We start from the raw sequence: 57,671 nt of genomic DNA, 5'->3' as shown, positions 1-57,671 counted from the left end.
TCGCATTGAGACTTGTGACCTGTAGCACAAGCCAGTCCTAGCGTTTGTTTAGAGCAAAGATCTGCGACTTCTTTAAGAAGTCGCAGATCTGACCTCACTCATCTGGCAACAGTTGTCTGAACGCTAAATGAGTGGGCAGACATCCGTTCGCCCAAAACGATAAGCGATCGCTTTCCTCAAACTGCTGCTGAAGTAACGCTAAGTTTGGCAATGTCCCCGCTCGAAGACCTGCATAGTCTAAATAACTAGAAAACTCCCACTCCTCTGGTTGGCTAACCAGGTTGGCTTTAACCGGATTCTGGTGGATGTAGCGAATCAAATGCACCAGATAATCGCTGTGAGTCACCAAAATTCGCTGAAACCGCCCTTGAAACAATGCACCTACTCGACCAAAACGTTTATTGATCGCTTTTGTGTAAGATAGGGAAAGCGATTTCATGGACTGGGATAAGTGTGCGCTTTTAGGATAAACCAGCAGGTGATAATGGTTTGGCATGAGGCAATATGCCACCATGTCAATGTTGTGGGTGACGAAGGTTTGCCGGATCAATCGCAAGAAATAAAGATAGTTATCCCGTTCAAAAAAGACGTTTTGACGATTGTTGCCCCGATTGTAGATATGGTAGAAGTGCCCCATCTGAGGGGGAGAAATTTGCTCCTGAGTCATGGCATCTGCTTCAAGTCATGCCATAGAATACCCAAGCTCACAAGATCTGCGACTTCTTAAAGAAGTCGCAGATCTCGGACTCTAATAACTAACTAAGCCGGTGATGAGATTTGAACTCACGACCGCTCGATTACGAATCGAGTGCTCTACCACTGAGCTACACCGGCATTTGAGCCTGCACCATTGCAAACTAACGGACTATCATTATAGCAGCCTCCATCGATTCTAAAGAGGCGATCGCTCTCCTTTTTTCCAGCTATTTTTCCATCCTCTGAGCCTAGCCACTACACCCCTCCGACTCCGCCGCCCTGTCAGTGATTCACATCACAGCAACAAGGAGGGATGCATCACTCCCTCCCCCAAGCATTCAGCCGACAATATAGAAGACAAGGACGCCATGCGCCCGCACCGTTCACCTAATCGGGAGCACCAGCCATGCAAACTCCTCATGCCATTCGCCTCTTGGTGGAAAAGGCATTGTACATCAGACAGTTGACCCCAGACATCGAAAACGCCATCAACAGCGAGCTGAGCCGCCTCGGCTACATTTCAGAAGTTGACTATGAGGCGTTGGAACTGCTTATGTCTGAAATGGATGAAGGTCGTATTCGCCTCGTGCCAAGCCCCTAGTAAGGCAGTAGGTTCTGTGCCGGGAGCAACTCGGTTTCTAGCCTAGCGAATTTTTCATTGCATTGCAGATAGGTTGACATTCCGTTACCGTCAACATCAGGGTTGTTGCAGTTAGCACAAGATTTAGAGATTTAGACAGGGTGTGTCTCTAGAGTAGAGATACATGGGGCATTGTGGGTGCGTAGAAAACGTCAGGGTCGAGAATGATAGGTCAGGGTGCTGATCAGGGCTGTAAGGGGAAGATGCTACCGTGGAGACGACGGTGAAATCAGGGTTGGAGTGATCTCTCCTATGGGCTCCCTAACAGAAGAATTGGCGATCGCCCAACAGCAGGCTCGCGATGGAAACCTAGGGGCGGCGGAGCAACGGCGGGATGCATTAATCCAGCGCCTGCGATCGCAGCCCCTTGATAGTAATTTGGCAGAACAGGCAGCCGTCTGGCTGGGGGTGGGCGTTTTGGCTCAGCAGATGGGCCGGCTCTCCAAAGCGATCGCGGCCTACCAAGCAGCGATCGCCCTGCAGCCACAGTTGGCCCGCGCCTACAATAATTTAGGAACGGCTTTCAAGGCCCAGGGTGAGCTAGAGCAGGCAGAGCAAGCCTATCGAGCGGCGCTGGTGCAGCAGCCCCATTACCCGGAGGTGTATTTGAATTTGGGTAACCTGGCCCGGCAGCGATCGCACCTAGGGCAAGCGATTGCCCATTATAAACAGGCGCTAGAGCAGCAGCCCCACTATGCAGATGCTTGGCATAACCTTGGTTGGATTGCTCAGCAGCAGGGGCAGTCTGCCCAGGCAATGGTTTGCTATCAACGGGCTCTGGAAGCAGATCCTAGCAATCCTGACCTGTTGAATGCGGTGGGTAACGGCCTGCAGCGCCTAGGAAAATTTGCCCAGGCCATTGGCTACTACCAGCGGGCGATCGCTCGCCGACCAGAGGATCCAGCGTTTTATAGCAATCTCGGTGCGGCCCATCAAGAATTGGGTCAGTTTGATCAATCGCTGGTGTATTACCAAAAAGCGATCGCCCTGAATCCCAGCTATGCCGACGCCTACTACAACCTGGGCAATCACTACAAGGCCCAGGATGCCTTGCTGGAAAGCCGAGCGGCCTTTCAGCGGGCGATCGCCCTCCAGCCCAACTATCCCCAAGCGCTGAATAACCTAGGCTTGGTGGAATACGAATTGGGCAACCTGCGGGATTCGATCCAGACCTATGGACGGGCGATCGCTCTACGTCCCAACTATCCGGATGCCCATCTCAACCGAGGCTTAGCGCTGCTGCAGGCGGGGGAGTTGCGGGCTGGGTTTGCCGACTATGAATGGCGCTGGCAGGTGGTGGGGGTGAATTTTAAGCCGCCTCGCACCTTTACCCAGCCCCAGTGGGATGGTTCGGATCTGGCAGGACAAACCATTTTGCTGCATGCAGAACAGGGATTTGGCGACACGCTGCAGTTTATTCGCTATGTGCCAGCGGTGGTGGCCCGAGGTGGGCGGGTGGTGGTGGAAGCCCAGGCGGCTCTGAAGACCTTGCTGGCCACCATGCCCGGCATTGATCAGGTGATCGCCCGAGGCGAGGACTTACCTGAGTTTCAGGTGCATGCGCCGCTGATGAGCTTGCCCCATATTTTGCAAACGACCCTGGCTAACATTCCCAATACGGTGCCCTATCTGCCGATTCCCGATCCGGGGCCGCCGCTGCCGGGATGGGATGGGACGGCTCTGCGGGTGGGCTTAGTCTGGTCAGGCAGTACGGGGAATCTCAACGATCGCCTGCGATCCTGCCAGTTGTCGCTGCTGCGATCGCTGCTGGATCTGCCAGGCGTTCAGGTCTATAGCCTGCAAAAAGAGGTGCGATCGGAGGATGCGGAGCTTTTCCAAGAACTGGTTGCCCAAGGCAGCTTAGAGGATCTGGCACCGCTGATGGAGGATTTTCTGGCCACAGCGGCGCTGATTCAGCAGTTGGATGTGGTGATTACCGTGGATACGGCGGTGGCTCACCTCACGGGGGCCCTGGGTAAACCGGTTTGGATCATGCTCACCCATGCCCCGGACTGGCGCTGGCTGCAGTATCGCCAGGATAGTCCTTGGTATCCGCAGGCGCGGCTGTTTCGCCAAACCCATCGCCAGGATTGGCAGCCAGTGGTCGATCGCCTGCGGCTGTTGCTGGAAACCATTGAGCGATCGCACCACCAGCGTCCCCTGCCCCAGGATCGTGGACATCAGGCGGTGAACTGGATGAAGCAAGCCAATGCTCTGCGCATGACCAACGGCGAACAGGCCATCCGCTGCTACCACCAGGCGCTCTCCCTCAATCCCCAAGACTACCGAATTTACAACAATCTAGGCGTTGCCCTCCGCCACCAAGGACAGCTTTCAGGGGCGATCGCGGCCTACTATTCTGCTCTGACGCTCCACCCTGGCTTTGCCGATGCCCACTATAACCTAGGCAATGCTTGGCGGGAGCAAGGGGATCTACCGGCCTCCATCTACCACTACCAGCGCGCCTTGGCCTTACAGCCCTCGGCGGCGGCTTGGAATAATTTGGGCAATAGCTTGAAGGATTGGGGCGCGGTGGAGCAAGCGATCGCCGCCTATGAGCAAGCGATCGCCCTAGAGCCTAACCATGCCAGCGCCCACCACAATCGCGGCTATGTGCGCCTGCTTAAAGGCGATCTGGCGGCGGGATTTGCCGACTATGAATGGCGCTGGCGGGTGGCGAATTTCAAAGCCATGCCGGAGTTTGGCGTGCCCCAGTGGGATGGATCTCCCCTGGATGGCAAAACGATTCTGCTGCATACGGAGCAGGGTTTTGGTGATGCCCTTCAGTTTTGTCGCTATGTGCCCCAGGTAGCGGCGTTGGGCGGGCGGGTAGTGGTGCAATGTCGGGCCCCGTTAGTGCGCTTGCTGGCTACGGTGGCGGGGGTGGCGCAGGTGGTGGAGCGCGATCGCCCCCTGCCGCCCATAGACGTCCATGCACCGCTGATGAGTTTGCCCCATCTTTTGCAGACAACCTTGGACACCATTCCTGCCCAGGTGCCCTACCTACAGGCCCCGCCCAGCCATCTGCGTCTGAAGACCAGCGATCGCCCGGCGGTGGGGCTAGTTTGGGGAGGTAGTCCCACCCATTTGAATGACGCTCAGCGATCGCTGCCGGTGCATCATCTGCGCGATCTGCTGGACTATCCCCTGCAGCTCTACAGCCTGCAAAAGGGCCCTAGGGCACGTCACGTCACAGACCTAGGCGACACCGTGGTGGATTTGAGCGATCGCCTGCAGGACTTTGCGGATACGGCCGCAGCGATCGCCCAACTAGATGTGTTAATTACCGTCGATACCGCCGTCGCCCATCTGGCCGGAGCGTTGGGGAAACCAGCCTGGGTGCTCCTGTCCTATGCCCCCGATTGGCGCTGGATGCTGACCCGCAGCGATAGTCCTTGGTATCCTAGCCTGCGCCTGTTTCGCCAAACCACCGCCGGCGACTGGGCAGGGGTGATGGGAGAGGTGGTGCGGGCCCTAGAGGTTGATCTAGGCATCACCCGCCAGAGCCAACCGGTGCGATCGCCCTTACCTGCCGTAACTCCAGCACCTAAGCGATCGCCCTTGCCTGCCGTGACTCCAGCACCTAAGCGATCGCCTTCGCCTAGAACCCCCGCGACTGACTCTAAGACTGACTCCAAGACTGACCCAGGGATTAGCCCAGCCATTGGCATTGGCTGGCAGCTCAATCCCGCCACAGGTTGGGGCATTTATGGCACCAATTTGGCCCTCCAGCTACTGCCCACCCATCGACCGGTGCCCTTGGTGCCCCCTGCGCCTACGTCAACTACGCCGTTTAATCCCCTCCATTGGGCCTTGCTGCAGCCAGCTTTGGAACAAACCGCCGCGATCGCCCGCACCCTCCAGGCCTCCTCCCAGCCCTACTCGTTTCCTGGGCTGGTGCTGCGAGGCTTGGGAAATCAGTGTAGAACGGCTCCTGAGCTAGAGCGGCTGTCGGGTCACAGTACCGTGGGCGTGATTTTTTTTGAGGATCCCCAATTCACAACCGCGGCGCTGCAGCGGGCTAAAACCTACGACTGGATAATCACGGGCTCCACCTGGAATGAGCAGGTGCTGCGGGCCCATGGGATTGAGCGGGTGTCTACGGTGTTTCAGGGCATTGATCCCGGTCTGTTTCATCCTGCCCCCCGAAATCGGCTCCTGGGCGATCGCTTCGTGATCTTCTCAGGCGGCAAGCTGGAGTATCGCAAGGGCCAGGATCTGGTGATTCGCGCCTTCAAGCACTTCCGCGATCGCCATCCTGGGGCCCTGCTGCTCACCGCTTGGCATAACGCTTGGCCCGCCACCATGGCCGGTCTCGATACAGCCGGTCATGTCACCGGCATCCCGCCCCTAGATGCCACGGGTCGCCTCCAGATCCAGGCTTGGCTGGCGGAGCAAGGGATTCCTGCGGACGCCGTGGTAGACGTGGGCGTCATTCCCAACCATCTAGTCGCCCCCATTATCCGGGAAGCCGACGTGGCTCTCTTCCCCAACCGCGCTGAGGGCGGCACCAACTTGGCTGCCATGGAAAGCCTGGCCTGTGGTCTGCCCACCATCCTATCGGCCAACACCGGGCACCTCGATCTACTGGGAGATGCCCACTGCTATCCCTTACGCCACCAGGGCCCTGTACGTCCTACCCCGCTCAATACCTGCGTAGAGGGCTGGGGTGAGTCGGATCTGGAGGAAATCCTGGCCTACCTAGAACAGATCCATAGCGATCGCCCTGCGGCTCAGGAGCGGGGCCAGGCCGCCGCCCAGGTTATGCAGGACTGGACGTGGGAGCGGCAGGTGCAGCAGTTACTGCAGCACCTACAGCCGTTTATGCATCCTTCGTCTGGGTGAGATATTCACCGACCTTAAAGCTGGTGGTGGTTTCCAGTTGTTTCATCGTCGAGCGGGTGATCAGCTTGCCCGCTTCCACCAGCACTTCCCCGGTAATTGGGTGCAGCATATCTTGGTCGGCCCGTCGCCCAATCAAGGCCTCAATATCTTGCAGCGAGTTGACGTACATCCCAGGGGGCAGTTCAACCGTCACCCCATTGTCTAAAACCCTTGCCTGGCAGGCGAGGCGAGAGTTGGGTTTACAGGACGTAATCACGCCTAGGGTGCGTTGCTCCCGACGGCTGATGGGCGATAGCGCCCCCATGCCATCTTTCACGTAAATGTGGCAGGTGGCACACATACCGCGCCCGCCACATTCTTTCAGCACATCCAGTTCTTTGTTGAGCAAGACCGACAGCAAATTGCCGTTGGTTTCCACAGACGTTTCTTGCCCAATCGGTTCTAGCTTAATGAGCTTAACCATAAATTCTAGTCTCTCAGTCCCAGGTGTAAGGTTTTAGTTAGGTAGTAAGGCATCTTTGAGGCGATCGCCCATCTGGCTCTGCTGGAGCAACGTAGGGTAATCGCGAATCACGATAGAGCACCGTTTGCTAAACGCGGCAATCCACTGCTTAATCCAAGCTTCCTGCTCAGCGATCAGGGCACCCTCCATCGAACCGCCCATAAATGTCCAGGCACCGGCTCGATCCACCTCAAACTTGGTGAGCCAGTCTGCGGATGGCCGGCTTGATTTCCAATAGTTGGATACAACGGTGGCTCCTAAATACTGCTTGGTAAACTGGCTAATTTCGTTGAGCCCCTGCACCACGTCCTCAAGGGTTAGGCGCGGCAGGGGGGGTGGCTCGGGAACTGGCTCGGGAACTGGCTCGGGAACTGGCTCGGGTGGGGGAGGTGGGGCTGGCTCCGGTTGCTGGGTTGGGGCTGCAACCGGCTCCGTCGGCGTGATCGGGGGAGGTGCTTCGGGTCTAGGCTGCTTGCCATTTTGGTAGGCACCCGATCGCTCCTGCGGCGACCTCACACCCCCCTGGGAGGAAGAACCATCGCGTTTCCAATAATGGTGCCCCGATAATGTAATATTGCCCGCTAGCAGCCGAAAAGTCGCGATCGCGTTGGTGATATCGTCTTGAAGTTCTAACTTAAGCTTTTCAACCGCCCGCACATAGGAGGGGTAGATCAAATGATCGCTCGTTAAGACCAGTAGGATCACACCATGGTCTAATTTGTATATGTAGACTTGATGCCCCGTAAACTGAAATTCGAAAAACTCGAAATCAGGGGGTGTCGTTTCAACAACCTGTTGAATTCCTTGGGCTAAGGCTTCCTTTTGTTGGAAATTGAGAGTTTGATCGACACCGCAAAAATAGGGGCGGGAGCGACCGTCCACTAGGGCCACGCCCTCAATTCCTGGTAAATTCAGAAAGTCCTGAACAACTTCCCGCTGCATAAAGAAGCTAACTCTAGGTGATTCGATACTGAATGCCGATACATACTACCGTAGCGATCGTGACGACATAGCTCAAGGTTTGCCTCGAATGTCTAATTGTGAAGATCATATCGACCTGCGATCCCACCGTTCACTATGATGCTCCGTAGTTCAGTCTATACACGTCTTCGTCTGCTGATGTTTGGTCTCCGGTTTTTTCTGAGTTTTAGATGCAACCGTCATGTCTGATCTTCCGTTTACTCTGGATCAATTGCGAATTCTGAAGGCGATCGCTGCGGAGGGGAGCTTCAAACGGGCTGCGGATAGCCTGTATGTCTCTCAACCCGCCGTGAGCTTACAAGTCCAGAACCTTGAACGCCAACTTGATGTGCCTCTTTTTGATCGAGGAGGACGGCGTGCCCAGCTCACCGAAGCGGGCCATTTATTGCTCAGCTACGGCGATCGTATCCTCTCCCTTTGCCAGGAAACCTGCCGCGCCATTGAAGATTTACAAAATTTACAGGGCGGCACACTGATTGTAGGCGCAAGCCAGACCACAGGCACCTATTTGCTCCCTCGCATGATTGGGCTTTTTCGACAGCGCTATCCTGATGTGGCAGTTCAGCTCCATGTGCATTCCACTCGGCGTACGGCTTGGAGTGTGGCCAATGGCCAAATTGACCTAGCGATTATTGGCGGCGAAGTTCCTCCTGAACTACAGGACTCTTTAGAAATTATTCCCTATGCAGAGGACGAACTCGCATTGATTTTGCCGGTTTTCCATCCTCTAGCCCGGATTGGCATCGTGCAAAAGGAAGACCTGTATAAGCTTCAGTTCATTACCCTCGATTCTCAATCCACCATTCGCAAGGTGATTGATCAGGTGCTGACCCGCTGTGGTATTGAAACACGCCGCCTTAAAATTGAGATGGAGTTAAACTCAATTGAAGCCATTAAGAATGCGGTACAGTCTGGGTTGGGTGCGGCCTTTGTGTCCATTTCAGCCATTGAAAAAGAGCTGCAAATGGGCGTCCTGCACCGAGCCCGCATTGAGGATGTGGTCGTCAATCGCACCCTATCGGTGATTGTCAATCCCAATCGCTATCGGTCGAAGGCAGCGGAAGCCTTTAGCCAAGAAATTCTGCCCCAGTTTGCCACCCACAAGCCCAAACCGGCGGAGGAGGCGATCGCCCCCCTTGCTGACGATGACACCCTAGACTCCTCCCTAGAGACCACCCCATCTCCGTCTGGCGGAACCTAATCCCTAAGCACCCATGGAAACCTACTGCACTCGTCCAAACTGCGCACGCCCAACCAACGTCTTCGCAGATCTGGATACCACGACCCTGAAAACAGTGCAGCAAAAGTTTTGCACGACCTGCGGGATGCCCCAAATTCTAGTAGGTCGATACCTCACCACGCGCCTCCTTGGGAAAGGAGGGTTTGGTGCGGCGTTCCTGGCCATCGATCGCTACACCCCTGCCATGCGGCAATGTGTGGTCAAGCAATTCCAGCCCGCTGGGGATTTGAGCCCCAAGCAGCTCAAAATTGCCCAGGAGCTGTTTGAACGAGAAGCAGAGGTGCTGGAGCAGTTGGGCAACCGCCATCCTCAAATTCCGAACCTGCTGGCCTTTTTTGAGCTGTCGGTGCCGGGAAAAAATCCTGGCAAAACCGAGCAGTTTTTCTACCTGGTGCAAGAATTTATTGATGGCAAAAATCTAGAGGAAGAGCTAGCCCAAAAAGGCACCTTCACCCAGTCTGAAATACTAGAGGTGCTGGTGGAAATCCTCAAGGTGCTGAAGTTTGTCCACGATAACGGCTCCATCCACCGAGACATTAAGCCGTCGAACATTATGCGCGATCGCTCCGGAAAGCTCTTCCTGCTCGACTTCGGTGCGGTTAAACAAGTTGCCTCGGGTGCAGCGGGAGGGCAAGGAGCCCAGTCCTCCACCGGCATCTATTCCATGGGGTTTGCGCCACCGGAGCAAATGGCCGGCAACGTTGTGTATCCAGCTACCGATCTCTACGCCTTGGGGGTCACCTGCATCACCCTGCTCACCGGCAAGCAGCCCAGTGAACTCTACGATGCCTACAGCAATACCTGGAAGTGGCATTCCTTTGTCAGTGTGCATCAGCGCATCGGGGCGGTGCTCGACAAAATGCTCAAGGCCTCTGCCAGCGATCGCTTTGCATCAGCCCAGGAAACCCTAGAGGCGCTCGCCCAAGGCAAGGGGAATGCGCCGAGTCCTGCCCCAGCCCCAAGTCCTGCCCCAGCAGCGCCAGCAGCCTCCAGACCGCAAGCGATCACGGTGCCCCCATCCGCAACGGCTCCCCCCCAAGCGACCCCAGCGCCAGTACCTATACAACCGGCGAAGGCGGCCCCGATCGCGACACCCTCATCCTCCTCATCCATCTCCACCTTAGAACTGCTCTCCGGGGCGGCGTTTACAGGGTTTGAGGGAGGCTTGCTGGCGATCGCCCTCTTGAGTTTGGCGGGCACCACCTTGGTGAGTGCTGGATTTTGGGTCGTGTTGGTCGTCGTGCTGATCCTGGCTCAGATGCGCCGCGTCATTGAAAAGTTTGACTTGGCGATTATTGCCGTCATCTCCTTCGCTATTATCGTGGTCGCCTCGCCCCTGCGGAGCCTGCCGATTTTGGTGAATTTTGGCAATCCCATTGTGGCGGTGCTGGTATTGGCCGGATTCTTGGGTCTGGTGGCGATCGCCATTGCGCTGATCTTCCGACTGATTTACAAGATTTTGTCGATGCTGCTGTAGGTGGACGGGGTTGCCCAACGAGCTTTCCAGCGCGAGGTGGGTTCTAGGGGCGAGGTGGCCTGTTCCTGCTGGCGGCGGGTGAGAATGGCGGCGGCGGTATCCGTGAGGGTGGGATCCCGGTAGGGAATGCTGGCGCGGGTCTGGAGATGTTCCTGTTCTTGGCGGGACAGGGGCGGTAGATCCTGGGGGGAAAAGCTGGCGAGGCTACCGGGCGATCGCCGTCCCACCGCAGGACTAGAGCCTAGGTGCAGTCCTGCCTGCAGGAGAGCTGTGCGTACCGCAGCAGAGCAGGAATAGGTGGCGAGACGTCCGGCAGGAGCTAGGCAGCGGGCCACCCAGGCGAGGAATTCCACCGTCCAAAGCTGCGGGCAGCGAGGCGGGGAAAAAGGATCGAGAAACACGGCATCGGCGCGAAAGCCCGTCGCGTAGACCTGCTGGATCCGCTGACGGGCGTCGCCGAGCAGCAGGTGGGCCGTGAAGCGATCGCTTTGAACGGTTTGCTCTTTAGCCAGTTGGGCCAGTTGGGTAGCAATAGAAGCAGGCCAGGCTTGCAGCAGATGATGGGCGATCGCCGCCTGAGGAACCGCCGCGTTAAGCTCCAACCCATACCACTGCACCCGGCATTGGGGATTCACCGCCCAGATAGTCGCCAGGGCCGCAGCCGTGTTGTATCCCAAACCGTAGCAAATATCCAGCAGCGCCAGCGATGGTCGGCGGGCTAAATCCGGTAGCTGGGTGGGTATCACAAACTTTTGCTCAGCTTCCTGCCGGGCTCCATGGTGACTGTGGAAAGCTTCCCCAAAGTCAGTAGAGAGGAAGGTGAAAGAACCATCGGCGGTGAGTTGGGGCTGGAGAGTGGAGAGAGTATCAGAGGACGGCGGCATAGGGGAGAGCGATCGCAGGGGCAGGGTATGGCTAGACAAACTAAAACGCTAGAGATCGAAGTTGGGGCAAAATCCTGAATTGTTGTCCCATTCTAGAAGAGAGGAGTAGATCTAGCTCAAGCTAGACAACTTGCATTCTAAGATGCCATGGGGAACCCAGTATGAAAGACAAGGTTAGCGAAGTTAGTACAAAGCTGGTGCAGGTGATTCAAACTCGGGACGCAGAGCGGGTGCGCTATCTCTCGAAGATGATGGAAAAACAGAAAGATCCGATGAACACGGTGAAATTATTCTGGCTGATCACGCAACATTTGCAGCGGCTAGACACAGACTTACTCAACTGGTTTGAGTCAATTTATTTTGAAGACTGTACGCCAGAGGTTAAAGAGATGTGGCTGCAGTTCATTGACCTCTGCGGCATTACCTTGGCGGAGCAATATAGCCCTATTCAGAAGGCTTAGAATCCAATATTTTATCTCCATCTCACCCATCGTTCATCCCTGCGATAGGTGCTAGGGTCAATGAGTCATGGGCAGTTAAAAACCTAGTAGAGCAGGTCTACTAGGTTTCATCAAGGTTTTTCTATTGACCCTCATTATAACCTCAGATTCTGAGAGTGCAACTGTGTGCCATGTTGCCAGGTGAGGAATGGATTGAGATAGTCACTGATCTTTGCAGATCTCTCAATAAGACTCATTGGTCTTATCTTGAGCATCTATTGCTCGCCCGGAATAAACTCCGTCACCACTCGTCCGCCGCTCATGACAAAGATTTGGTCTTCCAAGGTGCCGACCAGACGAGGCGCACGGCTGCTCATCTCCGGATCGGCTTGGGTGTACAGTACATTGCCGATCGCTTCCACTTCTTGGGTAGCATTATCCCAAACGATGCGATCGCCCCGTAGACGAGACTGATTGCGGCGGGTGGTGGCTTGAGCACTGCCGCGTAGGTCAAAGACTTCTTGGGCTAGATCCATGTTGCCGCGATCGCCCTGGAGCAGCACCTGACCGTTGCGTAAATTGGCATTCAGCGGTTGATTCATCGTCACCTGCTGATTCTCAATCTCCCAAATCAGGGACTCGGTGGCTAGATTCATCACCGGTTCCCGCATCGCCATGCGCACATCGCCATTCATGGACAGCCGTTGCTCGGCTAGGCGGTATTCTGCTCGATTGCTAGAGGCCTGATCGGTGACGCGAGTTCGTTCGCCTTGCCCCTGTAAACGCTGGATTTCAACGGGGCGATTGCTGGACACGATCTGTTCTTCCATCTGCCACTCTAGGCTCTCGCCGGTGAGTTTCACCTGAGGATCGCGTCCCTCAATGATCACATTTCCGGTTAGATCAACCCGTTGATCGCGGCTAAAAAGCTGACCCTGCTCGGCTGCAACAGTTAGGTCAGGATGGGTGCCGGTGAGCCCATTGCGGATGGTCATGGTTTCGTCTGCGGGCACCCACACCAGTTCACCGCCGCTCAGTTCAGCGCCGGTGCGTAGATCCGTCGCCGTGATATCGCCGCGCAGGGTAATCCGCCGGCCATCGCGCTGCACCACGCCGCGATCGCCCCCGACTCGATAAATAGCTTCCCCATCTTGGAAGAGCTCGCCTTCAGGGTTTTCTACCTCGGCGGTTTGTTGATCGGGGCTGTAGATGGCGCGGGTGGCCCTTATACTCCACACCGTTTCCCCGTTCTCATCAGCTTGGTCTAGGGTGACGTTGTTGAGAATAAAGCGATCGTCAATTTCCTGTTGCGGTGCATCGGAGGTTTCGGGAGGAGCTTCGCCTCGCCGATAGATGAGCACTCCGCCCGCGACAACTAAGGCGACGAAAGCTGATACTGCGGTCCATTTCAACCAGGGTTTCACCAAACAAATCCCTCAAGCCAAGACATTGTTCTTCCTATTATCAACGACGGGTTTCCATTTGGGTGGATGAGTTTGTCCCCCTAGCTGAGTTGTACAACGGCGCGGTTGTTGATCAGAATTTTGTTCGTCAACAAATCCTCCACCGTGACCCGCAGTTGGCGATCGCCATCCACTTGGAACAGCAGGCGAATGCGATCGCTGCCAGGATAGCCAGGCGGATCGAGGTTAGCTAAGCGCCGGGCCTGCTCCGTATCGTTCAGGGCCTGCACCATGGGCTGGTTGCCGGAGGTTTGGCGGGTGACCAAGCGATCGCCATCGAAAAAGACCTCGGTGCGGCTGGTTTCATTGCCCAGTTCGCCAATCACCAGTTCAATGCTGGGCTGGTTGTCTTGGGAGGCTCCCAGCAGCAGTTCCACCGGCACCGGCATGGGATAGGGTTGCCCTTGGGAAATCAGCGGATGCCAGCCATGGGCATTGGCGCGCCGATCCCAGTAGCGGATGCCGTAGCTGTGGTACAGAAAATCCTTAACCTCTAGCCCTTGGCTAAGCTGCAGGGCACCGTGGGCGATCGCTTCAAAGGGGCGATCGCTCTGAACCTTCTCGGCAGAAAACTGGTCGATGACCCAGTCGCGCAGGGCGGGGATGCGGGCCGTGCCGCCGACGAGCAGCACCGCGTCAATATCGCCGGGTTCCAATCCCTGGCGGCGGGCCTGGCGCAATACTTGGTTGAGGGCGTCGTCCAAGCGTTCAAAGAAGTGATGCTGCTCTAGAATCTGCCGAAAGCGATCGCGATCGAGGTTTAGTTCGTAGCTTTCGAGGGTTTCATCGTTGAAATAGACCTCGCTGGCCTGCTCTTGGCTAGAAAGCTGGATTTTTAACCGTTCCACTAGGCGTAGGGTCAGGGAAGAGATGGGTAGCCCTTGGGTTTCGGCAAAGTGGGCGGCTAGCCAGTCATCAATGTCAGCACCGCCCAGATTTTGACCTGATTTCGCCAGAACCCGCGCCAGTTGGGGGCGTTGACTGGAGGTCTCCGCTAGATTTTTACTGCCCCATTTCAGCAAAAAGCCCAGGGGTTTGCGATCGCCCGTTTGGGGTGTTTCCAGTTTCACCACGGCCAGATCCAAGGTGCCGCCGCCCGCGTCGATCACCAACATCGTGGAGCGATCGCCCAACCCATAGCCCAAAGCGGCTGCCGTCGGTTCATCCAGCAGCCGCACCTGTTCTAGGTCAACCGTTTGGCACACCTGCCCTAGCCAATGACGGTAGGATTCAAAACTATCCACGGGCACAGTCACCGTCAGCGATCGCAGGCTAGGATCCTGGGTTTGCAGTTGGCGGATTAGGTGATGCAGATACCATTGCCCCACCTGCTCTAGGGTAACTGGACAGCCGTCTAGCTCGGGCAAAAAGCCGGTTCCTGCACCAATACCCCGCTTAAAGTTGCGGAAAAAGCGGGTGTCTTGAGCGATGTCTAAGCCGCGATCGCGCACCGTTTGCCCCAGCAGAATCTGCGGCGAACGGGCGTCTTCCACGTAGACCAAGCTGGGAATCACCGGTGGATTGTTGGACAAAACCTGGGAAAGGGCAGGCAGCTTCACCGTTTCTGCCTGCTGGGTGGCAGGATTCCAGCGGGCTATGACGGTATTGCTGGTGCCAAAGTCGATGGCGTAGGTGGACGCAAGCGTATCCGACATAGGTAAAAATCAATAGACCGCAGCCATTCCATAGACTACCACAGCGAACTAGCTCCAGCGGCTAGACGTTGAACCGGAAGAGCAGCACGTCTCCTTCTTTGACCACATACTCTTTGCCCTCACTGCGCACCAGTCCCTTCTCCTTGGCTGCGGACATGGAGCCGTGGGTCACCAAGTCATCGTAGGCGATGGTCTCAGCGCGAATAAAGCCGCGCTCAAAGTCGGAGTGAATCACGCCGGCTGCTTGGGGTGCTAACATGCCCGCCAAGATCGTCCAGGCGCGGGTTTCCTTGGGGCCGGTGGTGAAGTAGGTGCGTAGCCCCAGCAGCGTATAGGTGGCGCGAATCAGGGACTTGAGCCCGCCTTCCTTCACCCCCAGTGCTTCTAGGAAATCAGCCTGATCCTCAGGGGGAATGTCCACCAACTCCGACTCGACTTGGGCGGAAATCACCACAACCTGGGCGTTTTCCTGGGCAGCGATCGCTCTCACTTGCTCCACCCATGCATTCCCGGTCGCCAGATCATCCTCAGATACGTTGGCGGCGTAGATAATCGGCTTGCGGGTCAGCAGTCCCAAAGGATTAATCCACACCTCTTCTTCCTCGGTGAGATCGACGAGGCGGGCGGGCTTGCCTTCATTGAGAACCGCTAGAATGCTTTCCAAGACAGCGAGTTCGGCTTGGGCTTCTTTACTCGATCGGGCCTGCTTACGAACGCGATCGGCCCGCTTCTCAAGCTGGGATAGATCGGCCAGAGCCAGCTCTAGGTTGATCACCTCAATGTCGCGCAGGGGATCGATGGAACCGGAAACGTGGATGATGTCGTCGTTTTCGAAGCAGCGCACCACATGCACAATGGCATCGACTTCGCGGATGTTGGAGAGAAACTGATTGCCGAGGCCTTCGCCTTGGCTAGCGCCCTTGACCAACCCGGCAATGTCCACAAATTCCATACGGGTGGGCACAATGTCCGCCGAACTAGAAATTTGGGCGAGGGCATTCAGGCGCTCATCGGGCACCGCCACCACGCCTACATTGGGTTCGATGGTGCAAAAGGGAAAGTTGGCAGCTTGCGCCTTGGCATTGGCAACAACAGCGTTAAATAGGGTGGATTTGCCTACGTTAGGCAGGCCCACGATTCCGGCTCTCAGCATGGCGGCGTAGCGGCTCTCTGGTTCATGAACAATAAATGCCCGGCAACGGGGAGAGTATGGTCATCCGGGGCGATCGCTTCGATCGCTTCGAGATCCTGTCCGGTCGTTGCGCTGGGTCTTCCCTGTTAAGTATAAGGCGATGGGGGATAGGCGTGAGGGGTTGGGGCGATCGCGTCGGGCAAGCGGCGCGGGACTATGGGTGAGCACTTAGCTAGGCGAGTCAGACTGGGCTGATGGACGGACAAAACTCCTGCAATCCCCTTCTCTCGTAGGTTGAATCAGCGTCAGCGTCACCCAACGGCATCAACGAGTACTGTGAGGCGGACGTAACCCGCCTATTGACTAAGGCAGGAAAGCTTGTTTTTCCCGAAATTCCTTTTCGTTCTTCTATCTTCGTTCTTCTATCTTCGTTCTTCTGCCTTACGGTACTAGGCAGCGATCGCCTCGGTTTCATCAATGGCTGCGTCAAGGATCTGGCGGCAGTCCTCTACACTAGCGCCTTGGCCCATGGCGGCAACAAGGGCATCGTAGGCAGGGCGGTGGGTTTCCAGCAGCGTACGGGCTCGCAGAGCCGACCAGCGGAGCTTGATGTCGCCTTCGTTCGTGGGACGGCGCAGTTGGGCCCAGAGGATGCGGAAGTTATCTTGATCATCGGCTCCCCCTTGAACATCGCCGTAGATCAACCGCTCTGCCGCTGCCCCCGCCATCCAAACGGTACAGTAGCGATCGAGGAACTGTACGGGTAGTTGATTGGTTTGCAGCGCCGCCTGCAGGGGTTGGTCGTCAAAGCGCACGCCACCGCGACCGGGCTGTCCTTGGCGGAAGGAATCCCAGGCATTCAACGTGTAGCCGGTGACCGAGATGCCGAGGACATGGGCGACCAGGAAATGTCCCGCTTCGTGATGCACAATGCGATCGCGATGTTCAGCGGAGAACTGGGCAAAGCCATCCACAATTAGATTGCCCATGCGCCCACCCCAGGCAAAGATATCAGCGGTGAACAGGCACAACATGGCAGCAGCAGCGATCGCTGGCACAGCCGGGGAAAGCTGGATCAAGGGCCCCAGCAGGCTAGCCATGACGATGGAAAAGATGGCGATCGCGACGATGTTTAATGTGGTGTTACTCACGCTTTGTCCTCCTAAGCCTTGTCCAAACTGCTGATTAGCTGACATATCTTTTCCCGCATCTCTCACTTCCACAAGGGGAGAAAGAAGCGAGGTGTAGGTGCGCTCAAAGCCCCTCTACCGCCCTGGGAGAGGGGTTTGGGGTGAGGGTCTTCAAGGTTCATTAGTCAACCAGATCCAAGCAGTCACCTTTGCATCCTGACACAGATTTTTCATCCTGGGAACGCGAGTGCCTAGACTAGCGATTAGGGGGTGGCAGGGGGTGGTGAACTGGCTTCTGGGCTGGCCTCTGGACTAGCTTCTGGGCTGGCTTCTGAGGTCGTGAGACTAGTGGCGCGGTAGAAGGTTTCTAGGCTATTGCGATCGCCCACGAAGCGCCAGTGCCAAGGTTCGTAGCTAATGCCCTGGGGATTATCGCGGGGAAAGGAAAGCTCAAAGCTGTAGAAGGCGGCATTCTCCTGTAGCCAGCGAAAAGCGTCGGTGGTTTCAAAGGCTTCTACCAGGCCAATGTCCGATCGCGAGCCATCCAAAATATCGACGGCATAGCCCGTGTGGTGTTCGCTATAGCCTGGCGGCGCACTGACCTCAGCACGGGTGGTGGCAATCTGCCCCCGTTCTGCCTTCACCTCGAAGAACAGATACTCTTGATCCTCAATGGAACGAAAACCAGAGGTAGGCTCCAGCAGAATGCCCTCGGCGGCAGCGGCATCGGCCATGGCCATAAACTGCGCCGCCGCCGCCTGCCGCATCAAGATACTGCCATCCGCCACAATGGGCGCAAGGCTATCGGTTGGGGCTTCCTCGTAGGGAATATGTCCGAGCAGTGTATCGTCGGGGACGCCGTCATCTGGCACCGGCAGCAGCTCGGTTGGCTCCTCTGGGATCTCTAGGGAAATCTCCGGGGTAACCACGGCGGGCACAGCGGCGGCCGGTGGTTCAACCGGCGCGGTGCCCCAAGCAACAAAGCCCCCAGCCAGGATGGCGATCGCCATGGCCGCTCCGCCCAGGATCCAAAATTCTTTATTAAACAGCCCACCAGGGGATGAGAACCGCCTGCTAGAGTTGGGCCGAGGGTTTTCATCCCGTTGAGCAACGGGAATGTCATCGTGAATGACAAGCCTCGGCTGTTTTGATGGTTGTTCTGAAGGACTCACCTTGTCCACCGCCCTCATCCTTGCGTGGTATACAAACACTGCCCACTGCCCTGACTCCAGACAAGAATAGGCGGGCATCTACAATTTTGCAATGTGCCCGACATGACTGTCTGCTGGGATAATTCACCCTAGCCTCGGCTATAGGGCAGCTCGCTTCTCAATTGTAAACGGAAGCTCCAAGACTCACCTTGATCCCCACGGTTTTGAATCCTATGTCTGAGTTGTTTACAAATTTAGCGAAGCTATACGTTCCATTGGTGGCCTGGGTTGGCTTTGGTATGGTGCTGGGGCGATCGCTCCCTAAGGCCATTCCCCATGCGCTCGGTAAGGGGCTGTTTTGGTTTGGGGTACCCTTGAGTGTTTTTGGCTTCCTGCGCCAGGCCGATCTATCGGGATCGGTGTGGATTGCGCCGGTGGTGGCTTGGGTGGCCCTGGCCTGTGGGGCGGGGCTGGCCTGGCTGTGGATTGTGGTGCAAACGCGGCGGGGGAGCGATCGCAGCTTTGTGCCCCAGAATGATCCCGCCAAGGGCAGTTTTCTGCTCGCCGCCATGGTGGGCAATACGGGGTATCTTGGCTATCCTGTCGCCCTAGCCCTGGTGGGCCCGCAGTACTTCGGCTGGGCCATTTTCTACGACACCCTGGGCAGTACTCTGGGAGCCTACTGCATTGGCGTCTTGCTAGGGGCGCGGTTTGGCTTGGCCCAGCAGGGACGATGGACGATGGCCCAGGCCTTTGTGCGCAATCCGGCGCTGTGGGCCTTTTCCCTAGGAATGCTCTGCCGTTCAGTGCAGTTCCATCCTTGGGTAGAGCAGGGATTGCTGGGCGGTGCTTGGCTGATGCTGGTGCTAGCGCTGCTGCTGCTGGGAATGCGGCTGAGCCAGCTCGATCTGCGGCTGAATCTCAATCAGGCCGTGGTCACCCTGTTTATCAAAATGCTGATGATTCCGCTGATATTTGGACTTGCCCTGCGATCGCTCGGTCTCACAGGACTGCCCCATTTTGCCGTGGTGCTGCAGTTGGCTATGCCTCCGGCCTTTGCCACCTTGGTGATTGCGGAAGCCTATGATCTCGATCGCCAGTTAACGGTCACCTGTCTAGCTGTGGGCAGTGTGGGGCTATTGTTGACCCTGCCGATTTGGATGGTGCTGTTTTCCCCAGGGGATATGGTAGTCACCTGGCTGTACTAACGGGGATCAAGGTCGGCTAAATGCTGGCGATCGCCAAACCGTACGATCCTCCACAGGTCGCTATTCCAACGATTTTGATCCCGACAAGACCAAAACTCAGTGGCCACATGAAACTCAAACCGCGCCGTATAGTCTGCCGCAAACCCCCAGGTGCGATCGCTGCCCAGCAATACCGAGATCAACTGCTGCAAGATCCAATGGTGGGTGACGATGCAGAGGCGATCGCCCTCGCTATGATGGTGTAAGATTTCTTGCATAAATTGGGCGGCGCGATCGCGGCCGGACTGAAGCGTTTCGGCACCGGGGATCGGCTGCCATGCCAGGGATGCCTCCAGGCTGCGGCATAGGTCAGGATACTGCTGCTGCGCTTCTACCCACGTTAACCCTTGAAAAATACCGTTTTGAAACTCACAAAGGGCATCCCGATAGCGAATGGGCTGGGGAGATGGATCAACCATGCCAGCAAGGGCGATCGCTGTTTGTTTAGCCCGTTCCAGTGGGCTACTGTAGATAGCCGTAGGCTGATAAGACTCTGCCATCAACCGTCGTCCCAACGCCTGCACCTGCCGCCGCCCCATCTCTGACAATCCATCCTGACCGTGGCCCATCATCCGTCCTGCCTGGTTTCCGGTCGCCTGCCCATGGCGAATGAATAGTAGCTGCATAACCTTGCCTCACGCTTGTCCGAAACCTTGTTTGACTACGCTTCACCTAACGTTGCAGAGCGGCGATCGCCTGCCCTCGTCATTCTAGTGACACCTGCTGTACCTTCCATGTCCGTCCCCGTTCGACGGATTGTTCCCTACCTTACGTTGCCATGCCATCTTTTATGACGTCTTCCGCTTCTGTTGCTGACTCCATCGGTACGGTTGCCCGAGGCACAGGGCTGCTGCTGGCCAGTCTCGTCAGCCTCACCGTCGGGACAAGTTTCGTGAGCACCGCTACTGCCCTAGAAGTCGAGATTCGCCCCACCAATCCCCAACTGGGCGACACCCTCACCATTCTGGTGCAAGCGGAGTCTGCCGACGAACCGCCGCCGGTGGTCACCATGGGCGATCGCACCTTTCCCACCTTTCCCCTAGGCAACAACCAGTTTCAGGCCTTGCTGCCCACCACTCCGTTGGATGATCCCGGCCGGGTGGTGGTGCAGGTGACCGGTGAAACCGTGGTGCGCAACCTTGCCGTCTGGGTAAGCGATCGCAGTTTTCCTACCCAAAGCCTGTGGATTTCTGGCTCCGATGATTTGGGGACAGACTACGAATTTGATCGGGTGGATGAATTTAAGGCGCTGGTCAGTGATCAGCAACTGTGGAGCGGTTCATTTCTGCGCCCCACCTCGGGGCCAGTGACGACCATTTACGGCATCCGTCGTTACTATAACGGCGTCTTTGCCGAAGACTACTATCATCGGGGTGTAGACTACGCCGCTGGCACAGGCACGCCGGTGGTGGCTCCGGCAGCGGGGATCGTGGCCCTAGTGGACTACGAAGCCAACGGATTTGAAATCCACGGCAACACCGTTGGGCTAGACCACGGGCAGGGCGTCGCCAGCATTTTTCTGCACCTCAGCCGTATTGATGTGCAGGAGGGCGATCGCGTGGAAGCAGGGCAGGTGATCGGTGCTGTAGGCAGCACTGGCATCTCGACGGGGCCCCATCTACATTGGGGGCTTTATGTCCACGGCCAAGCTGTGGATCCCGTACCATGGCGGGATGGAGTGGAGTAGGCGACGCGGATACTCGCTTTACAATGACTTCAAAAATCAGCCCATGGAATTCACCAATTCTGGGGCACACTAAGGCAAAGACCTTAGACCGTTTAGTATCCGTTCACGGACGTCTAAGAGTGCGATCGCTCGCAATCTGTTCGATAGCACTGTTGTGGAACCTGGAGATATTATGAGCATTGAAAAAATTGTCGATCAAGCCCTGCAAGATGGCTACCTCACCCCAGCTATGGAGGCAGAAGTCGGTCGCATTTGTGATACGGCGGCAGAACTCTCGATCGAGGAGTACATGGCGCTCGATCGCTTAATGGGCGCGCTGCTCACCGGGGAAGTGGTGGCGGTGCCGCGCAAGCAGTTTATTAACGTGATGGAAGAATTGGTGCTCACGGAGGCGATCGCTCGCGTAGCAGAAATTGAAGCCACCAGTGACTGTACCTTAGACCTAGGCGACATAGCAGCCTACGCGCTCAACCGGCTGCCGCCCCTCTACGCCACGACGGAAGAAGGTGCCAGCTATCAACGCACCCGCGCCAAGGCGGAGCTGCAAGTCATTATCACCCAGAAGGTGAGCGAAGGCATTTCTCGCAACCTTGACCAGCCGGAATTCTTCCCGGAACGTCAGGTCATTCGCAAAGAAGAGAAAAAAGACGATGTGCTGGGGCAAATCAGCTCCCTGCTGCAAACCTATGCCCACAAATATGAAGGGGAAGACGAAGTCCAGCCCGTTGAAAACTAGGCTTGGCGATGGGTAGAGGTTCCTGACCTACTGTCCTGAGATCCCCGAGGAGGGGCGAGGTCGTATACGGTGACCGGATGATCAATGCCCTTAAGCCGAAGGGCTCGCTGCTGCCGTTGCCAGCCCCTGAAGCTGTCAACTCTCACCATGTCTTGAAGCAGGGTCTCTGTGATGGTGATGCTGCCGGGATAGCTGGCGTTTTGGACGCGGGCGGCCCTGTTGACCGTGGTGCCAAAATAGTCGAGGCGATCGTTGAGGGTGACACTGACGCAGGGCCCTGCATCAATGCCAATTTTCAGCCGCAGCCAATCGTCGGGGGGCAAGGCCAGGTCTTGGTTGAGCTGGTTGAGCTGGGTATGCATGGCGATCGCTGCCTGCAGAGCCTGATGAGGTTCGGTGAACGCTGCCATCACCGCATCGCCAATGGTTTTGACCACGGCACCCCGCTGCTCATCCACGATGCGAAACAGCAGGTCAAAGTGACGATGCACCAGCTCATAGGCCTGGGTATCACCCCGCCGGGTATAGAGCTGGGTGGAGCCGGCTAGGTCGGTAAACAGGATAGCCACCCGACGAATTAGCAAACTTTCGTTGGGCGGTAGGGTTTCCTTGGGAAACAGTTGCCGAAAGGTGGGCAAGGTCAACATGTGATGGGCCGACACCGTGCCATAGCGTCGATCCATCTTGTTGCGAAAGTCTGGATCATCCGCTGCCGCCGTGAGTTTGCGCAGGCGTTCATCCAAGGTAAACGTCACCCGCACTTGATCATCGGCATTGGTTTCATGGATGGTTTTACAAGCGGGGCAGGTGTGCAGCGATCGCAGCTCATGGAGATGATGATGGGCTGGATCAATACCGCCACAGGCCGGACATTCCACTTCCCAGTTGAGGGTGACCAGCCCCTCCCGCAGCGCCATCACCAAAAGTTGTAGAGCGGTGCGTTCATGGAGCTGGAGATGGGCCGCCAGCAGGCGCGGATTGGCGCGATACAGCTCCCGATCGCCCTGTTCATCGAAGATCACCGTTAAGCGATCGCGCACCTCTTGACTGACACCATAGGACGACAGAACCGAGACCGCCTCAGCAATAATCTGACGGCGGGGTTTATAAAGGTTTAGCACGGCTTGTCACGTCTCCTTATCCCGTCATTAGCTCAACCTAAAACTCAACGGTAGATGCGCCCTATGTCGATATAACCTTGATATAACCTTGATCGCTGGGACGAAGTGACCGTTACTGATTGAATGACCCACCGCCCCAAAAGCGATCGCCCCTAGCGTCCTGCCAGTTGCGGCTCTGAAGACTCCGATTGGCTAGACCCACGGCTGCTCAGTTGAATCAGCTCCACCTTATAGCCATCAGGATCCTGAACAAAGGCAATCACCGTCGAGCCATGCTTCATCGGCCCCGGCTCCCGCACAATTTGACCACCCTGATCGCGAATGGCATTGCAGGTGGCATAAATATCGTCTACGCCAATGGCAATGTGCCCATAGGCATCCCCAAGGTCATACTGCTCCTTGCCCCAGTTGTAGGTGAGTTCCAGCACCGTATGGTCGGCCTCGTCTCCATAGCCGACAAACGCTAGGGTAAATTCACCGCCGGGATAGTCCTTGCGGCGCAGCAGCGTCATGCCCAACACGTTGCAGTAAAACTGTAGGGATTCATCTAAATTGCCAACTCGCAGCATGGTATGCAATAACCGCATGGCTTTTCTCTCCTAGGATCCGGCTTTCCCCCATTGTGAAACACAGACTCAAATCTTGCCTACCCCAGACGGACGAACGAGCTGGATCCCCATCCTTGGGGTTGGCATACCTGCCGATCCTACGAGCTTGCCTAGGAGGGTGCTGTTAGGCGATAACGCACCGGCTCATGAGGACTGAATGCGTTGATCGCCCTAGCGAAGCCATGCCGGCCGCATTCTACTGGTTACACTATTGGTCACACCACACTAGTGCGTCCTTCGAGCAGCTCAGGATGAACGAAGCGGCTTCTGATCTCCGTGGCAATCACCTTAAGATTGCTGACGATAGGCGAGATTTCTACTCAATCGCTGGTCTGCTATGGGTTTTACAGGATCATAGCCAACCTAGGCAGATGAATTCATTCTGTGATCTCGTGAAAAGGTAGTGTGTTCCAATTCATCAGTTCTGCTGAACCTGCTAGTATTTATGCTGCAACGCTGAGATATCCTAACTTTGCGATCGGAGGCGACAAGACATATGTTTGAAGTTGGTAAGACAGAAATTAAAGGAATTCGTGCTAGGGAAATTTTGGATTCTCGCGGTCGCCCTACTATTGAAGCCGAAGTATATTTAAAAGGAGGGGCCGTTGGTCTAGCCCAGGTGCCCAGTGGTGCATCCACCGGCAGCTTTGAAGCCCATGAACTGCGTGATGCAGACCCGAATCGCTATTCGGGGAAAGGGGTGATTAAGGCGGTGATCAATGTTGAAGAAAAGATTGCGGCAGAACTGCGGGGTCTGGATGCTCTCAACCAAACCTTGATCGATCGCACCATGCTAGCGCTAGACGGTTCGCCCAATAAGTCCAACCTAGGGGCGAATGCCATCTTGGCCGTATCCTTGGCCAATGCCAAAGCCGCCGCCCAGGCCCTACAGCTTCCGCTCTATCGTTACCTAGGTGGCCCCATCGCCAATGTGCTGCCAGTGCCCTTGATGAACGTGATCAATGGCGGAGCCCATGCCGACAATAATGTCGATATTCAAGAGTTTATGATTGTGCCCGTGGGCGCGAGCTCCTTTCGGGAAGCGCTGCGCTGTGGGGCGGAAGTGTTTGAAGCCCTCAGCAAGGTCTTGAAAGGTAAAGGATTGCTGACTGGTGTGGGGGATGAAGGTGGATTTGCCCCCAACCTAGAGTCCAATCAAGCGGCGTTGGAACTGTTGATGCTGGCGATTGAGCAATCGGGATATAAGCCCGGCACCGAAGTGGCCTTGGCCTTGGATGTAGCCGCCTCTGAATTTTATAAAGATGGTGAGTATGTCTATGATGGCTCCAGCCATTCTCCATCTGAGACGGTCAGCTATCTTGCCGATCTGTGCAACCAATATCCCATCGTGTCCATTGAAGATGGCCTGCATGAGGATGATTGGAGTAACTGGCAACTGTTGACGGATGAACTGGGCGATCGCGTTCAGCTTGTCGGCGATGACCTGTTTGTCACCAATCCTGAACGGCTGCAGCGCGGCATTGAGGAAGAGGCGGGCAACTCCATTTTGATTAAGCTCAATCAAATTGGCTCCCTCACCGAAACCCTGGATACGATCGCTCTGGCTGGACGGAACGGCTACACCTCGGTGATCAGCCATCGTTCCGGCGAAACGGAAGACACCACGATTGCCGATCTGGCCGTGGCTACCCGAGCTGGGCAAATTAAAACCGGCTCCCTCTGCCGCAGTGAACGGATTGCCAAGTACAACCGCCTCCTGCGCATTGAGGATGAGCTGGGCGCAAGTGCAGTGTATGCCAGCATGATGGGTCTGGGGCCCAAGTATGCCTAGGGGCGATCGCCTCTGGTAACCATCCCGAACATCTATGAGTTATGGGCTAGTCAGGCATGGTCTGGCTAGCCTTTTTTGATGCAGTGCTTGGTCATCCTGATGCCCAACGTGAGTTCGACAGTTATGGGGTAGTGCATCAGATTATTGTTGGGAAGGAGAGGATATCCTTCCACCTCCAGCGATAGTCAGTCAATCCTGCTCGTTGTGCTGCCGTTGTTTTGTAGCGACTATGCTGCCAGATCCACTTAAACTAACCTCAGTTCGGGTTAAGCAGACTGAGGTTAGTCTAGCAGCTTCTTAGGACGAGGATGCTCCATGACAGCTCCACATGCAAGTATCAAATACAACGCTAGCAATACATGTGCACTTAAATGGCGAAATGGAAGATATACGGATCTTTGCTGCCTATCTACCCTAGAGAGGGCTATTATGCAGATTACTCGCAGCCTATCTACCCTCAGAGGGTGATTAGACGGCAAATAATCTGCATATTCATCTAGTAGGAGGCATATAGGCAGATTGGATCGATCTAATAAGTTGTTATGCAGCAAAATTACCAGTTAGGGCATACTTAAGAAGTTAATTTCTAGTAGCTAGAGTCAGATTGCCGCAAAACTGTCAGTCAACGTTCGTCATGAAGTCGATGCTAAACTTAAAGTAACGATAGATTGAATTCTCCTACGCGTTAGTTGTAAGTAGCAAGACAGGTATTCAAGGGATTTCTATGAATAGTTTGCCTGCTAATTTGATAAATAGGGCGGAAGCTCAAGAGCGCTATCCTACAAAAGAAGAATTAGCTCAGCTTTCAAGCTTTTACCCATCTGCATCAAAACGAATTCGTATTATTGAAATTCTGACTGATAATCGTGAATTCATAATTAGCAAGGCTGGAGAAACTCTTTTTCAAAAGCTTCCAAATATCACTTCCCCAGGTGGTAACGCATACGGTGAAGAGAAAACTGCTACTTGCCTTCGAGATTTAGACTACTACCTACGCATCATCACCTATGGAATCATTAGTGGTGATGTTAGAGTTATCGAAGAAATTTGCTTGATTGGAGTTAAGGAAACCTATGAATCACTGGGCACTTCTCTTTCAGCGATGGCGGAAGGTATTCGCTCCCTTAAAGATGTTGCAGATACCTTTCTTTCTCAAGAAGATGCTAGTGAAGCTAATATCTACTTTGACTACGTTATTAATTGCATGCTTGATGTTGAAGGAAACGTTGATACTTACAAAGAGGCTCCTATAGACAATTATAATTCGAGAATAACAGAGGCAGCAGAATCTGATGTCGATGTTTTTGAGAGAATGAGTAACCTTGTCCAAATTCTTAGCGATGAAAATGTGAAACTGAAACATAACATTGAGGAGTATTCCACTGAACTTAAGGAATATAAGCTTTGGGCAAAGACATTCAAAGTGAGCTAAGAGTAGTGGGGAAGACTTATGCTTGGAGGCATGAAAGAAACTGTTGAAGGGCTTGCTAGTAAGGTTGCCGAACTCTATCGTGAATTAGTTACAAATACTGTTAAGTTTGAGGATCTGAGACAGTACACTAAAGAGAGCTTGGACGAATTCAAGCGTTTAATAGAAAGACTAAATGACAAGTTAGAGGAGGCAGAAAAGGATAGAATTAGAAGAGAAGTAGAGCTTTCATCAAAAATACATGCCCTGGAGTCTAGACTAGATGCTCTGAGCGAACAAGCATTACATTCAGTTGCACGAGAAGCTGCTATTCAGGTGTTTGAAAAGATGGGATCAGAAAGTGCCAAAAGACACTTTTCTGTTACGAAAAAATTAGAGCCTAAGCAACTGCCTGAGCAGCCTGAAGAATAGTTGATAAATTAGCTGATATGCAGTCTAACAATCCCGCTGCACCGGAACAATATCAAGTTGTCGGTGAGTTCCAAAGAGTATCTGTGTCCGGTGAGCGCGAACGTTAGCCAGACTCGCTCATACCCGACTATGAAATTAGGATGAATTGTGAAGCATAGGCATGTTTGGCACAAACTAGATCATCCGAAGTTTGCCCTGGCTTATCAAATCAGTGAGCGTATAGCAGAGCGACAATGGGTCGATCCTTCAATTTTTACTGACATTCGATATGGAAAAGAGATTTTGGTAGCATGTGACTTTTCCGGATCACATTCTGCTGCAAACTATGAAGCTTTTGCCTTTTTGATTGGAGCGATCGGTGGAAGTGCGAAGTGGATGGAATCGAGAAGTGCTGTTCGAGATCGCTTCCTTCCTGACAATCGACGTATGGCATACAAATCGCTAAATGATGCTATGCGCCTACGCGCTTTGCCCTCATTTCTGGATGCTGCAAACAACTTCCCTGGCAATTTGATAGTTTTCTTAGTTAGCAAGAAAATTAATAATCTCTTTGCTGATCCTGGCACACCAGGTTTTTTACCTGAGTTAGTGGTTGCAGAACGTGGATGGAAGAAAAAATCCTTTCAACGCCTCTTGCTTGTGGCATCTCTTGGTTCATTACTTGTATCTTGTTTAACTGAGCCTTTACAAGATATTTTATGGGTTTCGGATCAAGATGAAATTGCTGCAAATGATAAAAAGCACAACCATGCTGGTCATGTTATTCATCATTGCATTAGTAGGTATGCGCCTGATCATCAAGGTTTATTGGTGTTTTTGACGACTGAAGGAGATTTAAACACACGACAACTTGAGGATATTGTGGCAGTACCAGATCTTGCTGCCGGAGCACTCGTTGATGCGCTTTCAATGTGTGATGCGCTTAAACGGAGTTCAGATGAGCGTCTTTGGATTCCGATTCCTAATGAATTACCATCAAAAGCACAGACTATTTTGCAGTGGTTCTCCGCTAGTTCATTTCCCCTGAAACGGTTAGTAGTTGTCTTAGATTCTTTTGGATCTAATATCCAAGTCGATACATTTGTGCCTGTTGCGTTAGAGTCTCCTTTATATTTACCTAATAACGTGAATTCCAATGATGTTTTTCTTTTCCGTTGAGGCATTTCCAATAGGACTGGCTAAAAACCGCGCTGCACCGGAACGTTATCATCTGGTTGGTGAGCTATAAAGGTTGCCTGTGTCCGGTGAGCACGACCGTTAGCTCAGCCCAAGTTGTACTCGGATGGCTAATTCTACAGCAGTCATGTCTTCAGACGTTATTTCCCCTGCCTTTTTCCTCATTCTTTGCTTAGAAACAGTTGTCAGTTGATCAGCCATTGCCTTCCCTTGACGACCTTGCAAGGTTACCATTGCTTCACTTGGGTACAGTCTAGACACATTGCTCGTAATCGGCACAACCTGAACTCGGTTAAGATTTCGGTTTGCCGCATTGTTGCTGACGATCACTGCGGGTCGCTCTTTCTTAATTTCGCCACCGACTGACGGATCAAAATTAATCCACCACACTTCACCTCTGTTCATGGTTCACTGTCCCCAATCAGCGCCTCAGACCACGCTAAAGCCTCTGTTTCGCGCTCTTGATCTTCAGCCATGAGCTTATAAGCAGCATCTAGCTCATCCTTGATAACGTAAGGGCGTAACAAATCCTCAATAAACTGACTAATTCCCCCCTTCCCAACCACTGCATACAGGCCGTCGTAGACCTGTTCATCAATACTGATGGTTAACTTCTTATGCATGGTTCTTCTCTTTGTACGTACAGGCATACGTAAAGTATATCGCCTCTTTTTGAGTCAAGGGGCGATCGCTATTGTGCCCTGTATCAACGTCTTGAAATCTAACCAATGCATGTCCTCAGACGCTCGGCGATCGCCCTCGGTAGCTTGCCGCTGTTGAATTTCACTATCCAGCCCGTTTTTTCACGTCACCGCTCAACCCTCGTCTTATCAGGCTTGGAGCATTGCGCGACGTCGAAATGCCTGCCCATCACTAGGTGGAGCGATCGCCCTTCAAATAGTTCCGAAACATTTCTTAATGATTTTGTTACCATAGGAGCACTAGTCAAACGGAATCGATCGCCAGCTATGCAAACCGTAACGCCTCAATCTGCTTCCCTGCAGTCCACCACGCCTGATGTCGTACCGCTACCGGCTGGTGGTCTTGACGAATCTCGCTTTGATTGGACAGAAGTTTGGTACCCCGTTGCCTATGTGCAGGACTTAGACCAGGAGCGCCCGACTCGCTTCACCCTGATGGAGCAGGATTTGGTGATTTGGTGGGATCGGACGGCGACAACCTGGCGTGTTTTTGCCGATCGCTGCCCCCATCGCCTCGCGCCGTTGTCCCAGGGGCGGATTGCTGAGGATGGTTTGCTGGAATGTCCGTACCATGGCTGGGCGTTTGCGGGAGATGGTCATTGCGATCGCATTCCCCAACAGCCGGAAGGGGGCACGGCGGAAACGTCTGAGCGGGCCTGCGCCCGTGCTTATCCAACGGCGGTGCGTCAGGGACTGCTGTTCGTCTATCCCGGCACGGCGGACGATAGCGATCGCGTTCCCATTCCCACCATTGATGTGCTGGATGACGACTCGGATGATTGGGTTTGTCTCAATACCTTCCGGGACTTACCCTACGATGCCCTCACGCTGATGGAAAATGTGCTGGATGCCAGCCATATTCCCTACACCCATCACAAATCCGTGGGCGATCGCAAAAATGTGAGTCCTGTGGAGCTAGAGCTGGTTGAATCTGGACGGCAAGGGTTTCGGGGCACCTGGGCGGAGGGCCCGCGACGGGGCACCCTCGGACGGCAGGATACGACCTTTGTGGCACCGGGGTTGATGTGGCATGACCTAACCTCGAAGCAGTTTGGGCGTACTCTCACAGTCGTCTATGCGACACCGATCCGTAAGGGCGAATGTCGGATCTTTGCCCGCTTCCCGTTCAAATTTTCGTCGAAGCTACCCAGCTTCTTTATTCGTCTAACGCCTCAGTGGTTTAGCCATATTGGTCAAAATGCTGTGTTAGAAGATGATCAAATCTTTTTGCATCATCAGGAACGCTATTTTGCAGCGGCGGGTGGCAGTGAAACGGTAGCTAAGGCATTCTACTTACCTACTAAGGCCGATTCGTTTGTTCTAGCGCTGCGTCGCTGGGTGACGGATTTTCAGGCAGAATCATTTCCAGGGGCGATGCTGCCGCCTGCGCAGTCAGACGCAGATTTACTCGATCGCTATCATTCCCATGTGCAGCATTGCGCAAGCTGTCGCGGGGCACTGAAAAACATTGAGCGATCGCGTTGGATTGCTGGAATCGTGGCGGCGGCTGGCTGGACGGTTGTACCTATTTTGGCCGTGACCCTCGGGACGCTGTGGCCGGTGGTGCTGGGTGCTGGTGGGGCAGCGATCGCTGCGGCTAGTTGGGCTGGATTGGGTCAGTTAGAAAAGCGATTTTATCAAGGTCGCGCTATTCCACCACGCAATCAACCGGAGAAGTCGAAGTAGGGAATATCCCTAAGGTAGAATCCTTGGTTGCTCTTCGGTGCAGATGCTGTCCAAGAGGCATTTAGAACGGCGTCCTAACGAAATCTTTCTTTGCCATGCACTCCAACCTATTTTTAAACGCGATCGCCTTGATGGATTGACCTTTATTTTCAAAAGCTCCACCATCAGAAGCTAACCTTGTTACAAGGCATAGGATGAAGGGCGATCGCCCTTTCTAATGCGGCATGGCGTGAACGTTGGGATCAGAGAAGACACAACCTGTCTAGAGTTTATGTTGATATCCAATCCGGTTAGACGCGCTAGTTCTTCAAGGCTCGCTGGGTCACCATGAGTGAGTGATGATGGTGACCCCGATCCCTGATCTAGATCTGTCTCTTAACCGGACTCCTCTCGGTCAAACGACCCTAAGGGCGATCGGAGAGATCATTATCTGGGAAGTTGCTCACCGATCGACGGAGCGCAGCGACAGCTCGGTTGTAGTCCAAAATGGCCCGCAGGAGGTTCACTTCTGCTTGGGTCAAATCTGTCTGAGCCAGCAGCACATCCGTCTGGGTTTCAATGCCAGCTTGGAACCGTAACCGCGCCAAGCGCAAGGCTTCTTCCGCCGTCGTTACAGCCAGAGTTGCCGTTTCAATGCTTTCTCGGTTGGCTAATAGGTTGTAATAGGCCTGTTCTACCTGAAAGCGAATCTGGTTGCGGGTGTCGGTAAATGAATTCTCCGCAAGTTCCATATTGCGTTCTTCTTGACGAGCTGCGGCACGAGCGGCACCACCGTCGAATAAACGCATATTTAACTGCAAACCTACTTGATAGACCTCGCGATCGCTGGAGCTATTGTTTTCATCAAGCAAGTCTTGGAAATCATAGCGGGCAAAGGCAGACACCTGAGGGCCAAGGGCGGCTAATTCAGCTCGACGGAGGCGATCGCTAATATCGCGCTGAATTAACTGTTGCTCCAACTCTGCCCGATTTTGATAAGACAAGGTGATCGTATCTTCTAGGGACAGGGGCCAATCGGCCACAGGCTCCACCGCATCCGCTGCCGACACATTGACCACCTGGGCTAGGTTTAACAACCGCGTGATTTCCCGGCGGGTAATTTGCTGATTACTGAGGGAGCGAAAGAGGGCTTGGCGAGCATTGGCAACCTCCACCTGGGCCGTGAGCACCGAGAAGCGAGTTCCTACGCCAGCTCGTTCCAGCGCTTCTGCATCCCGTAAACTTTGTTCAGCCCGTTCTAGGGCACTTTGATCAATCCGCACCTGCTCATCAGATTCTTGCAGATCGTAGTAGGCATTGGTGACGTCTAACTTAAGCTGCTCTGAAATGACCTCCACCTGCAGTTCCTGTAACCGCACGCGATATTCTGCCGCTCGAATCAAGGCCGATCGCTGCCCGGAGGTAAAGATATCGTAGTTGAGGACAAGGGCAGCTCCCAAGGTGGTGGTGACGGAACTCGGTTCTTCCCCAATCAGTGGCGGCGGCGCTTGGTCGCTAACATCTTGCCGGACAAGGCTGCCCTGAGCATCGAGGGTTGGCAAATTAGCCGCTTGAGCTTGGCGTAAAGCAGCCTCAGACACCTCTAGGTTCAGGAACGCATCTTGGAGCGTGGTGCTATTGCGGCGGGCTAGTTCAATTGCTTGCTCAAGGGAGATGGGGGTTGTTTCAACAATCTCGACCTCATCGGAAACCGTGGGATAAAAAAGACGGTTAGACGATGGATTGAGGTATTCAGGCACGTCAACAGTATCAGCAGAAGACGGCAGCAGGGAGGGGCGATCGCCCATGGCGGGATCGGCTGCTTCCTCTTCCTCTTCCTCCTCTAAAACAGGAGCCGCATCCAAGGCTTCAGGACGATCAGGACTAGGCTCTATCAAGTCGTCCAACTCCTCAGGACGAGGCTCTAGATTGTCTGTGTCTTGAGGCTCTAGATCAGGTAACGCATCATCAGCCTGAGCCACGTCCTGAGCGGCTTCATCCTCTACTGAATCTGCATCGACCGAGTTGGCTGGAGAAGCGATCGCTCGATAGATACCACCAACAGCTCCTCCAGCAGAGGATGCATCATCAAGAGCAGGCTGCTCCGTAGACGAGGACTCTGACGATGATGACATCTCGGCACGGGCTGCGGGCGTCATGACCGCACTGAGTACCAGAACAGTCCCGATACTTGAGGCCAAAAAGTAGCGGAAAAAAGACATAGGGTGCGTCCTAGTAGATTGATCTAGTCCTTCCGAAGGATAATGAATCACGGTTATTATCGGATACCTGCAGACGGGTGTTGACATCTTCCCCCCCCAATCGCTAGGCAATTGGGCTGGAGTTTCCTTGGGTCGCCCCAACGATGGTCTGCTTCACGGCTAGCCAGACTAAGTGACCTCAGTCCTAGCTAGCTTGACGCCCCAGGCATGGTGCATCTCCCGTTGCCCACGGGCAGCCTGTAGCCTAGCAGACCATAGGAATCAGAAAGGCTTTCCTGAGCAAGTATAGCGGGCTTGGTCGATAGATTCGAGGGTGAGGGACTGCTGATCATTCACCAAGGCTTGCAGCAGGTGTCCTATATGCAAGGAGGTATGCAGGTAGGAGGATGGGTCAAGAGCCGCGCAGAGACTAGCCTCGTGGGCGATCGCTCGAATATGCCCCCCGCTGATTGGAAACTGATCGGCCAGCCACTGCCAGGGCAGATCTCCCAAGGGAATGGATGGCGGAAAGGCCCGCTGCCACAGCAAGAGGCGATCGCTGGCCGTGGGCATGGGAATTGCGATTTGCTGATCGATCTGACGACGCCAGTAGGGGGCGATCGCCTCGGGCCGCTGCGTGACCAGTACCGTGAGGCTGGGCTGCCGTCGTCGCAGAGCCAAGAAGCGGTGTAGCTCAGCTCGATGGACTTGGGCCAAGCGCCCAAACCAGAGATGGGCAGATTTCAGCATGAGCACGGTGGGTGCTTGGGCGGCGATATCTTGCAGCACCGATGCAGCCTGGTCAGGGTCTACCTGGGCTAGATCCAGCCAGGTAACTGCGGTGGACTGTTGATGAGCGATCGCCTGTACAACACTCATCTTCCCGGTTCCCGCTGCTCCAGTGAGCGCCATCACCTGTCCAAGCTTCAACGCCTCTGCTCCGGCGGTTGCCTGCCACTGTTGGGCAACCTGGGGCTGCACCTGCAGGCGATCGGCGATCGGCTTCAAGGCAGCTAGGAGCGATGGGGGTAACACCAGGTCAGACCAGGTGACGGTAGCCTGCTGAGTTACGTAAGACTCGGGGATAAACGGTTCAAAGCTAGATAGGGAGACCCCTGCCGAGGAAAAAGACCCTGCTGCCATAAACGGTGAGTCGGACTCCAGGATCGGCTGGGTTGCGTCCAAGACCCCATCCAGATCGGTAGCCGTGGGGCGATCGCTCAAGAGAAAATCGACCAGCGGATCCGCCAGACGCACGACGGAATTGAGGCGGGTATCGTGGCTGCGGGTGGGAATTTCTAGCAGACCCCGCCGCACCAGCACCGCTTCCGGCGTAAAGGATCGGCGGGCCTGGCTCCACTCCGTATCATTGCGGCAGAGGAGGCGTAGCACCAGGTCAATCGTCGGAAGATCGTTGGGCATGATCTCGTCATCGCCCTTCAGGTAGCGGTAGATGCGGGCGTAGCGACGATTGATCTCCGGAGCCAGGCACAGCAGGGTCAGATTTTTCTCAAATACCGTCAGATTTAAGCGATCGCGCAGCAGGGGCAGCGCCAGCAGGATACCCGTAGACTGACTCGCCTGCACCCGCAGTTCAAGCTGTTGCTGATAGCCTAGCTTGGTCGTAGAAGCAGCCGGCGGCTTGCGGCAATCATCATAGGCCGCCTTGCCCTCTAGGGATACAATGCCCTGCCACCAGTGGCTGGAAACGCGATCGGCCTTATTTTGGGCAATGCGATCAACCTCTTTGGTTTGCTTCCGCTGCCGGGCCACCGCTGCCATCAAGAGATGATCTAGCCAGCTCAATTCGGTTCTCAGATAGCTCCAATTGTCGGCAAATCGTTCAATCTGATGAGTGGACATAGCGCAGAAGGTACCAACGGTGTGAGTGCGATCGCCCTCAATAAGCAGGGGACTAATACTTCATGGCGTCAATGGATCCACGATCGCGCAGACGCCTGGCTTGCTGCGGGTGAGACACCTGCGCGACAGTCAGGAGATTGCCGCCGGTACTAGTGGCAGCCCAATCCTAGACAGGGATGCCCAAGGCTTGCCCTTGTTTCCGCAAAAACTCTAGGGGCAAGCCATCAGCATCCGCGATAAACGCCACTTCATACACCGCCGCTCCAATGATTTGCTGCGTGGGCGGCAGCAACACCTGCAGCGGTGCCAACTCTGCGGGCAGCCGCTGATCTAGATCCGCCAGCCATTGGGGTAGGCTATCGATCTGATCGGTGAGATCAAACGATAGGTGATAGTACCCAGTGTAATGCTCATCGCTGAAGACATCCGCCGCTGGCTTGGGCTCGGGCACCTGCAGCAGCTCGATCCGCCCACCCAATCCTTCCATCCAGCAGGCTAGGGTAATGCCCGCCGTGAAGCGTTCTGTGACCCTAAATCCTAGCTGTTCATAGAAAGCGATCGCTTGATGAATATTCGCGGTGCGGATCGAGGCATGATGCATCATCGGTTTCGTGTCGCGGCGATCGATATGCATCTAGTGTAGCGATTGCCGAGGCGCGAGGGATCGCTCCCGATGAATCATCCATGATGAATCACCCATGATGAATCACCTGCGATAACTTGCTACTGACAGGCCGTGCGCAAATGGGCCATGACGTGACAAGACGGGCGGGTGCCGCCTGTGGAATAGGTTGAAGATCTACGGGGGCGGTAGGTGTCTTCAAACCGGGGGTTAATCAACACCGAATCTTCAATCCGACTGTCAATAATGGTTGGGTTAATCAGCACTGAATCCTCAATGCGGCTGTTGGTAATCGTGGGCGACGAGCGATGGTACTCCCAACGAGGGGTAGAAGTGGTAGACCAGCGGACGGTGCTGGGATACTGGGACGGCGTGGATAGGTAGTAGCGATCAGAGCGATCGCTAGAGAGCGGCGTTGTGGAGTTGTAATAGTAGCCAGACTGCTCGCCGTCAGTCACAATCACCGTGCTTCCTGAAATACTGGTGGTGGAGCGATTGGTGTACACCTGAGCCAGTTGCGTGGTGCTTTCTACGGGAGCGTGCGGATAGGCCTGGGCCGCAGCAGGCGCAGCAACGACACCCATGAGCCCAAGCCAGAGGAGCGATCGCCCTGAACCATGCAGCCAGGCTAGGAGGGACGGGCGGACAGATGGGGTATGCATGATAAACCTCGGAGTTGATTTAGGAGTTGATTTAGATCGTGAATCTCATGAATCTCAATGGAGGTAGCGCACAGCAGGGTCTCATTCAGCCTAGTTCTAGCCTAACGCGCTGGGTCAAAGTTCTTGCTACATTTAAAGACATCTCATGTAGGGACAGAGGTTCCCGCTAGGCAGGCGATCGCCATGGGGTCACCGCCTGTTGTTCAGCCAAGCATCTAAGCCACCTATCACTGTGACGACTGAAAAACTAGACCTGATTCAACGCTTCTACCACCTAGGCAAAGATGCCTTTGAGCGCGGGCAGTATCGCACTGCCATCGAGCACCTTGAAAAAGCCACAGCTTTGGTGAACCGCATCTCTCCCTTGGGAGGTGAAGTGCAAATGTGGCTGGTGACGGCCTACGAAGCGGCGGGTTTACGGGAGGAGGCGATCGCCCTTTGTGAAACCCTCAGCCGCCATCCAGACTACACCACCAGCAAGCAGGGCCGGCGATTGCTTTACATCCTCAAAGCCCCTCGCCTCAAAACTCGCCCCGAATGGATCACGCCCATCCCTGACCTTGGCAACCTCGAAGAAGGATCCTCCACCGCCGGGCAGGGCGTATCATCCTATCGTCCCTCCTCCAGCCGTCCGTCGAAACCGCTGCCCAAACCTGAGCCTGAGCCGATTGACTGGAGTCAAGTCAAGACCGAAGATAATCGCTTCGTTTGGGTGGCGTTGGGGGCGATCGCCCTTATGCTCGGTGGTTTAGCATGGTTCATCTAGAGGTAGGATGCAGCAGGTTAGGATGCGTGGGATCGGCAAGATGAACATGAACAATCACGGCTACTGGCGGCGGCTCTGGGTAGCGATCGCCCTAGTGATGTCGTTGGGACTATCGGGCTGCGTGGAAGCAGAATCGGGCATTGACTATCGCGATCAGGTGCATGGTACCTTGGTGCAGCAGGTTCACCTCAATCCCGGACTCACCCAACTCCAGCGGTTTACCGCCGAACAGTGGTTGAATGCGGTGGGCGATCGCCTGGCGGCCCTCCCAGAAGCTAGCCAAGCGCGCACAGAGGACGGCTGGCAGATTCGCATCCCGTTCCACAACGGAGCCGATCTCCAAGACAAGTTCAATCACATTGGCCAGCAGATATTCTCCCCCGACGCCCTGGCCAACCTCAGCGGCACTGACCGTCCGGGGGCCGCTGGGCAGTCTCAGTTAACGGTGCAAGAACGCAACCTGATTGTGGTGCAGCGCAACCGACTGATCTACGATTTGGATCTGCGATCGCTTTGGACGGATCAAACCTCCGTGTGGCTACCCCTACAATCTGTGATGGACTGGCAATTTACCCTGAACAGTCCCTGGGGAGCCCGAATCAGTTCTAATTCCCTCCCCCCCAGTCGCCAAGAGGCCGATCAGCTCACTTGGTCTCTGCGCCTCGATGCGGCCAATCACATTGACGTGACCTTTTGGGTGCTCAGCCCTCTGGGGCTAGGAGCCGTGGTCATTGGCGTGCTGGTCGTCCTGGGTCTAGCGATCGCCCCTCAACGACGTCCGGCAGCAGCCCAGCGGTAGGCGACCTGCGCTATGGAGCGGCATCGCCAGTCCTGTTGATGATCGGACATGCTCTCCCAACCTATATGTGCTATCCATGCAGCTTCATTCCCTTGCTAAGTGGTTTCGTCCCCTTCTGGGAGACACCAAACAAATTGCCATTGTCGAAGCCTGTGTCATTGGATTAGTGTCAGGTTTAGCCGCCGTCACCCTAAAGCATGGAGCCGGTTGGCTGGGCGGCTGGCGGATTCAGATTGCCCACCAATATCCCGCTTGGATCGTCCTACCGCTGGTGGGACTGATCGGCGGCGGGCTAGCCGGTCTCTTGGTGCAGCGCTTGTCTCCAGAAGCGGCCGGCAGCGGCATTCCCCAAGTGAAGGCCGCCCTCAGCCAGGTACCCATCGCCCTTAACCTGCGGGTGGCGATCGTGAAAATGTTCAGCGTCATTCTGATCCTAGGATCTGGATTTACCCTAGGGCGACAGGGGCCCACCGTCCAAATTGGAGCTGCCCTTGCCTCCCAGCTCAGCCATTGGATTCCCACCTCGCCAGAGTATCGGCGGCAGCTCTTGGCCGCTGGCGCAGCCGCTGGGCTCGCCGCCGGGTTTAATGCCCCCATTGCCGGGGTGCTGTTTGTGGTCGAGGAATTGCTCCAGGACTTTTCTGGCCTCACCCTCGGTACGGCGATCCTGGCCTCCTTTGTGGGTGCGGTGGTGTCACGGGTATTGGGCGGGCAGGGGCTAGGTATTGGCCCCATGAGCGCCCTAGAGATCAATTTCTCCCTGATCGACGTACCGTTTTTTATCCTGTTGGGAGCCTTGGCAGGCCTCCTCGGCACCTTATTTAGCCACGGCATTTTCCTAAGCCTGGCCATCAATCGCCGCTTTCGGGGGTTAGGACTGCCGTGGAAAGTGGCGATCGCTGGCCTACTATCCGGGGCGATCGTGGTTCTGCTGCCCCCCGAATTTCGCGATAATACCGGCCTGCGCGACTTCCTGATTGGCACGGGCCAGGGCTGGCGACTGCCGCTGCTGGCCTTTAGCGTGAAATTTTTGCTGACCTTAGTGGCCTACGGCTCTGGTGCGCCGGGAGGAATTTTTGCCCCGGCGCTGCTTCTCGGTTCTTCCCTGGGCTACCTCGTAGGACTCTTCAGCCATACCGTGGAAGGGGCAGTGGGGGGAGCGATCGCCCCGGGCTTAGAGCTCACCTCCGCCACCACCTACGCCTTGGCAGGCATGGGAGCCTTTTTTAGCGCCATTACCCGAGGGCCGATCACCGCCATCGTGATTGTGTTTGAAATGGTGTCGGACTTTAATCTTGTTCTGCCGCTGATGATCGGCTCCGTCAGCGCCTACCTCGTGTCCGAACGTCTGGTCAGCGGTTCCCTCTACAACCGACTGCTGACCATGCAGGGCATTAACCTGGATAAACTGGAGAATCAAGACACCAGTCTAGCCAACCTATCCGCTGAAACCTTCATGCAGCGGCGGGTTGAAACCCTATCTAGCGAAATGCCTTTGCCGGAAGTCATCCAGGCCTTCTCGCGATCGCACCATCGTGGTTTTCCAGTGGTTGACCAAGGCAAACTAGTGGGCATTGTCACCCAGTCCGACCTGGCCGATGCCTCCCGGCGCAATGGATCGACAGGTCACCTACGGCTCGTGGATATCATGACCCCCCAGCCCGTGACCGTGTCGTCCCATGATTCCCTGATTCACGTTCTATATTTACTCAATCGCTTCAAGCTCAGCCGCCTGCCGGTCACCGATCGCCAACGCCTCGTGGGCATCATCACCCGCGCCGACATTATCCGCGCCGAGTCCGACCAGCTCAGCGGCGAACTCTCCTCCTTCGGCCCCCAGCCCGAACCCTCCTACGTGGTCTACCAAACGCGATCGCCCTCCACGGGACAAGGTCGGCTCCTGGTACCCCTAAGTAATCCCCAAACCGGGCCGCTGCTGCTCAAACTTGCCATTGTGCTGGCCCGCGATCGCAACTACGAGCTAGATTGCCTGCAGGTGATCACCGTCCCCCGAGGTACACCACCCTCCGAAGCCACCGTCCGCACTACCGCCAGCCGTCGCCTTCTGCGTCAGGCTGAATCCCTGGGACGATCCTGGGGGATTCCAGTGCATACCCAAATCCGGGTAGCCCATGATGCCGCCCATGCCATGCTGGAAACCGTCAAAGATCACCATATTGACCTGATCTTAATGGGCTGGAAAGGCAATACCTCAACCCCTGGTCGCGTCTTCGGCAACGTCGTCGATACCGTGATTCGCCAAGCCGCCTGTGAAGTTCTCCTCGTGCGCCTCAGCGAAACCCCCAGTTTCAACCGCTGGCTGCTGCCGGTGGCCGGTGGCCCCAATGCCCAAGCTGCTCTGAAACTGTTGCCACCCCTCCTGAGCCTAGGACAAGCTCCCCTGGTGCGCGTATGCCAAATTTTCCCCACCGCCAAGGGCGCAACCGATGTTTCTGTCTTGCAGCGTGCGGTGGAGCAACTGCGGAGCTATTTGCCCTATCCTGTGATTCCCCGCGCCATCGTCAACGATGCGATCGCTGATTCGATTGTCACCCTGGCCCAGGAAGAACATTGTGATGTGATTGTCTTGGGGGCCAGTCGAGAAAGCCTGCTAAAACAGGTGATTCAAGGGAATATTCCAGAAGCGATCGCCCGCCAGAGCTCTTGCACCGTCATGTTAGTCCGCGATACGCTCCAAGCCGATGAGATCGAGTAAGCAATTGAGTAAGATCACGATGGAATAGCTGACAACTCTGTTGCCTGGCTGCACTGGATATCAATCCCAGGCAAGCTTATCTGAATTCTTGGTTTGTGCATCCAGATCTTTAGTTTATGTATCCAGATATGGATTTTAGCTGTGAGGCGGGAAGTCCTGCGCTCTAGCGAAGGCGAGCGTCGGAATGAGAGCCGCTTGCTTCACAGATGCATCCGCGTTCAACAGTTCAACATAACGTTTACGGACAGCGAACGAGCTGTCCCTGGGCCATCGATGGAGAGATGTCCTACCTCTGGCGATCGCCCCTTTGCTAGATCTGCCGATGACGGCACTCGTGACCCAGTTGCTGCGCTTTGCCCTGGCTTGTCTCCCAGAAGGAAGAGTTGGCGGCAGCGCTATTTCAGTCCCAGGGCGATCGCCCTAGCTATGAGCAAACGCTGTACTTCATACAGCACTTTCAATCCTCTGAACAGATGTTCAGTGGTAACGATTCTCAGTATCATAGAGAAAAAGCCAGGAAACTGAATCGATGGCTAGGTCTCGTTCTACAGAGAAATCCTCCATGCCAGCGGCTGACGCACCAACCTGTGACGAGCCGCTGGTGCATCTAGATAATGTGCGCCAAGTGCAGCCTGAAGTGCTCAGCACGACTAAGGCCCAGCGGATGGCGGAGTTTTTTAGCGCTCTTTCCGACCCCCACCGGCTTAAGCTGCTGTCGGCCTTGGCCCAGCAAGAACTCTGTGTATGCGATCTGGCTGCTGCGGTCAAGATGGGTGAGTCAGCGGTATCCCATCAGCTACGGGTGCTGCGATCGCAGCGTCTAGTCACCTACCGTCGCCAGGGTCGCAACGTCTACTATGGTCTGGCCGATGACCATATCATGACCCTCTATCACGAAGTTGCCGAACACTTGGATGAGTGACGCGATGCTTTGCGGTTCAGCTAGACTCTTGCACAGGTCGCCCCCCTGTCAAACGCTCGCTGAGACTGCCGCCGTTGAGGCAATCTCAGCCCACGTCTTGAAGAAGCTTAATGTATTCGTGATAAGCCGCCTCCAGCGTCGATGGTAGACATGGGCGCGCGGTTGTCTTCGTCTAGTCACCGTTGACTCCATAGACCCGCGGCCCAGTTGGTCTTGCGCCAGACAGACCTCTCGTCAAGGTTAGCGCCTGCTAGGTCAAGGCCAGATGCTGCAAGCTGTTTCCAATTTTTTTAACCCTTCGACTCTAGGATCAGCCTTGTGCAAAAAGCATGACAGGCTACGGCGCATGTTGTATCATCTGAATAGTCTTTCAGATATTCAGCAAAGGATCGCCAGGTATTCCTATGGCAGGCTCTCGCTCTAAATCCTGTTGTGATCGTCACGAGACACCGATTCATCCACCGCCTATTCAGTCGGGTAGCCAGGATGACTGCTGCGGGTCTGGCCACGGCCACGATGCCGCAGACTTCAACCTGCGGCAGGAGCTGACGCCGATCGCGATCGCCGCCATCCTCCTCCTGATCGGCCTGATGTTCAACGAGACTCTGCACAACACTCCCTACGCGATCGCCGAGTACGCGGTGCTGATTCCGGCCTATCTGATCAGCGGCTGGACAGTGCTGACCGCAGCGGGGCGCAATAGCTTGCGGGGGCGCATCTTTGACGAGAATTTTTTGATGACCCTTGCCACCCTGGGGGCGATCGCCATTCACCAAATTCCCGAAGCCGTGGGCGTGATGCTGTTCTTTCAGGTGGGGGAGCTGTTTCAGGGCTATTCAGTGGGGCGATCGCGCCGCTCAATCAAAGCTCTGCTAGAGGTGCGACCCGACACCGCCAATCTCAGCGTTGACGGCGACATTCGTGCCGTTGCCCCCGATACCGTTAAGGTTGGCGATGTGATTGTGGTGCGCCCCGGCGAAAAGGTGCCCCTAGATGGCGACATTCTAGAGGGCAAATCGCTGGTGGATACCTCTGCATTGACGGGCGAATCAGTACCCCGCACCGTTGCCCCTGGCGAAACCGTGCTGGCCGGGATGATCAACCAGTCTGGGTTGCTGACGGTGCGGGTGAGCAAACCCTTTGGCGAGTCGTCGATCGCCAGAATTTTAGAACTGGTCGAGAACGCCAGCAGCAAAAAAGCCGACACCGAAAAATTTATCACCCGCTTTGCCCGCTACTACACCCCGGTGGTGGTGTTTCTGTCTTTGGCGGTGGCGATGCTGCCGCCCCTGTTTATTGAGGGGGCCACCCATGCCCAGTGGGTCTATCGCGCCTTGGTGCTGCTGGTGATTTCCTGCCCCTGCGGTTTGGTGATTAGCATTCCCCTCGGCTACTTTGGCGGAGTGGGCGGTGCTGCTAAACGCGGCATTTTGGTCAAAGGCTCCACCTATTTAGACACCCTCGCCCAGGTGAAAACGGTTGTGTTCGACAAAACCGGCACCCTCACCCAGGGCAACTTTCGCGTGACCCATGTGGTGACTCACAACGGCCTGAATCAGCACCAACTGCTAGAGCTAGCGGCCCAGGTCGAGTCGCAGTCAACGCATCCGGTGGCTCAGTCGATTCGTCAGGCCTATGGGCAGGCCGTCGATACTGCCGCCGTGCAAGACTACGAAGAAATTGCCGGGCACGGCATTCGCGCTATGGTGAATGGTCGCACTGTCTTGGCGGGAAATGACCGACTTTTGCACCGCGAAGCCATTCCCCACGATGTTTGTGTAGTAGACGGCACCGTGGCTCACCTGGCGGTGGATGGCGACTATCGTGGCCGCATCATCATTGCCGATGAGCTGAAAGACGACGCCGTCGAGGCTATCCGAGCATTGCACGCCCAAGGCATTCAAACCGCTATGCTGACCGGCGATAGCCAATCGGTAGCCGACAGCATCGCCCAACAACTGGGCCTCGACTACTACCGAGCTGAACTGTTGCCCGAAGACAAAGTAGATGCCCTAGAAGGCTTGTTGCAGCGTGCCCGGCAGACCCGAAGCAGCGTGGCGTTTGTCGGCGACGGCATTAACGATGCGCCAGTCATCGCTAGAGCCGATGTGGGCATCGCCATGGGTGGGCTGGGGTCTGATGCGGCGATCGCAACCGCTGATGTGGTGATCATGACCGATGCCCCTTCCAAGGTGGCCGAAGCCATTCAAATCGCGCAGAAAACCCGGCGGGTTGTTTGGCAAAACATCATGTTTGCCATGGTCTTCAAGGCACTCTTTATTGCCTTGGGCGCGATCGGCATAGCCACCCTTTGGGAGGCGGTATTTGCCGATGTAGGTGTCGCCCTGCTAGCCATCCTCAATGCCGGTCGAATTATTCGGAACCCTCAAAACGGGTTGAGATGATCCGTCTCCGGAGAATTGCCGCATTCCGTTACCAGAACCCACTGTCTTGGTGGCCGCCATGGATGCCGCTGTGGTGCTTGAGCATTACGGCATCAACTGGCAGCGGATGCACAACCAGATTTGAGCGACCCTGCGGAGGACAGTAGGTCAAGAGGTGTCATCATTTGAACTGTGGAACTCACGTTCAGGCGTCTTGATTGTCCCACCTACGGGGCGATCGCTATACCTCTACCAAGGCGATCGCCTGTGACTAAAGCGATTGCAGAGGATTGTACTCCGCCTTGAGCAACTTCAGGACAATTTGCGACTCATAGCTCACGACACCGGAAACTTGTTGGAGCTTTGCTAAGAAATCCAGAATTTCCCCATGATGTCCGTAGTAAACATCAGCAATGATGTTGTATCGTCCAGCAGCTACTGCCACAAACCGCACCTCATCCATGGCGGTAAGCTGTTCGGCAACGGACATCACCTGACTATTGTCCACCGTTAAATAGAGCATCAAAATGTGGGGCGTTCCCAGCTTTTCGGGGTTCGGCCAGGCATGGATTTGGATGGCACCGGACTGAAGCAAGCGCTGCACCCGATAGCGGGCAGTGGCTTCAGGGATGTCTAATCGCTTAGCAATCTCGGTGAAGGTCATGCGACCATCCACCCGTAGAAGGGTGACGATTTGCTGATCAACGGCATCAAGGGAGGGAGGGGGGCTGGAGGTCATGGTTGTCTCTACGAAAAACTGAACAGGTAGAGTATTTCATTCATGATTCCATCATCTCTAAATATGATCTTGTGTTTGTATTAGAACTAACAGTTTTGGGTTTGTGTAATCCTTTACTGTTGATACCCAGAAAAGGCCCGATGTGTTGTTACTAGTTTTTGGGTGTTGTTCATGGCAGACAATCCGGTTTCCAATTCTGAGTCCCGTCGTAGCCAGGCTGAGGAGGCGCTAGAGCGTGAGACTCGGTTGCCCATGAGCGGCTGGCAGCAGGAGGTCGATCGCGGCTTGGAGTATGGGTTAGAAGGAGCAGCTAGCATACGCGATCGCTCCATCCCCACCTTTTCGCGGGGAGAACTGCCCCACTATGCGGGCATTAATACGTTTATGAAAGCGCCCTACCTAGAGGATGTGCGCAAGGTGGGCGAGTATGACGTTGCGATCGTTGGCGTTCCCCATGACTGTGGTACCACCTACCGCCCTGGAACTCGTTTTGGTCCCCAAGGCATTCGCCGCATCTCCGCTCTCTACACCCCCTACAACTTTGAGCTAGGCGTCGATCTGCGGGAGCAAATTACCCTCTGTGACGTCGGCGATATTTTCACCATCAATGCCAACAACGAGAAATCCTTCGACCAGATTTCTAAAGGCGTTGCCCATATTTTTAGCTCCGGTGCCTTTCCGATTATTCTCGGTGGCGATCACTCCATTGGCTTCCCCACAGTGCGCGGCGTCTGCCGCCATTTAGGAGATAAGAAAATTGGCATTATTCACTTCGATCGCCATGTGGATACCCAGGAAACCGATCTAGATGAACGGATGCATACCTGTCCTTGGTTCCATGCCACCAATATGGCTAATGCGCCGGCTAAAAATCTGGTGCAGCTAGGCATTGGCGGTTGGCAGGTGCCTCGGCAAGGCGTGAAGGTCTGTCGGGAACGCTCCACCAATATTCTCACCGTCACCGATATTACTGAAATGGGGATGGATGCCGCCGCAGACTATGCCTTGGAACGAGCTCTAGACGGCACCGACTGTGTCTACATCAGTTTTGATATTGACTGCATTGATGCTGGCTTTGTCCCTGGCACCGGCTGGCCCGAACCCGGTGGTCTACTGCCCCGAGAGGCTCTATCCCTGCTCGGTAAAATTGTCCAGCGAGCGCCGGTTTGTGGCTTAGAAATTGTGGAAGTCTCTCCCCCCTACGATGTTAGTGACATGACATCTCTGATGGCCACTCGGGTAATCTGTGACACCATGGCCCATTTGGTGGTCTCAGGCCAGCTCCCTCGCAAAGAAAAGCCTAGCTATATCCATGAGGAAGCCAATATGAACGTGGATCAGGCTTGGTCTTAGGAGGAGCGATCGCCATGCATGAAACCGATATGACGAAAGCCTTGCTGATGACCGTGGAAGAGTGGTGGGAATCCCAGCCCAATCGCCCTGATATTGAGCGCATCCATCTCATTGTGGGGCAGTTTACCTGTGTGGAGCCCGCTGGTTTGCAGTTTGCCTTTGAGGTGCAAACGCGCAACACCTTTCTCGAAGGTGCAGAACTTGTGATCCGCGAAATACCGCTGATTGCCTTTTGCCATACCTGTCAAGACGAGTATCAGCCCGTGCTAGGTCTGCGCTACGCCTGTCCCACCTGCCGTAGTCCCATGGATGATATTCGTTCGGGTCGAGAGCTGAAAATCGATCGCATTGAATATGCTCAGCCTGCTTCAACCTTGGATAAAGAGCTTGTCTCGTAGCCATGGCAGTTTAACGCTAGGTCTTGGATGGATGCGTTACGGCTGCGCCTAACACATTCTACTGGTACTACGCTTGATTGCTTAATTCGTTGATTTCCTATCTATCTGCCGATCTATGAACACTATTCTGCAACCCGAAATTGACGCTCTTAAAACATCCCTGGAAAAGCAAGGGGTGAAATATGCCCTAGCTAGCTATGTCGATCTGCACGGCATGTGCAAAGCCAAGATGGTGCCCCTGAGCCACATTGGTCAGATGATGGGTGGCTCGGAGCTATTCACGGGGGCAGCTCTAGACGGTGTACCTCAGGAGGTCAGCGATGAGGAAGTGGCGGCTATGCCGGATCCGGCTACCGCGACCGTGCTGCCCTGGAATTCTGAAGTGGTTTGGTTTGCCAGCGATTTGCACCTCAAGGGTCAGCCCTTTGAAGCCTGTTGCCGCACCATTCTCAAGCAAGTCCTCGCCCAAGCGGCGGAGATGGGCTACACCTTTAATCTGGGCATTGAAACCGAGTTTTTCATCCTCAAAGATCATCCGGATGGTTCCTTTGGGCCGGTGAGCGATCGCGATCTCTTAGCCAAGGCCGCCTACGATGTACCCACGCTGCTGGACAACTACCAGATCCTCGACACCATCGTCAGCGCCATGAATTCCCTGGGCTGGGATGTCTATTCCTTTGACCACGAAGATGCACAGGGACAGTTTGAAACCGACTTCGCCTACTGTGATGCCCTAAAAATGGCCGATCGCCTCACCTTTTTCCGATTGATGGTCAAAGAACTGGCGCGATCGCAAGGCTATTTCGCCTCCTTTATGCCCAAAATTGCCTCGGATAAGACCGGCAGCGGTGCCCACTACAACATGTCCTTGGCAGATTTAGAAACCGGCAACAATCTCTTTTTTGATCCAGAAGACCCCCGAGGCTGCAAACTATCCAAACTAGGCTATCAGTTCATTGCCGGCGTACTGCGCCACGCACCCGCCATTGTGGCCCTCACCTGTCCGACGGTGAATAGCTACAAGCGCTTGGTACGTCAGGGCAGCATGTCTGGCTTTACCTGGGCCCCGGTCTATGTTTGCTATGGCAACAACAACCGGACGAATATGCTGCGGATTCCCCTAGCTGGAGGACGGGTGGAATGCCGCGCTGCCGATATTTCTACCAATCTCTATCTGGGGGCAGCTCTGATGCTGGCGGCTGGTCTGGAGGGAATTCGCGAAAACCTGGATCCAGGCGAACCCCATACAGAAAACATGTACACCTATAGCTTGGAGGAACTGCAAAACCTAGGGATTGATCTACTCCCGCGTACCCTAGAGGAAGCGATCGATGCCCTGGAAGCTGATCCCCTCAGTCAATCGGTGATGGGGCCCCTGATGTTTGAGGCCTATGTGCAATACAAGCGTCAGGAATGGCGGGAATACCATAACCACGTATCTGATTGGGAAATTAAGCGCTACCTGAAGTTTTTCTAGTTACAGCAATAGAGAGGTTTGGCTTCTGAGACGTGGCATACATTGTCCTGATGAAAAGGGACTTAAACAGTCTCCCGACGTAGTCTTGATTAAAAGAGACCTTGGTTTCGATGCCCACAGTATAGGTTGATATCCTATCTATGCCCTAAACTCTCCAACGTTCCAGATCGTTTCACCCTACATCACCTAAACCCATGCACCAAACCTTTGACGCCGCCCTCGGCATTAATCTCCTCCACGCCAACCAACAGGGCGCAAACCACAACCGCGCCCACTTTGATCAATGGGGCATCACCTGCTTCAACATTATGAGCAGTCCCGGCGCGGGCAAAACAGCTCTGCTAGAGAAAACTCTAGAAGCGATCGCCCCCGACTATCACGTAGCGGTTATTGAAGGCGACATGACCACGGAACTCGACGCCGATCGCCTGCGCCAGTACGGCGTACCGGTGATTGCCATCAACACCGGACGTTCTTGCCACCTCGATGCCAAGATGGTGGCGGGCGGGCTGCATCGCCTAGAGCAGGACTATGATCCTGCCCAGTTTGACCTAGTGCTGGTGGAAAATGTGGGCAATCTAGTTTGTCCTGCTGAGTTTGAAGTCGGTGAACATCAAAAAGTGGCCTTGCTCAGTATTACGGAAGGGGAAGATAAACCGTTGAAATATCCGGTGATGTTCCAAGAGGCAGATTGTTTGCTGATTACCAAAACAGACCTAGCGCCCTACCTAGATGTAGACATTGCGCAGATTATTGCCAACGTTCGCCAAATGAATTCCCACGTCACCATCATTCCCATCTCTGTGAAAACGGGTGAGGGCTTGGAAGATTGGTATGAATGGGTGCGATCGCAGGTGAGTTCAGCCGTTATCCCCGTGGGTTGTTCTTGAATCCGTAGACTCTGAGAGATAATTGCCGAAATCCTCAGCCATAAAGTTGGCTAAACCTAGAGAAATCGTAGCTTCCGTTACCGTAAATCTTGCCCTAAATCGAACACATTAAGACAGGGTGGCGTACTTAGGATTTTCTTGCTCAACAATGATGTGGAGGTCTATTGCTACTCATGATGTCGAACCGTCGAGGACAAGTCTCTCCACCTCTAACCCATACTATTCCTAACTCAGGCTACGTAGACCATATTCGTTTGGAGTGCAAGAGTCTCTCAGGAGTCCTCCTACCCCCCTGTTGACAAGAGAAAATCGGAGTCACGCGAGCTTGTTGAGACACAAGATTACACGACCAAGGTCTCTCTCTCCTGATATCCAGATGATTTCGCTGCCATTGTTCTATTCACATTGAGCCTAAACCTATGAGAATTCCTAAGTTTGTATCTTTACTTCTCGTTTTTTGTCTCAGCCTCACGGCGGCAGTTGGCTGTAATCCCTCCGCTGAAACCCCAACCTCGGAGGCTCCGAGTGGTTCGGATGCGACGAGTGCGCCGTTGGTGCTGGGTTATAGCAACTGGGCCGGTTGGTGGCCTTGGGCGATCGCCGAAGAGGAAGGTCTCTTCGCTGCCAATGGCGCAAACGTCGAACTACGCTGGTTTGACGGCTATCTTGAATCCATGGAAGCCTTTGCTGTTGGTCAATTAGATGCCAATTGCCAGACGCTCAACGACACGATTTCCTTTGCCGCTGATGCTGTCAATGGCGAAGTGGTGGTGGTGGTCAACGATAACTCTGCCGGTAACGACAAGGTGATTGTGACGCAAGAGATCAATACGATTCAGGATCTCGCTGGCAGGAATGTGGGGTTAGAAGAAGGCGTCGTCGGCGATTTCCTCCTTAGCCTAGCCCTAGAAGAAGCCGGTATGTCTCGCAGCGATGTGACGATTCGCGGGTTAGAAACGGGTGAAGCCACAGCAGCGTTCGCTGCAGGACAGCTTGATGCCGTTGCCGCCTGGCCGCCCTATTGGCTGACGGCGCTGCAGCTTGAAGGAAGTAAGGAACTGTTGAGCTCTCAAGACTATCCTGGAGCGATTCCCGATCTGTTGGTGGTGAGTCAAGTCATGATTGACGAAAGCCCCGATCAAGTGCAGGCACTGGTGAATACCTGGTTTGATGTCTTAGCCTTCATGGAAGAGAATCCCGATCGCGCCCAGGAAATTATGGCCCAACGGGCAGATGTGTCCCTCGAAGAGTTCCAACTGTTTACCGATGGGACTAGGATGTTTAACCTAGAAGATAATCTAGAAGCCTTTAGCCCTGGTGAAGACATGAAACATATGCCCTTCGCCGCCCAGCGCATGGCAGACTTCATGACCAGTGTTGGGTTTATCACCGAAGATAAGGTTCCTGATCTAGACGCGGTTCTCGATAATCGTTTCGTGCAGGCCTACGCCGCCAGCAATAGCTAAGAAGCGCATCCTGATGATTGGCCTGATGATTGGGTAGTTCTCATGGCGATCGCTTAGATGTAGGCGATCGCCCCCCATTGTTCTCAAGGTTTCCCGAGCAATTATGACATCCACATCCTCTGACCTAACTGATACTCCCCGCACCCAGGGACTGAAACCTACGGTCTTTTGGGGGATTGCTGAAGATATACCCAAATCGCTGAATTGGGTCTTATTTACCCTATCTATCATCATTCCCTTTACAGGCTGGTGGATTATTGCTAGCTTGCCGGGTATGAATGCCGCTTTTCTGCCATCCCCCGCAGATGTGGTTCGTGCCTTTATGGGATTGTGGGAACGAGGTTTTTTGCTGCAAGATACCTGGGCTAGTGTCTTCCGAGTATCCTGCGGATTTCTCCTGGCAGCGATCGTCTCTGTGCCGCTAGGAATCCTCATGGGTACCTTCGCTAGCATCGCTGCTCTATTTGAACCGATCATCGGCATCCTGCGGTATATGCCAGCCCCTGCCTTTACCCCGCTGCTGATTATTTATCTAGGGCTTGACGAAGCGCCCAAAATCGCCCTGATTTTTCTAGGAACGCTGTTCTACAACGTTCTGATGATCATGGACGCGGTGAAATTTGTGCCCAAGGATCTTTTGGAAGCGACCTATACCTTGGGCGGTCGGCGTTGGCAAGTGCTCACCCAAGTGATTATGCCCTACGTCACGCCCAGCATTATCGACACCTTCCGAATTAATATCGCCACCTCTTGGAATATGGTGATTGTGGCGGAACTCGTTGCAGCGGAAGTGGGTTTAGGAAAACGTATTCAACTGGCTCAACGATTTTTTAGAACCGATGAAATTTTTGCCTGCTTGATTGTCCTAGGGCTGATTGGTTTTATCTTGGACTTATCGTTTCGGGCAATTCTGCGCCTGTCCTGTAAATGGGCGGTTGATTAATCTAGAGATATCTATACACCTATCGTTCCTTTACCCCAACGTTCCTATGCACCTTGAAGTCTCCAGCGTTTATAAACAATTTGACACCCGTAATGGCCCACTTGTCGCCCTCAAGGATATTAACCTGCATGTGGAAACGGGCGAATTTGTCTGTGCCGTCGGCGCTTCAGGCTCTGGAAAGTCTACCCTACTGCGTCTAGTTGCTGGATTAGATGCGCCTACGGCAGGCGAGATTACCGTAGACGGCGCTCAAGTGGTTGGGCCAGGCAGCGATCGCGGCATGGTGTTTCAAAGCTACACGCTTTATCCTTGGATGAACGTGCAGCAGAATGCCGAGTTTGGTCTGAAACTGCAGGGCATTTCCAAGACAGAGCGGCGACAGCGGGCCAGCGAATACCTAGACGTGGTTGGTCTCAGCAAATTTGCCCGTGCCCTACCCAAGGAACTATCCGGCGGCATGAAACAACGGGTAGCGATCGCTCGGGCCTTAGCGAATCAGCCTAAGATCTTACTCATGGATGAACCCTTTGGGGCACTGGATGTGCAAACTAAGGAAACTATGCAGCTCTTCTTACTCGACCTGTGGCGACGTACCGGCACCACAATTTTGATGATTACCCACGATGTTGAGGAAGCCGTTTTCCTATCTCAGCGTATTTACGTGATGACCGCCCGCCCAGGCCGCATCCAGAAAGAAGTGCTAGTGGAGCTGACGGGCGATCGCACCTACGACACCAAACGCAAACCCCAGTTTCAAGACTACAAACACGACATTATGGATATCCTGCGGGGCAAACCTGACGAAGCTCTGATTGCTTAGATGCGACCTATGATTGCTAACCTACCTGACCTGCTCACCGTTGCCAACCCCGACGCCTACTTTTTCCCAGGGCAACTCTACACCGACCCCGCGCTCTTACCCCTTGAACAAGAGCGTATCTTTCGCCGTACTTGGCTCTACGCTGGTGATGCTGCTCAGCTTGCTCCCGGTCAGGTCTGGGTGAAGGAGGTTGCGGGTCTTAGTTTATTAATCGTACGGGATAGGGATCATCAACTGCGAGCCTTCCATAACGTCTGTCCCCATCGTGCTTCTCCCCTCTGCACCCAGTCTGGCGTCCAGTCGCTCAAGCATATTATCTGTCCTTACCATGCCTGGGTCTATGGTTTAGATGGCAAGCTGATCGGCGCACCGTCCCACGATCGCTTCCCCGACACCTTCGACACACCAGACTTTCCCCTAGTTCCGGTGGCGATCGCCCTCTGGGATAACTTTATCTTCGTCTGCCTTTCTGATCCACCTTGTGAATTAACTGATTTTCTTGGTGATATTCCCACTGTCCTGCAAGGCTATCGCCAGCCGACGACTGAATTAGTGATTCAGAAACACTATATCGTCGCCTGTAATTGGAAAAACTACCACGACAATACCCTCTGTGACTACCACGTAGCGATCGCCCACCGCCAAACCCTCAATAAGGTACAGGGCCCCATTCGCCATTACGAACATTCCTTCGGGGACTACGTCAACTGTTTATATACCCCCACAACGCCCGGCTGGCGTGCCGACAATGTCGTTCTGGAACACTTAAGCGATCGCAATCGATACGGCTTCCTTACGTTTGGGATGTTCCCCAATCTGCATTTACTGGCTTTCCCCAACGGCGTCCTTGCCTGGATTCAGATCGAACCTAACGGCGTGGAATCCTGTCGCGTCAACCTAGAGGTGTTTGCCATTCCCGGCTTTAGCACTCCCACGGAGACTTTACTGAAAGACTTTGAAGATTTTATGCAAGAAGATATGGATCTCACGGAGGGCGTGCAAAAAGGCTATGCCAGCGGTGTCTATCAATCCGGCATGGCCAATCATCTGGAAGACCGCATTATTCATCAGCAAAAGCTAATCCGTCAGCACTTGCTGAACGCCTAGGGACTGGCCATGGACTATCAGTACTTTGAACTCGGCGATCTGGAACTCCAATCAGGAGATATTTTACTCAATGCTAAGCTTGCCTACGCCACCTATGGCACCTTGAGCGATAGCAAAGATAATGTGATCCTATTTCCTACCTACTACACCGGCACCCACCGCAGCAATGCCGCCATCATCGGCGCTACCTGGGCCCTGAACCCCGATCGCTACTTCATCATTGTTCCCAACTTATTTGGCAATGGTCTATCGTCCTCTCCCAGCAATACCGGACTAGGCGGTGATTTTCCTCGGATATCGCTCTACGACAATGTGCGCTGTCAACATCGGCTCCTGTGGGAACAGTTTGGCATTGAAGCGATCGCCCTTGTTCTAGGTTGGTCAATGGGAGCCATGCAGGCTTACCACTGGGCTGCTCTCTATCCCGATCAGGTCAGCACCATGCTCGCCATCTGTGGTGCTGCCAAAACCTCGCCCCACAATCAGGTTTTTCTGGCAGGCGTTCGCGCTGCCCTAACTGCGGATGGCACCTGGAATCATGGATTTTATCAACAGCCGCCAGTGCAGGGACTGAAAGCCTTTGGTCGTGTCTATGCTGGCTGGGTCTACTCCCAAACGTTTTACCGCGAGGGGCTCTACAAAGACTTGGGCTTCGATACCCTGGATGACCTGCTGCGCTGGTGGGAGGACGACCATCTGGCTTGGGATGCCAATGATTTGCTGGCGATGATGGAGGCTTGGTACTACGGCGATATCAGCGATCATCCTCGCTATAATCAGGATTTTTCCGCTGCTTTGGGGGCGATCGCGGCTCGTTCGTTGATCATGCCTTGTGCGACGGATTTGTATTTCACACCGGAGGACAATGCGCTGGAGGTGGCGCAGATGCCCAATGCGGAACTGCGGGTGATCGATTCGGTTTGGGGGCATTATGCCGGTGGCCCTGGCCGAAACCGGGAGGCAACGGCGATGATTGAAGCAGCAATCGCTGAGCTGCTCGAAGCTTAGGGTGAGTTGGCTGTTTTGGGTGAATCTTGGAAGCAATGGGGATCTACAAGTTCTTCGTCAGCTTCTGTACGTCTACTGCGTTGGGGTTGTTTGCAACACCGTCACCGATTAGCCCTCAAGACTTGTTCAGCCATGAGTCTCAACTCTGGGAAGGTTGGAGAGACGATCATCTCACTGCCTCGGAACTGCTGAATTTCATACTCTTCATCCACTAGCGCACAGATAGAAAGGGTGGGCTGTTTGGGCTTTCCGATATGTCGAGTTCCCCCCAATCCCGCGTAGTCTGCAATCCAATATTCTGGGATACCTAACGCTGCGTAGTCTTCAAGCTTACGAGCATAATCATTTTGCCAGTTGCTACTTACAACTTCTGCCACAAATTTAATCGAAGTGCCTAGAGTTAAGATTGACTGGTCATACCAAAGCGGCTCTTGGGTCAGTTCATCTTGATCAACAACTGCGATATCAGGACGAAATGCTGTCATGGCAGTGTTAGAAGGGCGCAACAGTCCCCGCTGAAGGACAAACCAAGGTAGCTCTGCTCTGTCGATCTGGACACAAATCTTCGTTGTTATGAAGGCTGCAACCTCCTCATGCAGGCCTGTTGGTTCCAAGTCGAACACCTCTCCGTCGATCAGTTCGTAGCGGTTATCGCCACCATAATGAGCGAGAAACTCGTCAAGGCTAAGGGGTTGCTGGTGAATTGCTTGATCGACTGCAATAGTCATGGATCAACCTAGCTCTATCAGTACCTCAAGTTTACCAAAGCGATTGAGTTATGTTGCACAGTTGAGAAACATGTTGTGCTCAACCATGTATTACAGAAGTTGTCTAACGACTAAGATAAGCAGCAGCAGCAGATAATCTGTGCATCGAAGCCAGGATCTCTCGTCCGCTGCTTCATCGACTTGTTAAAAGATACACAATGACTGACCCTGCCTCATTGACTGCTGGTGCGATTCTCCTGCGGAGACATTGCATGAACGCCACCCTCACTGTCTAAAGGTTCATCGAATCTAGATCGGCTACACTATACCTAAATTGCTGCTCCAAAATAAATCAATGGTGAAACAACTCTGGCGCGATGTCTGGCGAGGTTTGAATACGCCGATTTCCTGGGAGGGGACAGTTAAGGGAGGTGTGGATAGCCTGAAGACGCTCGCCGACTTGGCAAAAGCGATTCGGGAAAACAAGAGCGCCCAAGAGCTAGCACCCCTGGTCAACCATTTTTCATCGTTGCTGGATGTGTTGAGTTCACCCTTGGGGCAGGTAGCGACGGCGGCTTTGCCGTTTGTGCCGTTGGCGGCGGGGTTGCTGAAATACATTATGGAGGTAACGCCGCAGGAGCCGTCGTTGGAGGTGGGGGTGGCGATCGCCGCCCAGACTGCCTACCTGAAAAGTGTCCAGGTTTTTCTAGAGCAGCATCCAGAGCTGGTGCAGCGATTGTCTGACCAACCTGCATCGGAAGCGTTGACAAACCAGATTCAACAGATGGGCAAGAAGCTGGAGCTAGATGGCAAGGAGGTGGAGCTAACCGAGCAGGAAGCCAAGAAAACACTGATTTGTTTCCATGAGTCGCAACTGGCGCGGATTTTTAATGGGCTGCTGAGCCAGCGGTTGCAGGAGGCAGGGTTGTCGCCGGAAGAGAGCGATCGCACCACGGAACGCATTGCCCGCAGCACCCACCGCTACCTGAAGGAGATTGTGGCGGAGGTGCGCGACCAGGTGAAGCGGCTGGCGGCGGTCTATGGGGAGGGTTGGTTTCAAGACCAGGAACGCTATGCCAGTGTCGATCGCTACCTGGAGGAGGTGATTGCCTGCAAGCCCCAGGATCCGGTGTTCGACGAGTCGTTCACCTTTGCCGAGTTGTATGTGCCGCTGCAAGTGCGCCCCGTTGATAGGGAAGGTCGGGTGGATTACAGGGCTACACCCCAAAACATTGAAACCTGGGCAGAAACGCTGTTGCAGGATGCCCAAAAACAGGGACAGGTGTTGTTTATTCAGGGTGGGCCTGGACGGGGCAAGAGCGTTTTTTGTCGGATGTTTGCTGACAAGGTGCGACGCAAGTGGTCGCCCATCTGGATTCCGGTGTTGATTCGTCTGCGCGATGTGTCAGTGTTTGCCCAGAGTCTTGACCAAACGCTGAAGGATGCCATTGCCACGGATTTCACTAAAGATCCGGGCTGGCTGACCGATCGCAACACCCGCTTTCTGTTCTTTTTGGATGGCTTTGATGAACTGCTGCTGGAACGGGGCACAGGAGGTGGACTCCAGCAATTTTTAGATCAGGTGGAGAAGTTTCAAAGAGGCTGTGCTGAAACTAGCGATCGCGGCCACCGAGTAGTGCTTACTGGTAGACCCCTGGCGCTGTATGGCGTGGAACGGCTGATGCCTGTAAATCTGGAGCGGGTCGAGATTGCGCCAATGGCGGAGGAGATTCAGCAGCAGTGGTTTGTGAACTGGGAAAAGCTGGCGGGCAGCGAGAAAGCCCAGCAATTTCAGGCGTTTTTGCAAAACCAGCAGTGCCCGAAGCAGGTCAAAACCCTGGCAAGGGAACCCCTGCTGCTTTACCTGCTGGCGGCGCTGCACCGCGATGGCAAGCTCAAGGAGTCTCAACTCACCGGCGATGACCCGGTCGCCGTGCGGATTCAAATTTACGAGGCGGCGCTGGATTGGGTGTTGACCAAGCAGCGCAGTGAAAACGGGGCTGATCTCAACCCTAAAATTACCGGCCTTGACCCGGAAGACCTGCGCAGCATTTTGGCGGAGGCGGGGTTGTGTGTGGTGCAGTCGGGGGGCGAGTTTGCCGCCATTGCCCTGATTGAAGAACGGCTGAAAGAAGATGAGGGCGCAAAACAGATATTGGCCCAGGCCAAGCAAAACGCCGAGCAAAACCCCCTCAAGAATGCCCTGGCGGCGTTTTATTTGCAATCGACGGAGGGCCGCGAGAACCATATCGAGTTTTTTCACAAGAGTTTTGGTGAGTTTTTGTGTGCCGAGCGGATGGTTGAATCGCTAGTGCGCTGGACAAAAAAAGAGGATAGTCGGGGTAAACCCTATCTCGTTCGTGAAGAGATGCTGTGCCGAGAAATCTACGATCTGTTTGGTTTTGGCGCTTTGACCCAAGAAATTGTGGAATACCTGATCGGCTTGCTGAAAAAAGCCAAGCTAGATTGGGTGGAACTGTTCAAACGGCTGGAGGGTTTTTATCTGGACTGGTGCGATGGCAAGTTTATTGATGCGACGGAAGAAACCCTGCCCCAGCGCAAAGCCCGCCAACTGAAAAAGTATCAGCCGACTATCGGACAGCGCCAAGTCGATATCGCTACGGGGTTGAATGTGCTGATTTTGCTGCTGGAAATTCATCGGTATGCTCAGTCGGTGGAGGCGCTAAAAGCGGCTATCCATTGCTATCCCTGCGGTCAACCGGATACGGACGGTCATGACTCTGAGCGTTGGCTCCGCATGATCCATTACAGCGATTGTTTGCAACTGGGCACCTTTAACCAAAGCGTGGGCAAATTTCTCCGCAGCGCCAACCTCATCAGTGCCAACCTCCGCAGCGCCAACCTCACCAGCGCCAACCTCAGCAACGCCAACCTCTTCAACGCCAACCTCACCAGCGCCAACCTCTTCCACGCCGACCTCACCAGCGCCAACCTCAGCAGCACCGACCTCAGCAGCACCGACCTCTTCAGCGCCAACCTCAGCAGCGCCGACCTCACC

At 54.6% G+C, this 57,671-nt stretch carries 49 protein-coding genes, 1 tRNA gene and 2 pseudogenes (1 of these 52 running past the window's edge); 30 read left to right on the top strand and 22 right to left on the bottom strand.

Annotation, left to right across the window (positions count from 1 at the left end):
* Positions 1-41, top strand: the end of a protein-coding gene (locus tag JUJ53_RS10515; RefSeq protein ID WP_204151965.1) for a GUN4 domain-containing protein. The gene continues 1,531 nt to the left of window position 1, outside the view; only the last 41 of its 1,572 coding nucleotides appear in the window; its start codon lies beyond the left edge, outside the window; it ends in the stop codon at positions 39-41.
* 53 nt (positions 42-94) lie between these two features.
* Here JUJ53_RS10515 and JUJ53_RS10510 read toward each other — a convergent pair whose 3' ends face one another.
* Positions 95-667 (bottom strand): transposase, encoded by a 573-nt coding sequence (locus JUJ53_RS10510; protein WP_204151964.1) that lies wholly within the window; start codon positions 665-667, stop codon positions 95-97.
* A gap of 95 nt (positions 668-762) precedes the next feature.
* Positions 763-834 (bottom strand) — tRNA-Thr (locus JUJ53_RS10505).
* A gap of 268 nt (positions 835-1,102) precedes the next feature.
* Here JUJ53_RS10505 and JUJ53_RS10500 point away from each other — a divergent pair.
* Positions 1,103-1,297, top strand: coding sequence for a hypothetical protein (locus JUJ53_RS10500; RefSeq protein WP_204151963.1), 195 nt, complete (start codon positions 1,103-1,105; stop codon positions 1,295-1,297).
* Positions 1,298-1,588: 291 nt separating this feature from the next.
* On the top strand, positions 1,589-6,181 hold the full coding sequence (locus JUJ53_RS10495) for a tetratricopeptide repeat protein (RefSeq protein WP_204151962.1): 4,593 nt from the start codon (positions 1,589-1,591) through the stop codon (positions 6,179-6,181).
* Here JUJ53_RS10495 and JUJ53_RS10490 read toward each other — a convergent pair.
* Positions 6,159-6,644 (bottom strand): 2Fe-2S iron-sulfur cluster-binding protein, encoded by a 486-nt coding sequence (locus JUJ53_RS10490; RefSeq protein WP_204151961.1) that lies wholly within the window; start codon positions 6,642-6,644, stop codon positions 6,159-6,161. The two genes, JUJ53_RS10495 and JUJ53_RS10490, sit on opposite strands and share 23 nt — an antisense overlap.
* A gap of 33 nt (positions 6,645-6,677) precedes the next feature.
* Positions 6,678-7,625 carry a hypothetical protein gene (locus JUJ53_RS10485; protein ID WP_204151960.1) on the bottom strand — a complete coding sequence of 316 codons (948 nt, stop codon included), beginning with the start codon at positions 7,623-7,625 and terminating at the stop codon, positions 6,678-6,680.
* Between the two features lie 220 nt (positions 7,626-7,845).
* Between JUJ53_RS10485 and JUJ53_RS10480 the strand changes: the two genes are divergently transcribed.
* Both JUJ53_RS10480 and JUJ53_RS10475 read left to right on the top strand, forming a co-directional pair.
* Positions 7,846-8,865, top strand: coding sequence for a LysR family transcriptional regulator (locus tag JUJ53_RS10480; RefSeq protein WP_204151959.1), 1,020 nt, complete (start codon positions 7,846-7,848; stop codon positions 8,863-8,865).
* Between the two features lie 13 nt (positions 8,866-8,878).
* Positions 8,879-10,381 carry a serine/threonine-protein kinase gene (locus tag JUJ53_RS10475; RefSeq protein ID WP_204151958.1) on the top strand — a complete coding sequence of 501 codons (1,503 nt, stop codon included), beginning with the start codon at positions 8,879-8,881 and terminating at the stop codon, positions 10,379-10,381.
* Here the strand turns inward: JUJ53_RS10475 and JUJ53_RS10470 are convergent.
* The gene (locus tag JUJ53_RS10470) at positions 10,354-11,265 is read right to left on the bottom strand and encodes an MnmC family methyltransferase (protein WP_204152047.1); all 912 of its coding nucleotides are present in this window, start codon (positions 11,263-11,265) and stop codon (positions 10,354-10,356) included. The two genes, JUJ53_RS10475 and JUJ53_RS10470, sit on opposite strands and share 28 nt — an antisense overlap.
* A gap of 161 nt (positions 11,266-11,426) precedes the next feature.
* Between JUJ53_RS10470 and JUJ53_RS10465 the strand changes: the two genes are divergently transcribed.
* A complete protein-coding gene (locus JUJ53_RS10465; protein WP_204151957.1) occupies positions 11,427-11,726 on the top strand; it encodes a hypothetical protein in 300 nt (99 codons plus the stop codon).
* Positions 11,727-11,980: 254 nt separating this feature from the next.
* Here JUJ53_RS10465 and lptC read toward each other — a convergent pair whose 3' ends face one another.
* The 3 genes from lptC to ychF form a co-directional block, all read right to left on the bottom strand.
* A complete protein-coding gene (lptC, locus tag JUJ53_RS10460; protein ID WP_204151956.1) occupies positions 11,981-13,117 on the bottom strand; it encodes an LPS export ABC transporter periplasmic protein LptC in 1,137 nt (378 codons plus the stop codon).
* A gap of 92 nt (positions 13,118-13,209) precedes the next feature.
* Positions 13,210-14,823 (bottom strand): Hsp70 family protein, encoded by a 1,614-nt coding sequence (locus JUJ53_RS10455; protein WP_204151955.1) that lies wholly within the window; start codon positions 14,821-14,823, stop codon positions 13,210-13,212.
* A gap of 61 nt (positions 14,824-14,884) precedes the next feature.
* Positions 14,885-15,976 (bottom strand): redox-regulated ATPase YchF, encoded by a 1,092-nt coding sequence (gene ychF / locus JUJ53_RS10450; protein WP_204151954.1) that lies wholly within the window; start codon positions 15,974-15,976, stop codon positions 14,885-14,887.
* 35 nt (positions 15,977-16,011) lie between these two features.
* On the opposite strand from ychF, the gene JUJ53_RS10445 reads away from it, so the two are divergent.
* On the top strand, positions 16,012-16,179 hold the full coding sequence (locus JUJ53_RS10445; protein ID WP_204151953.1) for a hypothetical protein: 168 nt from the start codon (positions 16,012-16,014) through the stop codon (positions 16,177-16,179).
* 225 nt (positions 16,180-16,404) lie between these two features.
* Here JUJ53_RS10445 and JUJ53_RS10440 read toward each other — a convergent pair whose 3' ends face one another.
* A complete protein-coding gene (locus tag JUJ53_RS10440; RefSeq protein WP_204151952.1) occupies positions 16,405-17,106 on the bottom strand; it encodes an ATP-dependent Zn protease in 702 nt (233 codons plus the stop codon).
* A 242-nt stretch (positions 17,107-17,348) separates the two neighbouring features.
* Positions 17,349-18,266, bottom strand: coding sequence for a M15 family metallopeptidase (locus tag JUJ53_RS10435; protein WP_343327927.1), 918 nt, complete (start codon positions 18,264-18,266; stop codon positions 17,349-17,351).
* A 203-nt stretch (positions 18,267-18,469) separates the two neighbouring features.
* Here JUJ53_RS10435 and JUJ53_RS10430 point away from each other — a divergent pair, with 203 nt between their 5' ends.
* Positions 18,470-19,444, top strand: a complete 975-nt coding sequence (locus JUJ53_RS10430) for an AEC family transporter (protein WP_204151951.1) — start codon at positions 18,470-18,472, stop codon at positions 19,442-19,444.
* On the opposite strand, the gene JUJ53_RS10425 is transcribed toward JUJ53_RS10430, so the two are convergent.
* On the bottom strand, positions 19,441-20,109 hold the full coding sequence (locus JUJ53_RS10425; protein WP_204151950.1) for a histidine phosphatase family protein: 669 nt from the start codon (positions 20,107-20,109) through the stop codon (positions 19,441-19,443). The two genes, JUJ53_RS10430 and JUJ53_RS10425, sit on opposite strands and share 4 nt — an antisense overlap.
* A gap of 152 nt (positions 20,110-20,261) precedes the next feature.
* Here JUJ53_RS10425 and JUJ53_RS10420 point away from each other — a divergent pair, with 152 nt between their 5' ends.
* Both JUJ53_RS10420 and JUJ53_RS10415 read left to right on the top strand, forming a co-directional pair.
* Positions 20,262-21,170 (top strand): M23 family metallopeptidase, encoded by a 909-nt coding sequence (locus JUJ53_RS10420; RefSeq protein ID WP_239124959.1) that lies wholly within the window; start codon positions 20,262-20,264, stop codon positions 21,168-21,170.
* 172 nt (positions 21,171-21,342) lie between these two features.
* The gene (locus tag JUJ53_RS10415) at positions 21,343-21,906 is read left to right on the top strand and encodes a late competence development ComFB family protein (RefSeq protein WP_204151949.1); all 564 of its coding nucleotides are present in this window, start codon (positions 21,343-21,345) and stop codon (positions 21,904-21,906) included.
* Here JUJ53_RS10415 and JUJ53_RS10410 read toward each other — a convergent pair.
* Entirely contained in the window at positions 21,903-23,027 is a 1,125-nt protein-coding gene (locus tag JUJ53_RS10410) for an adenylate/guanylate cyclase domain-containing protein (RefSeq protein ID WP_204151948.1), read from the bottom strand. The two genes, JUJ53_RS10415 and JUJ53_RS10410, sit on opposite strands and share 4 nt — an antisense overlap.
* Before the next feature lie 152 nt (positions 23,028-23,179).
* Positions 23,180-23,614, bottom strand: a complete 435-nt coding sequence (gene gloA / locus JUJ53_RS10405; protein WP_204151947.1) for a lactoylglutathione lyase — start codon at positions 23,612-23,614, stop codon at positions 23,180-23,182.
* A gap of 517 nt (positions 23,615-24,131) precedes the next feature.
* On the opposite strand from gloA, the gene eno reads away from it, so the two are divergent.
* Positions 24,132-25,427 carry a phosphopyruvate hydratase gene (gene eno / locus JUJ53_RS10400; RefSeq protein ID WP_204151946.1) on the top strand — a complete coding sequence of 432 codons (1,296 nt, stop codon included), beginning with the start codon at positions 24,132-24,134 and terminating at the stop codon, positions 25,425-25,427.
* A 136-nt stretch (positions 25,428-25,563) separates the two neighbouring features.
* On the opposite strand, the pseudogene JUJ53_RS24640 reads toward eno, so the two are convergent.
* A pseudogene (locus JUJ53_RS24640) lies at positions 25,564-25,677 on the bottom strand (IS1 family transposase); the annotation flags it as partial.
* Between the two features lie 474 nt (positions 25,678-26,151).
* Here JUJ53_RS24640 and JUJ53_RS10395 point away from each other — a divergent pair.
* The 3 genes and pseudogenes from JUJ53_RS10395 to JUJ53_RS10385 form a co-directional block, all read left to right on the top strand.
* Positions 26,152-26,625, top strand: a pseudogene (locus JUJ53_RS10395) (allophycocyanin); the annotation flags it as partial.
* A 264-nt stretch (positions 26,626-26,889) separates the two neighbouring features.
* Positions 26,890-27,267 (top strand): hypothetical protein, encoded by a 378-nt coding sequence (locus JUJ53_RS10390; RefSeq protein WP_204151944.1) that lies wholly within the window; start codon positions 26,890-26,892, stop codon positions 27,265-27,267.
* A gap of 147 nt (positions 27,268-27,414) precedes the next feature.
* Positions 27,415-28,425 carry a hypothetical protein gene (locus JUJ53_RS10385; protein ID WP_204151943.1) on the top strand — a complete coding sequence of 337 codons (1,011 nt, stop codon included), beginning with the start codon at positions 27,415-27,417 and terminating at the stop codon, positions 28,423-28,425.
* 99 nt (positions 28,426-28,524) lie between these two features.
* Here JUJ53_RS10385 and JUJ53_RS10380 read toward each other — a convergent pair whose 3' ends face one another.
* Positions 28,525-28,848, bottom strand: coding sequence for a type II toxin-antitoxin system PemK/MazF family toxin (locus JUJ53_RS10380; protein ID WP_204151942.1), 324 nt, complete (start codon positions 28,846-28,848; stop codon positions 28,525-28,527).
* Positions 28,845-29,066, bottom strand: a complete 222-nt coding sequence (locus JUJ53_RS10375) for an addiction module antitoxin (RefSeq protein ID WP_204151941.1) — start codon at positions 29,064-29,066, stop codon at positions 28,845-28,847. The genes JUJ53_RS10380 and JUJ53_RS10375 overlap by 4 nt, the downstream gene beginning before the upstream one ends.
* Before the next feature lie 105 nt (positions 29,067-29,171).
* Between JUJ53_RS10375 and JUJ53_RS10370 the strand changes: the two genes are divergently transcribed.
* Entirely contained in the window at positions 29,172-30,830 is a 1,659-nt protein-coding gene (locus tag JUJ53_RS10370; RefSeq protein ID WP_239124958.1) for a Rieske 2Fe-2S domain-containing protein, read from the top strand.
* Between the two features lie 404 nt (positions 30,831-31,234).
* On the opposite strand, the gene JUJ53_RS10365 is transcribed toward JUJ53_RS10370, so the two are convergent.
* The 4 genes from JUJ53_RS10365 to JUJ53_RS10350 all read right to left on the bottom strand — a co-directional run bounded on the left by JUJ53_RS10365 (position 31,235) and on the right by JUJ53_RS10350 (position 36,157).
* Positions 31,235-33,031 (bottom strand): TolC family protein, encoded by a 1,797-nt coding sequence (locus tag JUJ53_RS10365; protein ID WP_204151940.1) that lies wholly within the window; start codon positions 33,029-33,031, stop codon positions 31,235-31,237.
* A 261-nt stretch (positions 33,032-33,292) separates the two neighbouring features.
* The gene (locus tag JUJ53_RS10360; protein ID WP_204151939.1) at positions 33,293-34,873 is read right to left on the bottom strand and encodes an AAA family ATPase; all 1,581 of its coding nucleotides are present in this window, start codon (positions 34,871-34,873) and stop codon (positions 33,293-33,295) included.
* A gap of 166 nt (positions 34,874-35,039) precedes the next feature.
* On the bottom strand, positions 35,040-35,474 hold the full coding sequence (locus tag JUJ53_RS10355) for a VOC family protein (protein ID WP_204151938.1): 435 nt from the start codon (positions 35,472-35,474) through the stop codon (positions 35,040-35,042).
* 122 nt (positions 35,475-35,596) lie between these two features.
* Entirely contained in the window at positions 35,597-36,157 is a 561-nt protein-coding gene (locus JUJ53_RS10350) for a hypothetical protein (RefSeq protein WP_204151937.1), read from the bottom strand.
* Positions 36,158-36,389: 232 nt separating this feature from the next.
* On the opposite strand from JUJ53_RS10350, the gene JUJ53_RS10345 reads away from it, so the two are divergent.
* The 5 genes from JUJ53_RS10345 to JUJ53_RS10325 all read left to right on the top strand — a co-directional run bounded on the left by JUJ53_RS10345 (position 36,390) and on the right by JUJ53_RS10325 (position 43,765).
* On the top strand, positions 36,390-36,923 hold the full coding sequence (locus tag JUJ53_RS10345) for a tetratricopeptide repeat protein (RefSeq protein ID WP_204151936.1): 534 nt from the start codon (positions 36,390-36,392) through the stop codon (positions 36,921-36,923).
* Positions 36,924-36,963: 40 nt separating this feature from the next.
* Positions 36,964-37,722, top strand: coding sequence for a DUF3153 domain-containing protein (locus JUJ53_RS10340; protein ID WP_204151935.1), 759 nt, complete (start codon positions 36,964-36,966; stop codon positions 37,720-37,722).
* Between the two features lie 76 nt (positions 37,723-37,798).
* Entirely contained in the window at positions 37,799-40,438 is a 2,640-nt protein-coding gene (locus JUJ53_RS10335) for a chloride channel protein (RefSeq protein WP_204151934.1), read from the top strand.
* A gap of 529 nt (positions 40,439-40,967) precedes the next feature.
* Positions 40,968-41,360 carry a metalloregulator ArsR/SmtB family transcription factor gene (locus JUJ53_RS10330; protein WP_239124956.1) on the top strand — a complete coding sequence of 131 codons (393 nt, stop codon included), beginning with the start codon at positions 40,968-40,970 and terminating at the stop codon, positions 41,358-41,360.
* Positions 41,361-41,764: 404 nt separating this feature from the next.
* The gene (locus JUJ53_RS10325; RefSeq protein WP_204151933.1) at positions 41,765-43,765 is read left to right on the top strand and encodes a heavy metal translocating P-type ATPase; all 2,001 of its coding nucleotides are present in this window, start codon (positions 41,765-41,767) and stop codon (positions 43,763-43,765) included.
* 250 nt (positions 43,766-44,015) lie between these two features.
* Here JUJ53_RS10325 and JUJ53_RS10320 read toward each other — a convergent pair whose 3' ends face one another.
* Complete coding sequence (locus JUJ53_RS10320; protein WP_204151932.1) at positions 44,016-44,483, bottom strand: AsnC family transcriptional regulator; 468 nt, start codon at positions 44,481-44,483, stop codon at positions 44,016-44,018.
* A 171-nt stretch (positions 44,484-44,654) separates the two neighbouring features.
* Between JUJ53_RS10320 and JUJ53_RS10315 the strand changes: the two genes are divergently transcribed.
* The 9 genes from JUJ53_RS10315 to JUJ53_RS10275 all read left to right on the top strand — a co-directional run bounded on the left by JUJ53_RS10315 (position 44,655) and on the right by JUJ53_RS10275 (position 53,945).
* Positions 44,655-45,836: an agmatinase family protein gene (locus tag JUJ53_RS10315; protein ID WP_204151931.1), complete on the top strand. Its 1,182-nt coding sequence runs from the start codon at positions 44,655-44,657 to the stop codon at positions 45,834-45,836.
* A gap of 14 nt (positions 45,837-45,850) precedes the next feature.
* Positions 45,851-46,234, top strand: coding sequence for a hydrogenase maturation nickel metallochaperone HypA (hypA, locus tag JUJ53_RS10310; RefSeq protein ID WP_204151930.1), 384 nt, complete (start codon positions 45,851-45,853; stop codon positions 46,232-46,234).
* Between the two features lie 115 nt (positions 46,235-46,349).
* The gene (gene glnT / locus JUJ53_RS10305) at positions 46,350-47,711 is read left to right on the top strand and encodes a type III glutamate--ammonia ligase (protein WP_204151929.1); all 1,362 of its coding nucleotides are present in this window, start codon (positions 46,350-46,352) and stop codon (positions 47,709-47,711) included.
* Between the two features lie 194 nt (positions 47,712-47,905).
* On the top strand, positions 47,906-48,601 hold the full coding sequence (hypB, locus tag JUJ53_RS10300; RefSeq protein ID WP_204151928.1) for a hydrogenase nickel incorporation protein HypB: 696 nt from the start codon (positions 47,906-47,908) through the stop codon (positions 48,599-48,601).
* A 419-nt stretch (positions 48,602-49,020) separates the two neighbouring features.
* A complete protein-coding gene (locus tag JUJ53_RS10295) occupies positions 49,021-50,067 on the top strand; it encodes an ABC transporter substrate-binding protein (RefSeq protein ID WP_204151927.1) in 1,047 nt (348 codons plus the stop codon).
* 103 nt (positions 50,068-50,170) lie between these two features.
* The gene (locus tag JUJ53_RS10290; protein WP_204151926.1) at positions 50,171-51,010 is read left to right on the top strand and encodes an ABC transporter permease; all 840 of its coding nucleotides are present in this window, start codon (positions 50,171-50,173) and stop codon (positions 51,008-51,010) included.
* A gap of 46 nt (positions 51,011-51,056) precedes the next feature.
* Positions 51,057-51,830, top strand: coding sequence for an ABC transporter ATP-binding protein (locus JUJ53_RS10285; RefSeq protein ID WP_204151925.1), 774 nt, complete (start codon positions 51,057-51,059; stop codon positions 51,828-51,830).
* A 9-nt stretch (positions 51,831-51,839) separates the two neighbouring features.
* Positions 51,840-52,937 (top strand): aromatic ring-hydroxylating dioxygenase subunit alpha, encoded by a 1,098-nt coding sequence (locus JUJ53_RS10280; protein ID WP_204151924.1) that lies wholly within the window; start codon positions 51,840-51,842, stop codon positions 52,935-52,937.
* A 9-nt stretch (positions 52,938-52,946) separates the two neighbouring features.
* The gene (locus JUJ53_RS10275; protein ID WP_204151923.1) at positions 52,947-53,945 is read left to right on the top strand and encodes an alpha/beta fold hydrolase; all 999 of its coding nucleotides are present in this window, start codon (positions 52,947-52,949) and stop codon (positions 53,943-53,945) included.
* Between the two features lie 101 nt (positions 53,946-54,046).
* On the opposite strand, the gene JUJ53_RS10270 is transcribed toward JUJ53_RS10275, so the two are convergent.
* Positions 54,047-54,673, bottom strand: coding sequence for a Uma2 family endonuclease (locus JUJ53_RS10270; RefSeq protein WP_204151922.1), 627 nt, complete (start codon positions 54,671-54,673; stop codon positions 54,047-54,049).
* 334 nt (positions 54,674-55,007) lie between these two features.
* Here JUJ53_RS10270 and JUJ53_RS10265 point away from each other — a divergent pair.
* The coding region (locus JUJ53_RS10265) for a pentapeptide repeat-containing protein (protein ID WP_204151921.1) at positions 55,008-57,671 on the top strand (2,664 nt) is incomplete at its 3' end.

Source organism: Leptolyngbya sp. CCY15150, from assembly GCF_016888135.1.
Classification (GTDB): Bacteria; Cyanobacteriota; Cyanobacteriia; order RECH01; family RECH01; genus RECH01.
The sequence above is the reverse complement of the archived record's forward strand: the minus strand, read 5'-3'. Positions and strand labels throughout refer to the sequence as shown.

Coding starts and splice junctions, on each gene's coding strand:
- JUJ53_RS10340 (WP_204151935.1), top strand. CDS start 36,964: ATGAACATGAACAATCACGGCTACTGGCGGCGGCTCTGGGTAGCGATC.
- JUJ53_RS10365 (WP_204151940.1), bottom strand. CDS start 33,031: ATGTCTTTTTTCCGCTACTTTTTGGCCTCAAGTATCGGGACTGTTCTG.
- JUJ53_RS10360 (WP_204151939.1), bottom strand. CDS start 34,873: ATGTCCACTCATCAGATTGAACGATTTGCCGACAATTGGAGCTATCTG.
- JUJ53_RS10335 (WP_204151934.1), top strand. CDS start 37,799: ATGCAGCTTCATTCCCTTGCTAAGTGGTTTCGTCCCCTTCTGGGAGAC.
- JUJ53_RS10415 (WP_204151949.1), top strand. CDS start 21,343: ATGAGCATTGAAAAAATTGTCGATCAAGCCCTGCAAGATGGCTACCTC.
- hypA (WP_204151930.1), top strand. CDS start 45,851: ATGCATGAAACCGATATGACGAAAGCCTTGCTGATGACCGTGGAAGAG.
- JUJ53_RS10295 (WP_204151927.1), top strand. CDS start 49,021: ATGAGAATTCCTAAGTTTGTATCTTTACTTCTCGTTTTTTGTCTCAGC.
- eno (WP_204151946.1), top strand. CDS start 24,132: ATGTTTGAAGTTGGTAAGACAGAAATTAAAGGAATTCGTGCTAGGGAA.
- JUJ53_RS10425 (WP_204151950.1), bottom strand. CDS start 20,109: ATGCAGCTACTATTCATTCGCCATGGGCAGGCGACCGGAAACCAGGCA.
- hypB (WP_204151928.1), top strand. CDS start 47,906: ATGCACCAAACCTTTGACGCCGCCCTCGGCATTAATCTCCTCCACGCC.
- JUJ53_RS10475 (WP_204151958.1), top strand. CDS start 8,879: ATGGAAACCTACTGCACTCGTCCAAACTGCGCACGCCCAACCAACGTC.
- JUJ53_RS10480 (WP_204151959.1), top strand. CDS start 7,846: ATGTCTGATCTTCCGTTTACTCTGGATCAATTGCGAATTCTGAAGGCG.
- JUJ53_RS10375 (WP_204151941.1), bottom strand. CDS start 29,066: ATGCATAAGAAGTTAACCATCAGTATTGATGAACAGGTCTACGACGGC.
- JUJ53_RS10290 (WP_204151926.1), top strand. CDS start 50,171: ATGACATCCACATCCTCTGACCTAACTGATACTCCCCGCACCCAGGGA.
- JUJ53_RS10280 (WP_204151924.1), top strand. CDS start 51,840: ATGATTGCTAACCTACCTGACCTGCTCACCGTTGCCAACCCCGACGCC.
- JUJ53_RS10465 (WP_204151957.1), top strand. CDS start 11,427: ATGAAAGACAAGGTTAGCGAAGTTAGTACAAAGCTGGTGCAGGTGATT.
- JUJ53_RS10350 (WP_204151937.1), bottom strand. CDS start 36,157: ATGCATACCCCATCTGTCCGCCCGTCCCTCCTAGCCTGGCTGCATGGT.
- JUJ53_RS10320 (WP_204151932.1), bottom strand. CDS start 44,483: ATGACCTCCAGCCCCCCTCCCTCCCTTGATGCCGTTGATCAGCAAATC.
- JUJ53_RS10270 (WP_204151922.1), bottom strand. CDS start 54,673: ATGACTATTGCAGTCGATCAAGCAATTCACCAGCAACCCCTTAGCCTT.
- JUJ53_RS10470 (WP_204152047.1), bottom strand. CDS start 11,265: ATGCCGCCGTCCTCTGATACTCTCTCCACTCTCCAGCCCCAACTCACC.
- JUJ53_RS10275 (WP_204151923.1), top strand. CDS start 52,947: ATGGACTATCAGTACTTTGAACTCGGCGATCTGGAACTCCAATCAGGA.
- JUJ53_RS10390 (WP_204151944.1), top strand. CDS start 26,890: ATGAAAGAAACTGTTGAAGGGCTTGCTAGTAAGGTTGCCGAACTCTAT.
- JUJ53_RS10420 (WP_239124959.1), top strand. CDS start 20,262: ATGCCATCTTTTATGACGTCTTCCGCTTCTGTTGCTGACTCCATCGGT.
- glnT (WP_204151929.1), top strand. CDS start 46,350: ATGAACACTATTCTGCAACCCGAAATTGACGCTCTTAAAACATCCCTG.
- JUJ53_RS10285 (WP_204151925.1), top strand. CDS start 51,057: ATGCACCTTGAAGTCTCCAGCGTTTATAAACAATTTGACACCCGTAAT.
- JUJ53_RS10325 (WP_204151933.1), top strand. CDS start 41,765: ATGGCAGGCTCTCGCTCTAAATCCTGTTGTGATCGTCACGAGACACCG.
- JUJ53_RS10495 (WP_204151962.1), top strand. CDS start 1,589: ATGGGCTCCCTAACAGAAGAATTGGCGATCGCCCAACAGCAGGCTCGC.
- JUJ53_RS10445 (WP_204151953.1), top strand. CDS start 16,012: ATGCCCGGCAACGGGGAGAGTATGGTCATCCGGGGCGATCGCTTCGAT.
- ychF (WP_204151954.1), bottom strand. CDS start 15,976: ATGCTGAGAGCCGGAATCGTGGGCCTGCCTAACGTAGGCAAATCCACC.
- JUJ53_RS10490 (WP_204151961.1), bottom strand. CDS start 6,644: ATGGTTAAGCTCATTAAGCTAGAACCGATTGGGCAAGAAACGTCTGTG.
- JUJ53_RS10455 (WP_204151955.1), bottom strand. CDS start 14,823: ATGTCGGATACGCTTGCGTCCACCTACGCCATCGACTTTGGCACCAGC.
- JUJ53_RS10380 (WP_204151942.1), bottom strand. CDS start 28,848: ATGAACAGAGGTGAAGTGTGGTGGATTAATTTTGATCCGTCAGTCGGT.
- JUJ53_RS10330 (WP_239124956.1), top strand. CDS start 40,968: ATGGCTAGGTCTCGTTCTACAGAGAAATCCTCCATGCCAGCGGCTGAC.
- JUJ53_RS10355 (WP_204151938.1), bottom strand. CDS start 35,474: ATGCATCATGCCTCGATCCGCACCGCGAATATTCATCAAGCGATCGCT.
- JUJ53_RS10315 (WP_204151931.1), top strand. CDS start 44,655: ATGGCAGACAATCCGGTTTCCAATTCTGAGTCCCGTCGTAGCCAGGCT.
- JUJ53_RS10485 (WP_204151960.1), bottom strand. CDS start 7,625: ATGCAGCGGGAAGTTGTTCAGGACTTTCTGAATTTACCAGGAATTGAG.
- JUJ53_RS10510 (WP_204151964.1), bottom strand. CDS start 667: ATGACTCAGGAGCAAATTTCTCCCCCTCAGATGGGGCACTTCTACCAT.
- JUJ53_RS10370 (WP_239124958.1), top strand. CDS start 29,172: ATGCATGTCCTCAGACGCTCGGCGATCGCCCTCGGTAGCTTGCCGCTG.
- JUJ53_RS10500 (WP_204151963.1), top strand. CDS start 1,103: ATGCAAACTCCTCATGCCATTCGCCTCTTGGTGGAAAAGGCATTGTAC.
- JUJ53_RS10430 (WP_204151951.1), top strand. CDS start 18,470: ATGTCTGAGTTGTTTACAAATTTAGCGAAGCTATACGTTCCATTGGTG.
- gloA (WP_204151947.1), bottom strand. CDS start 23,614: ATGCGGTTATTGCATACCATGCTGCGAGTTGGCAATTTAGATGAATCC.